The organism is uncultured Deefgea sp. (genome assembly GCF_947072475.1).
Classification (GTDB): Bacteria; Pseudomonadota; Gammaproteobacteria; order Burkholderiales; family Chitinibacteraceae; genus Deefgea.
Genome location: NZ_CAMTIA010000019.1, coordinates 1 through 55,519, shown reverse-complemented (window position 1 = coordinate 55,519; position 55,519 = coordinate 1). Strand labels below are relative to the sequence as shown.

Here is a 55,519-nt window from a genome sequence, read left to right as displayed (position 1 = left end):
AAGCACAAGCTAAAAAAGCTTCTGGCGCTTCTGTAGCTTCTGCTGCACAAAAAGCTCAAGCTAAAAAAGCTTCTGGCGCTTCTGTAGCTTCTGCTGCACAAAAAGCACAAGCTAAAAAAGCTTCTGGCGCTTCTGTAGCTTCTGCTGCACAAAAAGCACAATCTAAAAAAGCTTCTGCTGTAGCTTCTAAAGCTTCTGCTGCTCAAAAAGCACAATCTAAAAAAGCTTCTGCTGTAGCTTCTAAAGCTTCTGCTGCTCAAAAAGCACAATCTAAAAAAGCCTCTGCTGTAGCTTCTAAAGCTTCAACTGTTGCAGCTAAATAATTAGCCGCATCGTTGTAAACAAAGGGGACGCGCTAGCGTCCCTTTTTGCGTTGTGGATTGGATCGATATGATAATTGAAGAAAAAATCGCCGTTGCATTGGGCTTAACTTTAAGCGCCTTCACGCTCATCGGCGCCGTGGCGCTGGCATTTAATCCACCCCGATTAAACACCGCCAAACCGATAGCGAGCGTGCCGGTTGCCGAATTTGTGCGTGCTGCGAGCATGCCAGACAAACAAAATCCCGAACTCTCTCGGCAGCAGCAGATGCTATTTTTTGGTACGGATGACCGCTTGGTGATTCCAGCGCCATATCCTGCGCCATTTGCTGCCATTGGCCAGCTCACCACCAAAAATGATTACAACTGCACTGCTACGTTGGTCGCTCCTGATTTAGCGGTGACTGCGGCGCACTGCTTTATGATGGAAGCGCGTAAGCCCGATGCTGGTTTATGGTTTAAAGCTGGTTTTCATCAGGGCGAATATCAAGCCAAATATCAAGTACTCGATCAAGTGTTTCATCCGGCGTTTAAACGCGGATTGCAATACAAAGGCAATGATGTGTATATCTTGCCGCAAGCGGCTGAATACGATATTGCTTGGTTAAAAGTAAAGCTGGTTGAAGGCGTAGCACCCGCGCCAATGCCTTTGTTTAAAGGCGAACGAGCGGCTTTAGAGCTGGCGTTTAAAACGGCGAATATGCAGCTCAATCAAGGCGGTTTTGCTGAAGATCACGATCAATTACTCACCGTGCATCTGGCTTGCAGCCTAACTCAATTTCGTCAAAACAATACCTTGTTTCATCGCTGCGACACCTTATCGGGTGATTCTGGATCGCCAATTTGGCTCACCACCGCTAACGGCCCACTGTTGGTCGGCGTACAAAGCTCGGCACCAGATTGGTTTAATCGCCAAAAAGCGGACAATGTCGGCGTGAGCGTCTTGCAATTGCCTACGCTATAAACACTTGCGGCGATTCAATAGGCCAGTTGAAATAGCTTGTAGGTATATGGCAGCAAGCCATATTTAGTATGTTTTACAGCCATATACCCATGTTGCTAAGCGCATGGCTTGGCGAGCAGCCTCAGCCAGCTGCCTGCAAACAGGTCGCATTGATCGCATTGATCGCATTGACCGTAATTGCCGCACTTGCCAGCCCTTAGGGTTTGGCTGCGGCTTTTTTAAATCAAGTCAGCCTGACACTGCGTTGAAAAACGCTTGCATAGAATGACTATGCCACGCGTCTTTCGCCTTGTTTCAGGCCAAAATCAGCACAAACGCGATCCGCAAACCAAACGTCAACAGACCCTAGGGCCTTTCCGCTACAATTGAAGCAAATCTTTAATGGAGTCATCGATGGATATCCAACAATATATGCAAGACGTTGGCCGCGCTGCGCGTGCTGCCAGCCGTTTAATGGCCAAAGCCAATACCGGCGCCAAAAATGCCGCACTGAATGCGATTGCTGATGCCATCGAGCGTGATGCCGCGCTTTTGCTCGCTGCCAACCAACAAGATATGGATCAAGCGCGCGCGGATGGTTTGGATGCCGCGATGCTCGATCGCTTGCAACTCACGCCAAAAACCATCGCCACAATGGCGCAAGGCTTGCGTGAAATGGTGGCGCTGCCCGATCCGATCGGCAATATGAGTGATTTTAAATATCGTCCGAGCGGGATTCAGGTCGGCAAAATGCGCGTACCACTGGGTGTGATCGGCATTATTTATGAGGCGCGCCCGAACGTGACCGCGGATGCGGCGGGACTGTGTATCAAATCGGGCAACGCGACGATTTTGCGCGGCGGCCGTGAGGCATTTAATTGCAATCAAGCGATTGCGGCCTGCGTTAAAGAGGGTTTATCTGCCGCTGGTTTGCCAGCGAGCGCAGTGCAAATTATCGAAACGCCAGACCGCGCTGCGGTTGGTGAACTGATTACGATGAATGAATTTGTCGACGTGATTATCCCGCGCGGCGGCAAAGGCTTGATTGAGCGCATTAGCCGTGATGCCCGCGTGCCAGTAATTAAGCATTTGGATGGTATTTGCCATGTGTATATCGACAATGAAGCCGATCCAGTAAAAGCGGTTCGTATCGCTGACAATGCTAAAACGCATCGCTATGCGCCGTGTAATACCATGGAAACGCTGCTGGTCAATGAAGCCATTGCTGCGTCGATCTTGCCACCAATTGCCGCGATTTATCGCGAAAAAGGCGTAGAAATGCGCGGTTGCTTAGCCACACAAGCGATCTTGCCAGATGCTTTGGCGGCGACAGAAGCCGATTGGCGTACCGAATATTTAGCGCCGATTATTGCCATTCGGATTGTTGATGATCTGGATCAGGCGATGGATCACATCAATACCTATGGCAGCCATCATACCGATGCCATCGTGACCGAAAACTACACTAAATCACGACAATTTTTGCGTGAAGTGGATTCGGCTTCGGTGATGATTAACGCGTCAACGCGCTTTGCTGATGGTTTTGAATATGGTTTAGGCGCTGAAATCGGCATCTCAACCGACAAAATCCACGCCCGTGGTCCGGTGGGTTTAGAAGGGCTGACTAGCGAAAAATGGATTGTGTTTGGCGATGGCGAGATTCGAGTTTAATTGATGAGCGTGCCTGCTGAGCTACTCGCATTGCGCGAGCAAATCGACGCGCTCGACCAGCAATTGTTTGTGCTGCTGGCCGAGCGTTTTAAAGTCACCGCCCAAGTGGGGGTATTAAAAAAACAGTGTCAGTTACCCGCGCAAGACGTGGCACGCGAAACGGCACAATTGCAAAAAATACAGCGTTTGGCGAGCGAAACTGGCCTTGATCCCGATTGGGCACTGCGTTTGCAGCGATTGATTTTGGATCAAGTCGTTATGCAGCATCAGCAGTGCTGATTGAATTTAAGTATGCAAAAAATCGGCATTTTTGGCGGTACGTTTGATCCCATTCATTATGGGCACTTGGCTTTGGCGCGCTGTATGCGCGATCAATTGCAGCTCAATGAAGTACGCTTAATCCCCACCGGTTTACCGCCGCATCGGCCGATATCGCCCGTGTCCCCCGCGCAGCGTTTGGCGTGGGTGAAGGCGGCGATTGCCGGTGAAGCGGGTTTGCTGGCCGATGATCGAGAAGTGCGTCGGGCTGGTTTCTGTTACACCTTGGATACCTTGCGCGAGATTCAAGCAGAAAATCCGCAAGCCTTGCTGGTTTGGTTAATTGGCGCTGATTCTTGGCAGCATTTACCAAGCTGGCATGCTTGGCGTGAATTATTGGATTTGGGGCATTTACTGATCGCGGCGCGGCCTGAGTTTGATATTGACGTGGAAAATTCACGCTTAAGCCCTGATTTAGCAGAAGAATTTGCCAGTCGGCACGTAATAGCCAACACCGATACACTGTCTCGGGGTAAAATCAGTTTATTATCCAGCCCGCTTATGCCTATCTCGTCGACGCAAGTGCGTGATTTATTATCACGCGGGGAAGATGTTTCAGCGCTCACCCCCGTGTTCGACCTGTTAGATCAAAGTGGGCTTTACCGTTAAATGACAAGCTGCACCGTAGTTGACCAATTTGAATTGAAAAAGCGGCTGTGGCTGTGAAGCTTTTATAAGGAAATACAATGACAGAATATGTCGACGCAATGCGTGATATCGCCGTTTTGGCGCTTGAAGATATTAAAGGCAAAGAAATCCAAGTTTTGGATACCATCACACTGACTGATTTATTCGATTGCATGATCGTTGCGACCGGCGAATCAAACCGTCAAGTGCGTGCATTGGCTAATAATGTCGCCGTTGAATTGAAAGCCAAAGGTTACGAAATCCTCAGCACCGAAGGTGAAGAGACTGGCGATTGGGTCTTGGTGGATGCCGGTAGCTTGATTGTGCACGTGATGTTGCCTGCAGTGCGTGATTATTATGACCTTGAGCAATTGTGGGGTGGTCAAAAACCAACCTTCAACCCAATGGGTAAGGCTTGGTCAGCAGTTTAATTGCTGCACAAGGTGAGTTTCAGCTTTGCTGGACTCGCCTTTTTTTACGCCTGTGTGGTTCAGACGCAGGCCGATTTTGCGCAAAAGTTTGATCAGACAGTGTCGCCGCCGCAGACCGTACATTCAGTACGACTGGGCTAACGACGCGGCGCGAAATTGAGTTATGCCACAGATGCCGATCCGGCATTATATCTATATAAGCAAATGATCTTTTTTATTCGCTTAATATTCCGTACAGTTCATCCATTCCCAGATCATCTTGATTGTAGGCGCTATGAATACTTTGTCCGAAGCAAGGCTGACGCACTTAAAGCAGCTTGAAGCCGAATCGATCCACATCATTCGTGAAGTGGCCGCTGAATTTGAAAACCCCGTCATGCTGTATTCCATTGGCAAAGATTCTGCCGTGATGCTGCATTTAGCTAAAAAAGCCTTTGCGCCGGGCAAACCACCGTTTCCGCTGATGCACGTTGATACCACTTGGAAATTCCAAGCAATGTACCAGCTGCGTCAAAAGCAGATTGAAGACGGCTGGAATTTGATTACCCACGTGAATCAAGAAGGTGTTGCGGCTGGGATTAATCCGTTTACTGCGGGTTCGGCCAAGCACACCGACGTGATGAAAACCGAAGGTTTGAAGCAAGCGCTAAATAAATACGGTTTTGACGCCGCTTTTGGTGGTGCACGCCGTGACGAAGAAAAATCTCGTGCCAAAGAGCGCGTGTATTCGTTCCGCGATAAAAACCATCGTTGGGACCCAAAAAATCAACGTCCAGAGCTGTGGAATATCTACAACTCGAAAGTCGACAAAGGCGAATCGATCCGTGTATTCCCGATTTCGAACTGGACTGAGCTCGACATCTGGCAATACATCTATATGGAAAACATCGAGATCGTGCCACTGTATTTGTCAGAAGAGCGCGAAGTGGTTGAATACAACGGCTCGCTAATCATGATCGACGACGATCGCATTTTGCAATATCTAACGCCAGAGCAAAAAGCGACGATCAGCAAAAAATGGGTGCGTTTCCGTACGCTTGGTTGCTATCCATTGACGGGTGCCGTGGAGTCAAAAGCCGCTACCTTGCCTGAAGTGATTCAGGAAATGCTGTTGGCAACCACCTCCGAGCGCCAAGGCCGCGCCATTGACCATGACTCATCTGGCTCGATGGAAAAGAAAAAAATGGAAGGCTACTTCTAAGACCAAAATCTGACGCAGAGACGCAGAGGCGCGGAGAAAACCAAACTTGGACTCCGTTTTTCCTCTGTGTCTCTGCGCCTCTGCGTTGAAAGGTTTTTATCATGTCAAATCAATCAGAACTCATCGCCAGCGATATCTTGGCGTATTTGAAGCAACACGAAAATAAAGACATGCTGCGTTTTATTACTTGCGGCAATGTGGATGACGGTAAATCGACTTTGATCGGTCGTTTGCTGCATGACTCAAAACTGATTTTTGAAGATCACCTCGCGGCGATTCAAAAAGACAGTCAAAAATTTAACACCACCGACCAAGAAATCGACTTGGCGCTGCTGGTCGACGGCTTGCAAGCTGAGCGCGAGCAGGGCATTACCATTGATGTGGCTTATCGTTATTTCAGCACTGAAAAACGTAAATTCATCATCGCTGATTGCCCAGGCCATGAGCAATACACGCGCAATATGGCCACCGGTGCTTCAACGTCGGATCTGGCCATTATCTTGATCGATGCGCGTTACGGCGTGCAAACGCAAACGCGTCGCCACAGCTTTATCGTGTCGCTACTCGGCATCAAGCAAGTCATCGTTGCCGTGAACAAGATGGATTTGGTGGAATTTAGTGAGGCGCGTTACCAGGAAATTTGCGCGCAGTATCTGGATTTTGCCAAAGATTTGGCGATTGAAGATATCGAGTTCGTGCCATTGTCAGCTTTGCGTGGCGATAATGTGGTGAATGAATCGGAAAAAACGCCGTGGTACGAAGGCCAAACTTTGATGGGCTTGCTCGAATCAGTCCAAATCAATAAAAGCGGCAAACTCGATGCCTTCCGTTTGCCGGTGCAATACGTCAATCGCCCGAATCTGGATTTTCGTGGTTTCTGCGGCACGATTGCGGCGGGTCATGTGTTACCGGGTGACGAAATCATTGCACTGCCATCAGGCAAAAAATCGACAGTTAAAGCGATTGTGACGTATGAGGGCGAGCAGCCAGCCGCATATTCAGGCCAAGCGATCACGTTGACGCTGGAAGACGAAATCGATATTTCTCGCGGCGATATGATTGTTCGCGCGCAAGATGCGCAGCCGCATGTCGGCAGTGCCTTTGACGCACATGTGGTGTGGATGAACGAAGCGCCGTTGGTGGTTGGCAAGGAGTATATGGTCAAGCTCGGCGGCAAACAATGCTTTGGGCGCATTACCTCCATCCAGTATCGTATCGACGTCAATAGCCTTGATCATCTGAATGTGCAAGAACTCAAGCTCAATGAGATTGGTTTGGTGCGTATCGATTTGACCGCGCCGATTGCATTCGACACTTACCGCGAATGCCGTGGTACGGGCAATTTGATTATTATTGATCGTTTAAGCAACGCCACATCTGCCGCCGGTATGATCCATGCGCCAGCCGTGGCTGCAGTGGCTGAAGTCGATGAGTTGACGCGTTTACGTGCTTTTGAGGCCGATTTGAATGTGCTGGTTCGCAAGCACTTCCCGCATTGGGGCGCAAAAGACATCTTGGATTTACTGAAGTAATTGCCGAAATTTTTAAGCATTCAACCCGCGTTATCGCGGGTTTTTTTATGGCGATGCGGTGAGCGCGGCGAAAATGATGTGGATTAAATTCGCAGCGAAAGCTTACCGAATGTAGATTCAGCATCTAAACTGATGCAATGAGTTTACCTGCTGACGCGCCAAGAATAGGAATACTAAAGATGTCGCTGGCCATTGATTTTTATTTTGACTTTTCCTCGCCTTATGGTTATATCGCCTCCCAATTGATTGAGCCCCTCGCAGAAAAATACGACCGATCGAGTCGTTGGCATGCGATTGTTTTAAATGATAATTTTCAATCGATGGAGCGGATGAAACTGGCCGGCAATATGATGCGCACCGATTATATTAAGCGCGATGCTCAGCGTTTGGCGGCTTATTACGGCATTGCTTATCAAACGCCGTCTTTAGTTGGCGTGAATACCGAGCAAGCAGCACGGCTGTTTCATACCATTCATGATCGTGATCCGCAGCAAGGCACGGCTTTTGCCAGCTTGGTGCTGAAGGCTTATTTTGTCGAAAACAAAAACATTGCTATCTTAGAAGAGCTGCAAGCGCTGGCAAGCCAAGTGGATATTTCTGCAGCAGAATTTCACGAGGCCTGCAGTAATCCAAGCAGTCGTGCTCGGGTCAAGGCCGAGGTCGATATGGCTGAGGCGCGCGGTGTCTTTGGCTCGCCATTTTTTATGGTGGGAGGCGAGCGCTTTTGGGGTAATGATCGCTTGCCGCAACTTGAGCGCTGGCTGGCTACTGGGCCATACTAGCGCTCCACCGCAGATGCGGCTTAGTCGCGCGTTAATACTTCTAATAATTCAATTTCAAAATACAAATCAGAATTGGGTTTGATATGCTCGCCAATTTGGCGCTCGCCATAGGCCAAATGCGCGGGAACGAATAACTTTCGTTTGCCGCCGACTTGCATCCCCATCAGTCCTTGATCCCAGCCTTTAATCACGCGACCGGTGCCAATGACGCATTGAAAGGGTCGACCCTTAAGGTGTGAAGAATCAAACACCGTGCCGTCAAGCAAAGTGCCGGTGTAATGGGTGGTAATCAACGCACCTTTGACAGCGGCCTTGCCATCACCGACGATGAGGTCTTCGATAATGAGTTCTGTGGTCATAGTCTTTGAATTCATGAGTAAATAAAAATCGGTATTGCAGTGCTGCAATCTTTAACGTTTGGCAAAGGCTAAAGCGCCACCTACGGCAAAAAAAGCCAGCCCACAGCTGCGATTAAACGCTTTAATTCTTTGGCCGCTGGCCAGCCAGCGCGCTAGCGACATGCCACCCAAGGCATAAATCAGTTGCCAACTAAGCTCAATCACAAAAAAGCTACTGAGTAAAATCAGCCATTGCGAGCCTTGCGGCAAACTGGGGTTTAGAAACTGCGGCAAAAAAGCGCCGGCAAATAAAATGGCTTTGGGATTGGATAAGGCGATCGTCAGGCCAGTACGAAAACGGGCGCGCGCAGTATCGGCGTTGGCATTCGGCAGCGACAGTTGGCTACCGGCATGCCAGCATTGATAGCCTAAATACAGTAAATACAGCGCACCGACTATTTTTAACGCGGTAAATAACAGCGCCGAAGTCGCCAAAATGGTACTGACTCCCATGGCCGAGGCACTCAGTAGCAAGGCCAAGCCGACAATGGTGCCAGCCATTGTCGCCGTTGTTGCCCGCCAGCCATAGCGGGCGCCATGGCTAATCATCAGCAACATATTGGGCCCGGGCGTCGCCGAGATAAAACAAGTGGTGGCAATAAAAGCCAACCAAATCTGCAAAGACATTTTTGATCTCCTGAGGCGCTGTTGGCCTTGGCTGGCCCGTACCACCAACACCAGAGGGCAAGCTAAGACCAATAGGCTATGGGTATTGCTCTGGGGCTTTTTTTGCATAAAGGCTGTAGCAAAATACCCCATTATATGGATATTTAGCTACGGCCTTTCCAAGTGGTGTTGCAGTTGTTTTGCAGATATTTAAAAGCGCGTTCCATATACAGATCCGGAAACTCAGGGTCTTTATTGGCAAGAGCCGTGTCTGCGTCTTCTTTTAAATCATTAAGCCAAAAATCGGTCAACTCTTCGCGTAATTCAACCGGCACATGCTGCTCGATAAATTCAATCACTGCCGCATTGTTGAGGCCCTGTTCGCGCAGCGCTTGCACCATGGCGCTGGCTTCGCGTTTGAGCATGGCTGATTTGACTGGTTGACCCGTCGCCACCAATAAAAACAGCGTGGCAATCACGCTATTGTCGTCGTTATGGCTAATGCGCTGCCAATTTTTGGCAATGGCTTCATCGTATTCACTAATCGCATCAATGCCGCCATGGATGTAGTAATGGGCCAGATTCAATTGCTTGCTGCGAATTTTGGGCCATTCTTGGGCGATAAATCGCGCCATCTCTGTTTGGGCGATTTGCTCGATTTTTGGCGGCGCATCGCTAAAAAACAACGCGAATCGCTCAGGATTTTCGCTGATTTTTTTCGGTTTAAGCGCTTTAAGCAAAGCATCAAACTCACTGCGTTTGGGCCGCTTCATCGCGGCTTTCGGTGTCAAAATCAACAGCATCGCGGTGTTGATCAGTTGCTCGGCATCGCAAATTTCTTCGCTGGCTAATCGCAGTTTTTTGGCCAGCCAAAAGCCAAGATCCAGCTGGTTTTGAATCGCTTGTCCTCGCGCTAATTGCGCTTGGTAGTCGGGCCACGAAATCTGCGATTCACGGCTCATTTCATTGAGAAACGATTGCTGCTCGTCGCTGGACGCTGGGTCATGCTGCAGTAGCAAGGTTTCTTTGGGCATGGCGTGCAGGCGGCGCAGCATATCGGCGCCTTGTTTCGAGTGCGATAGTAACGAGTTATTTTGCAAAGACTGCGCGCCAATTTGCACATCACCTTGAGCGTGGTCTTCAAGGTAAATGCTGATCAAATTGGTGATGCGGATAATCGCTAGCTCAAGATCGGGGCGCAGATAGGCCGTGCCAAAATAATTGGCAATCTGCACCATGCCCTTGGCTAAATCAGCTTGAATCGTCGTTTGCCGTTCAGCACTGATGATGCCGTGCTGAACGCCGTAGACAAAAGCTTTATCAAAAAAGCGGCGTGAGTCAAACGCAGTGACGGTGGTACTGATGCTCATATTAAATTGCCGACTCCTCAGTATCATCCGTTTTGCTAATTGCCTGCATCAGGCTTTCGAGTGCGCTATCGCTAATCGGTTTGCTGCGACGCTCATTGCGCATTGCTTGCATTAAAGCGCGGCCTTGTAATTCGCCGATGAGTAATTCAAATTCATCAGGAAGCTCGTGAAACAGCAGCCAAATGGTTTCTTTCCAGTCGTTATCAGCCACTTCTGAGCGGGTATAGCTCCAGTTGGTTTTATCCAAAATATGTTCCAGCGAATGAAACACATTAAAAAACTCGCGAATTTCATCGCTAGTGCTATCGCCATCATCCGATAAAAATGGCAGCGGGGTGGTGGTATTGCTGGCGTGCATCACAAAGTTGAGCACGTCTTCTAAACGGCCATAAAAATAATCCGCCATCGTCTCAACGCCACCGGCTGCTTTAAAAATCGGCTCAAGATACTCGCTGGTTAAATCGGGATTTTTATAGATCACCGCATTCATCATGCCGCGCATTTTGTCTTTATTGCGCTCGCCATAGTGCTTATCGAGTACGACTGCGCGGGCAAATTGCTCCGGGGTGACCATCATGCTCAATAACGATTCTTTGGAAGAATCATATTCGCGCATAATGGCCAGCAAATCTTTGGGCGCAACATCGCCCAAAATTTGCATCAGCGCCGTATCGCCGTGTTGATCGGCAATATCGGACAGCACTTTTTCGGCGCCTAAAATATCGCCAACCAAAATGAGTTGTGAGGCATTGATAATTGCTGGATGCATGATCAGTCCTTTTGCAGCGTTGAATTTAGGTAGCAAGAGCCAATGGTCAACCGACGCTCGTCGGTACCGATTGCGGCCACTTATTTGCGCTCTGATTCGTGCGATTCAAAACCTTGTTCTGATAACCAAGATGCGCCAGAATCTTCTAAATCACCCATCTGCCCGCCATCGTCGTCTGAATTGTAAACATCGTGATCGTCGTCAATTGATTCTGACTCGGCATGGCTCTCAGGCGCGCTGCTGTAGTGGCCGCCTTTGATTCGCAAATATTCCAGCGCAGCGGCGATGACTAAAAATTGCTCGCCACCATCGGCCGCAACCGCTGCTGCAGTGTATTGCTGCGCCCAATCGGCGATCGTGAGATTGTCTTGCAATTGATCCCAAGAAATAAAATCGTCGCCATCAGGCTCGCTAATGATGAGTGCTTTCATCATGGCCGGTGAAGTAAAGCTAAATGCATTGTAGAAAACCACCGCCACCATTTCAGGGCTGAATTCAATCATCGGCAATAGATGAGCAAATTGTTGGCGTTTTTCATTCAGGCGTTTTTTTAGCGCCGGACGACCTTCTGAATCGGTCATTAAGTCATCGAGCTCGGCGTCGTAAACGGGCATTAATTCGGCAAAAAAGGGAGAGATATTCACTGAAACAAACCTTGTAGATATTTGGCGCTAATCTCTTGGGCAATAGCCAAAGGATCATCAATTAAGCTGCGCTGACGATAATCATCGTAAGCTTTACGTTTTTCGCTATCAGATAGCACTTCATAAGCAACTTGAATTTCTCGAAAACGTGCCGCTGCATCGGGTGCGGCGTTTCGATCAGGATGAAATTGAGTCGCATTGCGGCGGTAGGCCGCTTTAATCAGTTCGATGCTGGCATTGGGCTGAACACCCAGCTGTGCATAATGATCGTGTAAAGACATCAAGTAACCTCAATTTGTAGAGGGTGATCTTGTGAGCCAGCAAACAAAAAGCCCACTTCTTGCGAAGCGGACTTTGAAATTGATCACTGGGAGCGCCCAATTTGCTGAGGTGCTCAGCAAATCAAGGTGCTATCGGGCTAAGCCCTGCTCAAAATAATAGCAACAAGTGGGCGCAATGATAGCAGATTTTGGCTGGCCTTATTGCCTTGCAAGCAGGGTGTACTCGATTAGCGACTAAGGTTGCCAATCTTGATAAGGTTTATGCACTTTGAAGTAGGCTTTTTCGAGTGCGCCGCTATCTCTTGCCGCTTTAATCGCTTTGCTGATGGCGTCATTGACGAAGTCGCCACGCGCATTGCAAGAAAAAAACAATACATCGGGGTAGTCTTCAAAATGGGCGCGGTGGATTTGTTGTAGCTTTAATTTTTTGATCAGATAGTCGCTTTCTTCTTGCGCCCACAGCACGCCTGCAATGCGACCGGCATTGAGTTTTTTGAGCGACTGCTCAAGATTGATGACGCTGCGCGTTGGAAACCCCCAGTCGGCTGGTGGCGCTTCAATGAGTAGTTTGGTGTCGTTATCGGCTTGGATGACTTGTTGTTTGGGGATGATTTGTTTTTTGTTGGTGTACAGCACGAAGGTGACTTTGCCGAGCATTTCTTTGGAATACTGATATGGCGCAGCATTTTTTGCGCCATCTTTGATCTTCATCGTTGGAAAGCGAAAATCCGCATTTTTGTTATTGATGTCGAGGTAGACTCGTTTGACCGGTTCGAGGCTGAAGTCGATTTTGCCTGCGGGATAAAACTGATTGATGACGGCGATGAGCTCAGGAAAGGGGCCAGTCTTACTATTTTCTAAAATGCCCGGCAATTCAATGGCCACGCCATGAAAATTGGGGTCATTGACCGGAAAAGTGTAATTGGGGGTTTTGATGCCATTGCAATCATTGGCATAGCTTGTGGTAAAGCAAGCAAGGCCAAACAAAGAAAATAATATTTTTGGAATTTTTGGATGCATGGATTATTCCGCCTCTACACGATATGCCTTTGCCGGACTCAGTTAAGCATACAAGACGAGAAATGAAATAGACAGGTTTTGATCAGCTTGGCGGCGTTTTTAACCGGTCGCTTCAACTGAGGCGGTTGGTCTTGGTGCTTGGTGACGCGTGATATAAAAAAACTAACGGGTCGATGTAAATATTTCATTTTAACTATCGCTGTATTGTGGCTAGAATGGCTCCTGTCAATTACACACAACGCTGTTCACAAGGAGCTACACCATGGCCATTATCAATACCGTTATCAAACCTTTCAAAGCAACTGCTTACCACGAAGGCAAATTTGTTCCTGTTAGCGATGAAACGCTAAAAGGTAAGTGGTCGATTGTGTTCTTTTACCCAGCTGACTTTACTTTTGTTTGCCCAACTGAGTTAGGCGACTTGGCTGATGTATACCCAGAATTCCAAAAAATGGGCGTTGAAGTGTACTCAGTATCCACTGATACCCACTTCACTCACAAAGCTTGGCACGATGCGTCTGACACCATCAAAAAAATCAACTACCCAATGATCGGTGATCCAACAGGTGCGATTACTCGCAACTTTGATGTGATGATCGAAGAAGAAGGCTTGGCATTGCGCGGCACTTTTGTGATCAACCCAGAAGGCGAGATCAAAGTCGCAGAAATTCATGACTTGGGTATTGGCCGTGACGCCAAAGAATTGCTACGCAAAGTACAAGCAGCGCAATACATTGCGAGCCATCCAGGTGAAGTTTGCCCAGCAAAATGGACCCCAGGTGAAGAGACTTTGAAGCCGTCTTTGGATTTAGTTGGCAAGATCTAATTCCTGCGCTGTAAACCCTCTGCTTTAGCGATCTAAGTACTCCGTATTTAGATCAGTCTGTTAATCCGTGCCGCCGCTGGCGGCATGGATTTCAGTGATCAAGTTTCCCTTGATCAGTGAAATTCAACCGGAGAATCCCCATGCTCGATGCTCAAATTAGCGCCCAATTGCAGGGCTATCTCGAAAAACTACAATATCCGATCGAATTGATTGCTTCATTAGATCAAACTGCTGCCGCCAATGAAATGGGCACTTTATTGCAAGAAATCGCCGCTTTAAATTCTAAAGTGACGTTGCGTATGGATGGCGTTGCCGCCTTGCGCCCATCGTTTGCCATTGCTCGCCTTGGCGATGCGCCGCGCGTGCATTTTGCCGGCATTCCATTGGGGCATGAATTTACGTCTTTGGTCTTGGCTTTATTGCAAGTCGGTGGTCATCCACCACGAGTCGATGAGGCAACGATTGCCACGATTAAATCATTGCCAGGGCCATTGAACTTTGTATCGTTTATTTCTTTGTCTTGCCACAACTGCCCTGATGTGGTGCAAGCCTTGAATTTATTAGCCGTACTCAATCCAGCAATTACCCACACCATGGTCGATGGTGCTTTGTATCAAGATTATGTGGCTGAGCAGCGCGTAATGGCGGTACCAACCGTGTTGCTCAACGAGCAGCCTTTTGGTCAAGGCCGGATGACGGTTGAAGAAATCGTGGCCAAGCTCGATACCCGCAGCGGTGAGCGTGCCGCCCAAGACATCAATGCCAAAGCGGCGTTTGATGTGTTGGTGGTCGGTGGTGGCCCAGCCGGTGCCTCGGCTGCAGTGTATGCTGCCCGTAAAGGGATTCGTACTGGCGTGGTTGCAGAGCGTTTCGGCGGTCAAGTGCTCGATACCATGGGCATTGAGAATTTTATTTCGGTTAAAGCCACCGAAGGCCCGAAATTGGCCAGCGCCTTAGAAAACCATGTTCGCGAATACGATGTGGATATTATGAATTTGCAACGCGCTAGCAAATTAACTCCGGGCGATTTGATTGAAATTGAATTGGTCAATGGCGCTAAATTGCAAAGTCGCAGCGTGATTTTGTCGACAGGTGCGCGTTGGCGTGAAATGAATGTGCCGGGCGAGCAAGAATACCGTGGTCGTGGCGTGGCGTACTGCCCGCATTGCGATGGTCCTTTATTTAAAGGCAAACGTGTGGCGGTAATTGGTGGCGGCAATTCCGGCGTCGAAGCGGCGATTGATTTGGCGGGGATTGTTAGCCATGTCACCTTGCTTGAGTTTGGCGAACAAATGCGCGCTGATGCGGTATTGCAAAGCAAATTGCGCAGCCTGCCAAATGTGACGATTTTGACGCAAGCACAAACCACGGCGGTGATTGGCAATGGCGAAAAAGTCACTGCGCTCAATTACACCGATCGTGCTTCTGGCGAAGCGCGCAGCATTGAGCTAGAAGGCATCTTTGTGCAGATTGGCTTGTTGCCTAATACCGATTGGTTAAAAGGCGTGGTCGATTTAAGCCCAAGCGGCGAAATCATCGTTGATGCTCGTGGCCAGACCTCAGTACCGGGCGTGTTTGCCGCCGGTGATGTGACGACCGTGCCGTTTAAACAAATTATTATCGCCATGGGCGAAGGCGCTAAAGCCTCGTTATCGGCTTTTGATCACCTGATTCGCAGCGGGCATTAATCGCAAGATTGAAATGACGTAAAAAACGAGGCCAAGCGCCTCGTTTTTTTATGCAACTGCTTCAGGTAAATCGCAAAATTTTCGTGTCAGTATCTTGTTGTGTGTAGTGGCTGTATTGCCCGAATAATTGTTTCGCATTTATCGAGGTATTGCCATCTATGCTTTTATCTAAAAGCGCTGCATGGCAATACTATTGGCATTTGTTTTAATACTGAGCGACATCATCGTCTGCTTGTGTACTTCATGTGATGCGTCATGTGCCGCTTGTTAGCATCGATCAGACTGTAGGATTTAACGCGACCCGTGGAAAGTCCACCGGCACATCAAAAGCGACATTCACATAATTAGTGAAAATATTCAGCGCAATATGCGCGAGGATTTCGACGATATGTTCGTCGTCAAAACCAGCCGCACGTAATTCGCTGATATCTTGATTTGAAACTTGCGCGCGGTTTTTGACAACCTTTAAGGCAAACGTCAATGCCGCTGCGGTTTTAGCATCGGTGGACTGGCCAGCTTGGGCGGCCTGCAAGTCATCGGCGCTCACGCCGGCATTTTTGCCCAATACCGTATGCGCAGCTAAGCAATATTCGCAGCGATTGTAGTCAGCAATTGCCACGGCGATCTGCTCACCGAGTTTTGCACCCAGTACGCCGGAGCCTAAAGCTGCAAATGAACCCCACATGCTGCTTAGCGCCGCAGGTGAATTAGCAACGGCTTTAAACATATTCGGTGTTGCACCAAAAGCTTGCTGAATCTGCGCTAATAAAATTTGGCGATTGGCTGTGGTTTCGGCAGCGTTAATAAGTTGTACGCGGGACATGGTGATTTCCTTTTCGTTGATCGAGAACGGTTGAAACCGTTGAATTAATGATTAACCTTGCCCGGGAGTGATAAATCACCAGAGGCCACTTTAAAGACATTCACTACACACAGTAGCGGACTGTGGACGCTGGCATTCACGCGCAAGGCGGCGGTGACGCCATCAAAACTTGCTGCGTTGATCGCACCAATATCATCAAAAGGCACGCGCACTTCTAAGGTGTCGCCCTTGAACGTTGGGCTCCAGCCTGGGCTATCGATCAATATCGGCAATTGCGGCCATGTCTTAGGGAGCTTGGGTTTGGCGTCTTTGGGGATGTCGACAACTTTAAGGGCGTCTTTACCGCAAGCTTTGTCGGGCTGTAGTACCACCCAGTGGGTATGCCAAACTGCACCATCGTTCTTTGGATTGTTGTCTGCATTCTCATCAAACAAAGGGGTGTCATCAAAATCGGGGTGGGAAGTGATTGCTAAGGCCAAAATTCCGCTGTTAGCTTCAAAGCCAACGGTCGATGGATCTAACGAGGTGGGCCAAACATAAGAAAAAACGCGGCTTCCTGCTAGTTTTCCTGACTTGGCGGGCTTGCTTGCGCCGGCTTTTCCAGAAACCTGCATGTGAAACACGGCCTCATTGCCCTCGGTTGAGATTTTGGTGTGCACAATGTCGTAGGGTGACTTGACCGATGCGCTGGCTTTGCTCTCGATTCCGCCGGAGTGTTCATTGTCGTGAGCGGCGGCATAATGGCAAAATCCTGCCAAAGCGACGGCAAGTGCGAAGTGGGGGTAACTATGATTTTTTCTCATGTGAATGCCTCGTAGCTCGTAAAATGGTGCAAATATGCACAAGACATAGTCTGCTCCGTTGTCGTGTACTATTGGTGTCTAACCGTATCAACAACATACCTATTCGTACAAATGCTGATTAATTCAAAACCCCCCTTAGATCGACTTTCCTCATTGCTGGAACGTTTTCCAGTCTCTGTTAGCCTTTTTCATGCTGGCATATTGTGTGGTGTGAGTGATTTTGAAGCGAAGACAGGGCGAGGCTTTTTTCATGTCCTGCGCAGAGGGGGCGTGGTGGTGACGCACCACCAAAATTCAGGGCTGCAATCTCGCATTGAAATTGTTGAGCCCACTTTGCTGTTTTATCCTCAGCCACTGGCGCATCAGTTTCACAATGCGCCGCAAGATGGCGCTGATTTCACCTGCGCGACGGTGTCTTTTGATGGCGGAGTGACGCATCCTTTGGTGCGGGCATTGCCAGCACTCATTGTGCTACCGCTATCTAAGGTGCCGAGTTTGGCTGGCGCGCTCGAGTTATTATTTCAGGAGGTCGATCAAGTGCGGTGCGGGCAAAAATTGATCGCAGATCGCTTGTTTGCTGTCGTGTTGCTTCAATTGCTGCGCTGGTTGCTCGATCATGGTGAAGAGGGCGGCGTTTCGATTGGTCTGGCGTCGGGATTGGCTGATTCGCAATTGGCGTATGCGCTCACTGCCATTCATGACAATCCACAGTTGCCTTGGACTCTCGAGGCGCTGGCAGAGCGAGCCAGCATGTCACGCAGTGCCTTTGCTAGTCGCTTCAAGCGGGTGGTGGGCGTTGCTCCAGCTGAATACTTGACTGATTGGCGTATGGCGCTGGCAAAGAAACAGCTGCGGCAAGGGTATGCCGTGAAGTTGATTGCATCTAATTTGGGATATGCGAATTCGTCAGCGCTGTCACGGGTTTTTGCGCAACGAGTTGGTTTGTCGCCAAGGGCTTGGCTTGCGCAGAGCCATAGCCCAGAGGTTTGAGATGGGTTGAACACAGTGGATGCACGAGCCTGCAAAGACCGAGCGGCAGCTTTGCGTGAATGTATTTAAGTTCTAAGCTGGCTACGAGTGAATAGATTTTGCGCTGATTCGTTTGGCAAGCGATTAATGTGGGATTTGCTGCGCTTGGCGTGATTTGCAAGCCTTGGTTCGAGCGCGAGGCGCAGTATCAATGTTTCATCTGGACTCGGCCGTATATGCAGGTATATGGCTGCAATCAGCTTTTCTATTGGTTTGGCTGGCAATACATCGGTAATCAATATCGAGCAGGCAACAAAAACCCCCGTAATCCTAAGATTAACGGGGCTTTTGAATTCTCTGTGCTAGCCAGAGAATGATAACTGGTGGCTATGGCGGGACTCGAACCTGCGACCCCAGCATTATGAGTGCTGTGCTCTAACCAACTGAGCTACATAGCCAAGAGAGGGCGCTATTATCACCGATGAATTTAGTCTTGGCAAGCCCTTTTTTATAAATAATCAGATAAAACGCAAAATATTTATAAAACCATCACCGCAACCCAACCAAATGCCATTAATGGCAGGTTGAAATGCAAGAAAGTCGGTACTGAAGTATCCCAAATGTGGTTGTGCTGACCATCGACATTTAAACCTGCCGTTGGGCCCAGTGTTGAATCAGACGCTGGCGAGCCCGCATCACCCAATGCACCTGCCGTGCCGACCAAGCAAACAATCGCTGCTGGGCTAAAGCCGAGTTGCATCGCCAGCGGCACATAGATGGTGGCTAAGATAGGTACCGTCGAGAATGAAGAGCCGATGCCCAAGGTCACCACCAAACCGACCAGCAACATCAAAAACGCCGCCAGTGCTTTGCTATTGCCGATTAGATCCGCCGATTGCGTGACCAAGCTGGCCACATCGCCGGTGGCTTTGAGTACTTCGGCCATGCCAGAAGCAGCAATCATAATCAGACCAATGCCGGCCATCATTTTCATGCCTTCGCTAAAGACACTATCGGCTTGTCGCCAAGGCACTGCGCCACCGAGTACACAGACGGTAAAGCCGGCTAGCGCACCGAGCAGCATCGAATCGACGCACAGCTGCACGATAAAGGTCGTCACCATCGCCAACACCGCCACGCTCAATGAGCGGCGCGTGTAGCGACTGTCTTCGCGCTCAACCGCTTTGAGCACGTCCATATTGTATTGGCGTGGTTTACGGTAAGTGACAAATACCGCGGTGAGTAAACCAAACACCATCCCCAATGCCGGCAGCGCCATCGCGTGCATCACATTCACGTGGCTGACATCTAAGCCTGATTTGGTAATGCTGCCCAATAAAATTTGGGTTAAGAAAATCTCACCAAAGCCCACAGGGAACAACATATACGGCGTAATCAAACCAAAAGTCATCACACACGCCAATAAACGGCGGTCGACTTTAAATTGCGCCAGCGTAAAGAGCAGTGGCGGAATCACCAGCGGAATAAACGCGATATGAATCGGCAAAATGTTTTGCGAGGAAATCGCTAGCGCCAAAACGGCCAACACAATGCCCCATTTCACGCGCTGGCTATTGCTGCTTTTGGCACTTAATTTGGCCAGACCATCGGCCATCGCGTGCGGCAAACCCGACTCGGCCAGCGCCAAGGCAAAAGCACCCAGTAGCGCGTAAGACAGCGCAATCCCTGCGCCACCACCGAGGCCGCCATTGAATGCGGCGATGGTTTTACTTAATTCCAAACCACCGACCAAACCGCCGACCACGGCACTAATGAGGATACTGACCACCACATGAATGCGGCTCAAAGAGAGCGCGAGCATCAGTGTTACTGCAATTAAAACGGCATTCATAAGTAAAAACTTGGTCAAAAAGATGCCACTTTACCTGTAGAAGGGGGAGTTGTTTAGAGATAAATCATCAATTGATGTTTCGCTTGATTGCGGATATGGGATTTTATGGGTATTAGGAATCGATCTGAGCTGATACCATCTTGTCCCCTTGGGGGTGAAGATTGGTTTTGCTCCCCGTTTTATGTTCAAAGGATTTAGCATGATCGCAGAGGAAGCCCAGACGGCACCCCACCTCAAACGCAATTTGCGTGTACGTCATCTTTCCATGATTGCCATTGGTGGCTCGATTGGGACCGGTTTATTTGTGGCCTCGGGCGCGACGGTGGCCCAAGCGGGCGCTGGTGGCGCTTTGGCTGCTTACGCCGTGATCGGTTTGATGGTGTATTTTTTGATGACCAGCTTGGCCGAAATGGCCGCGTATATGCCGGTTTCAGGCTCGTTCTCGACTTACGGGGCTAAATTTGTTGAGCCCGGTTTTGGCTTTGCCTTGGGTTGGAACTACTGGTACAACTGGGCGGTGACCATTGCCGTTGAATTGGCTGCGGCCAGTATGGTGATGAAGTTTTGGTTTCCAGACAGCTCAGGCATGTTGTGGAGCGCCTTGTTCCTCGCGATTATGTTTTCACTCAACTACCTCTCGGTGAAAGGTTTTGGTGAAGCGGAGTTTTGGTTTTCGCTGATTAAAGTTGTGACCGTGGTGATCTTTATCATTACCGGTGTGTTGATGATTTTTGGCATCTTAAATGGCACGCACAGCGTGGGTTTTGAAAACTTCACCATGGGCGACGGTCCTTTTGTCGGTGGTTTCCCCGCGATGCTCGGGGTGGCGATGATTGCCGGGTTCTCATTCCAAGGCACTGAATTAGTCGGTATTGCCGCTGGCGAATCCGAAAACCCGCAAAAAAACATCCCGCGTGCGATCAAGCAAGTGTTTTGGCGGATTTTGCTGTTTTATGTATTGGCGATTTTCGTCATCGGCATGTTGATTCCCTACACTGACCCGAATTTGCTTAAAAGCGATTTAGCCAATGTTGGCGTTAGTCCGTTTACCTTGGTGTTTCAAAACGCCGGCATTGCCTTTGCCGCGAGCGTGATGAACGCGGTGATTTTAACGGCGATTTTATCGGCCGGTAACTCAGGCATGTATGCCTCAAGCCGGATGCTGTATTCATTGGCTACAGAAGGCAAAGCGCCAAAAATGTTTGCTAAATTGTCAAACAATGGCGTGCCACGCAATGCTTTGTACGCCACTTGTTTGGTGGCAATGTTGTGCTTTTTTGCCTCGATTTTTGGTGAAAAAACCGTGTATTTATGGCTACTGAGCACCTCAGGGATGACCGGCTTTATTGCTTGGCTTGGGATTGCGATTTGCCATTATCGCTTCCGTAAAGCCTATATCTTGCAAGGCCGTGACATTAACGATTTACCGTATCGTTCGAAATTTTATCCCTTTGGCCCGATGTTTGCCTTTGCCTTGTGTATGGTGATTATGCTCGGCCAAAACTACCAAGCCTTTATGGCCGGCACGATTGATTGGGGTAGTGTGGTTGCCACTTATATTGGTATTCCGCTGTTTTTGTTGATTTGGCTTAGCTATCGCTACAAAAACAAAACGCAATTTATCACGTATGAAAAAATGGATTTAGACAGCCAGCGCGATTAATCTTGCCAGCAAATGCAGAAATAGCCCCGCAGCATCGGGGCTATTTTTTTTGTTGAAAAAATCAAAGCGCAATATATGAATTATATGGGTATTGCCTGCTATGGCTTGTAGATAATTACCTGTAATCAAATACATCGCTTTGGTAGAGTGGAATAAGCTCCGCGCATTCCACCGGATCGTTGTGGCCTAGGTGGAATGCACTTCGTTTATTCCACCCTACCGCATCGTAGCCATGTAGGGTGCGCAAATTTTGCGCACGCGGATGAGGAGCTAATTTTATCGCGACTGATTCACATTGGCGGGTTACGCCTAAAGGCTAACTCGCCCTACGATGATGTATTTGTTTGTAGCCTTTGAGCTAAGAAGCGCTGCTGGCTATACCCACAAAATACCCCTCACATCGTCAAGCTACCACCTCATCCACTCCCTGCGCACAGGCTTGCTGTGGCAAGGTGCCCATCCGCTGCAAACTTTCATGTTTGGCGCGGATCATGGCTTCGACTGCTTTGTTGAGGCTGCGTCTATCGTGGCCTTCGGGGGTGAGTGGCGCTAGAAAATGGAGTTCGATACAGAGGTGCTGTGCGCCGGTGATTTGCCACAGCGAGCCGGCGATGCTCATGTCGTCGATGTAGGCGGCGTCGCTGACGTATTGACCGGCGGCGTTGGTGTAGCGCAGATAAATCGGTTGGATGGTGGCGTTGGTTTCAAAGGCGCTTTGGATGAGCGAGGCTTTGAATGGGCGGATTGCTTGGCCGTCGCTGGTGGTGCCTTCGGGGAAAAAAGCGATGCATTCTTGATTATTGAGTGCGCTGCTGATGCTGGCGTTAACGCGTTGGGTGTCGCGGGCTTTGCTGCGATCAATAAACACCGTGCCAGCGCCTTGGCACAGCATGCCGATGACGGGCCAAGTTTGCACGTCGGATCGGGCGACAAAGCGGGCGACGGTGACGCTATTGATGGCAAAAATATCAAACCATGAGATGTGATTGGCCAGCAGTAGATGATTGGCGGGGTGTAGCGGGGTGGCTTGGCCAAAGACTTTGAGGGTGAAACCGAGTTTTTGCGCTAATTGTTGCGACCAAGCTTGGGTTTTATTCAGCCGCGCTGCGTGATTGAGTCGAGGAAACTGAAAGCGCACCATCAGCATGCCGTAAATCACATGCCGCACAAATTGCTGCAATCGATGGATTCTCAGCCAAGTTTTTATCACGATTTATCCTTACTCAATTGGCGTGCCCCTTGCGATTATTACTTACGCGGGCATCAAAATACACCAACTGCGTGGCATTGCGCATCGTGACTAGATTTAAAGTGGATTTATCTGCTGTTGTGTCTGATTTTAGCTGCGATTATCGATGGCAACCGCTGCAAGCCGCGCCCCACGCGGCAGTGGGGCGGGATGGATTTACAGCTCACCAGAGCGATCACGCCCGCATAAACCGGGGGCGGTGTCGCCAGTGAGACCTTTAGAAAAAGCGATCACTTTAAAAATCTCGCCCATTTCGGCATGCGTAGTGAGTTTTTGAATGGCAGCGGCGCTTTTCATGTAGTCGATGCTGGTGGTGGGCAATTGCTGGGCAAAGTCGAGAATACCGGCGTCGAGCAAATAGCTGGCCTGAGTGGTATAGCCCTCTAGGCTAAGTCCACTGGCTTCTGCAGCGGTATACATCGCGGTAAAATCAATGTGGCAGGTGATGTCGGTAAGCCCAGGATAAAAGAACGGATCGTGAATGGTGTGGTGGCGATAATGGCCAATCAGCGTGCCCATGCTGCGTTCAGGGTGGTAATACTCGCGCTGCGGGAAACCATAATCAATCAGTAAGATCATACCGCGCAGCAAGCTTTGCCCGAGTGCAGCGATAAAGCCTTGCGCTTCGAGGTGAATTTCGCTGGTGTAGTTGGCAATCGTTGGCAAAGGCTCGCAAGCGGCGGCCAATTGCGCAGATTGAATCGGCCGATTTTGCAGGGCAAAACCATGCTCACCGAGGATGACGCCGCGTTGTTGCCATTGCCCATCGGCCAGTTGCACCAGCTCGCACGGCATGGCGTCGAGCACTTCATTGCCGAGCATGATGCCGACAAAATCCTCGGGCAGTGCATCAAGCCACTGCACGCGAGCGATTAAATGTGGTACTAAAGTAAGCAAAGTTTGACGCTGACGCTCGCGTAATTGGCCGGAAAGCTCCAAGATGGCATAGTGTAGGGGTAAGGCATTGCGGCGCTCGAGTTCTTGCAAAATTTGCGCCGCCAGTTGGCCGGTGCCCGCGCCGACTTCCAACACACTGGCGGACTTTTGACCGATTTCATCGAGCACATGCGCCAACGTGGCGGCCACCGTGGCGCCAAAAAAAGGCGATATTTCCGGTGCGGTGACAAAGTCGCCAGCGCCACCAAACTTGGTCGCGCCGCCGCTGTAATAACCCAGCGCCGGGGTGTACATCGCCAAGCGCATAAAGTCGGCAAAAGAAATCCAGCCGCCGTGGGCGTCTATCGTTTCGGCAATATGCTGACATAAGGCTTGGCTGGCTTCGAGCGCGTCGCTCGATGGCACGGGTAATTGCAATTGATTCATGGCGAAGTCGATCCAGTTAAGGTGTCGCCGATTTTAGCATTGTTGGTTCCCATCGCGTGGCAGGCGCGGTGCTTTTCGCGGCGACGCTGCCTGCTCGCCAGCGCAGATCGCATGACGACACGGCGCTGGCTACGCCGTGATTGGCGGTGAAAATCGATCCCGCGCAGCAGGAAACCCAACGTCAATAGACGCTAGCTTTTGTGGAGATAAATTTTAAAAGTGATGACTGACAACGTAGAGGTATTAATTATTGGCGGCGGCGTTGGCGGACTAACGTTGGCGCAATGGCTCACTGGGCTCGGGCGCAGCTGGTGCATTGTTGAGCGCGAAGCGTATTTGGGCGGCCCTTTGGCGCACAGCCAATATGTTTTGAAATGGATTCCGGGCTGGCCTGCAGTGTCGGGGCGCGATTATATGGCGGCTATTGTGGCGGGCATTGATACGGCGCATTGCGAGCTCAGTTGCGAATTAATGCAGATTGAGAGTGATGAGATCGAGCAAGCTTGGCGCTGTCAGCTGAGTAATGGGCGCGCAATGCGGGCTAAAAAACTGGTGTTTGCCTGTGGCGCGGCGCCGGTCTCGCCGTTTGCTCAGTCTGAGCGGGTGATTGTTGGGCCGGGATTACAAAAAATTGCCCATCTACAAACCGGGCATCGGGTGTTGGTTTTAGGCGGTGGCGATAATGCCGCAGAACACGCGCTGATTTTGCAAGAGATGGGCTGCTCGGTGGTGATGTTGGTACGCAGTCAATTACGTGCATCGGCGGTATTGGCGCAGCAATTGCGCGCCGCGCAGATTGATCTTCGGGTGCATGGCGATGCTTTGCCTTTGAGTGTTAGCGCGAGCGGGGTGGAATTATTTGGTGAGTCTTACGATTATGCCGCAGTGTATTACGGCTATCAGCCATCGACGTCGATTACGGCCTTTCCAGTCTTGTATGGGCCAGATCAGCAAATCAGCCGAGATGTGTTTATTCTGGGCGATATGAGCTGCCCCAGCTACCCCAATATTTTACTCACCCAAGGGCAAGCGGCGGTGGTGGCCAAGCAAATTGATCACGCACTGTCGGGCTGCTGAGTGCGCAGTAGACACTGCACTGATTTAGCCTTGGCGAGCGGTCTTGAGTTGTTTATTAGTGGGTATATTTATGTAGGTACTGCATCATAAAGTCTGCGTGAATATACATATCTCATTGGTTCAAAAACTTTTGACGCAGAGACGCAGAGACGCAGAGACGCAGAGACGCAGAGAAAAGCGAAAATGGTTATTTAAGACGACCTTGGTTTGAAAATCCGTTGCATTGACTCGTTTTTTCTTGGCATCTTTGCGTTAGTTTTTGATTTTTAAAGCTGAATTGCTATGTATATACCCTAGTGCCGTTCACTTAAGCCAAGTGAGCGGCATTTTTTTCCTCGATTTCATTGCAGTTGTCGCTTTTGACGCAAAGGTACAGAGAAAATCAATCGAAAAACCCTGATTTTCCTCCGCGCCTCTGCGCCTCTGCGTCAGGTTTTCAGGGTTTGTCGTTAAGTGAACTGTATTTATGTATTTACCCCGCTTTATTTTTTGATAGGCTTTTGGTTAAAGCGTGCCAGATGGCGTTTTCTGGTGAAGACAATACCAGCATCTCTTTTGCCAATAGGGTCACGCATCCAGCTTAGTGGCAACAAGACTGTCCGAATCGCAGCCTAGCCCAGCGGCAATTGAGCGCTGCGCCCAGCGGCTAATGCGCCGATTGAGCCAAGGCCAATTAACCGGTAAATAGCGCGCGGGTTCCAGCAACATACCGCACCAATAGCGATGTTGCGCTTCATCCCAAACCAAAGCCGCGCACCGCCCGCGCCGTTTGCGGCTGATTAACACCCCCACCGGACAAGGCTCCGCCGCACAACACACCCCGCAACCATTACACGCCGCACCCATAGCGGGTTTAGCGGGGGCGAGTGGGTGGAGGTGGATGATTTGATGATTCATTAAAAGTGAGTTTATTTCAGTTGAATCAGAGCATTTTGCACTTTAATTGGCTTTGTTGCACAAATCCATTTGGGGGGGGGCGCCCTTTGCCTTGATGGATTTATTTCACACGCATAGCTTGATTGTAGCGCTGTGTGATAGGCCTGCCAGTTGCTGGTTTTGCACTGGTTTAGGGGGGCATATAAGTTATTTTAGTTGCGGTATTGAATTGCTGATTTTACAACACCGCATTCTGGCGGCCTATTGCGGTATGAGATTGCGGTGAAAAATCAAACACTCAGCAGTGTGTTGCTGTGAGCGAATGGCTTTGTGCGTACGTGTAGGGGTTTTTCAGGTAAAATCACTGCCAATTCAATTACCTATAGCGGGGCGTCCTTTGGGCGTCCCGTATTTATTCTATGAACGCAATGACCGAACAGCCGCAAGAGAAACCGCAACTGACAGAGGCGGAGCAAAAGCAGAAATATAATTTCAATAAGTTGGTGAAACGCTTGCGCCATAACGTGGGCGACGCGATTAACGATTTTAATATGATCGAAGAGGGCGATCGGGTGATGGTGTGTTTGTCGGGCGGCAAAGACAGTTACACCATGCTGGATATTTTGCTGAGTTTGCAAAAATCAGCGCCGATTAATTTTTCGATTGTTGCGGTGAATCTAGACCAAAAACAACCGAGTTTTCCTGAGCATATTTTGCCGGCTTATCTGGCCAAAATCGGCGTTGAGTATCGAATTATCGAAGAAGATACCTATTCGATTGTGACGCGGGTGATCGAAGAAGGAAAAACCACCTGTGGTTTGTGTAGTCGTTTGCGCCGTGGCATTTTGTACCGCGTAGCGGATGAATTGGGCGCAACCAAGATTGCGCTGGGCCATCATCGGGATGACATTTTAGAAACGCTGTTTTTGAATATGTTTTACGGTGGCAAGCTCAAAGGCATGCCGCCCAAATTGGTGTCGGACGATGGCAAACATATGGTGATTCGCCCATTGGCGTATTGCCGTGAAAAAGACATTGAAAAATACAGCGCAGCGCGTGAATTTCCGATTATTCCGTGTAATTTATGTGGCTCGCAGCCCAATTTACAGCGTCAAGTGATTGGCGATATGTTGCGTGATTGGGATCGACGTTTTCCGGGGCGTTTGGAAACGATGTTTACCGCGATGTGCAATATTGTGCCATCGCATTTGGCTGATCCTAAGCGTTACGATTTTGTAAATGCCAAGGCCGATGGCACGCCACGCGCCGATGGTGATAAGGCATTTGATCGCGAAACGTTTACTGATCCGAGCCGGATTTCGATTTTATCGAGTAAGCCTGCAGCCAGCGCGTGTGGAGATGCGTCATGATGTTATCGCGCACTCGGCGTCGCCCGAGAAATTTTGACGATGAGCTGATGATCGATGTCTCTGAAGAGGGCGGCGTTCGCAAACTGCATTTTGGTAGCGATGACACGCAAAGCGCGATGAAGATCAATGCGCCCAATGAATTGCTATTGGCGTATTCGCGCTGCGTATTTGGCAGTTTATTGTTTTTAGAGCCACCGCAAAAAATGCTGTTGATTGGCTTGGGCGGCGGCTCGATTGCCAAATGGGTGCATGAGTATTTGCCGACGACGCATTTGACGTGCGTTGAGCTATTTCAGCAGGTGGTGAATGTGGCGCGCTCGATGTTTTTTTTGCCGCCAGACGATGAGCGTTTGCAAGTGATTACCGGCGATGGCGCGGCGCATGTTTACAATATGGCGGACGAATCGGTCGATATGATTATGATGGATGCGTATTCGGCAACCGGCATTGCCGCACCATTGGCCAGTACCGATTTTTTTACCGCGTGCAAACATAAGCTCACCGATGATGGCGTTTTGGCGGTGAATTTATGGAGTATTGATCGCCGGTTTGAGCAGTATTGCGCACAATTGTCCGAAGTGTTTGAAGGTCGATTGATTTGCTTGCCAGCACGGCAAAAAGGCAATGTGATCGCTTTTGCATTTATGCGCGGACAAAACAATCCGCAGTGGGAGCGATTAGCCGATAAAGCCAAAAAACTCGAAGCGGAATATGGTCTTGAATTTAATGAGTTTGTTAGTGATTTGGCGCGAATGAACCCGCATAACGATCGACGTCTGTTTATCTGATGAAGGCAGGGAGTTGGGAGTGAGGGAGTAGGGAGTAAAAGCAGAAAAGAAAGGTTTTTTTCACTCCCGATTCCCTACTCCCCACTCCCCGCGTTAATAAAGGTTTTCAAGTGCTCGCGAATGTGAAAAAATCAGGGTAATCAACGAAATCTTAAATAGGTCGTACTTATGCTCGATCGTGACGGCTATCGGCCAAACGTCGGCATCATTATCATTAATCAACAGAACCAAGTGTTTTGGGGGAAACGCGTGCGAGAGCATTCGTGGCAGTTTCCGCAAGGCGGCATTAAGCAGGGGGAAACTCCTGAGCAGGCGATGTTTCGAGAGCTGGCCGAAGAAGTTGGTCTGCTGCCGGAGCATGTAGAAATTGTGGGCCGCACGCGGGACTGGATGAAATATGATGTGCCGACCAATTGGGTGCGCCGTGAATGGCGCGGGACTTACAGAGGACAAAAACAAATTTGGTTTATGCTCAGGCTAGTCGGGAAGGATTCTGACGTTTGCTTGCGTAAAACCACGCATCCCGAGTTTGATGCATGGCGCTGGAATGAATATTGGTCGCCGCTTGAGGCGGTGATTGATTTCAAACGTGGCGTGTATGAAGCGGCTTTGGGGGAGTTAGCGCGATTGATTGGTCAACATCCGCCATCTGTCGTCAACTAAAACAGCATTAGAACGGGCGGCTTGGGTCGCCCGTTTTTTTATTTGGATTTTATGCCCGATTTCAATCGCTCATCGAGTGAGCATCTATGGCAATCGCTCTCTCTTTTTAATATTTTCCGGCTATTAATCGTGATCGGCTTGATGGTGGGCGCGTTTTTGCTCACCGGTGAGAGCTTGCTGGAGCGCGATCATTTTTGGGGAGTGATTTGGATTTTAGGGTTTTATACCTTGTGCGGGATTGTTTTTGCCTTTGGTATTGCCAAAAAATGGCCGCGTTTTGACGTGCAATTGTCGATTCATGTGTTGATTGATGTGATTTTTATTGTCACTTTGATGCATCTCGGCGGTGGGATTAAAAGCGGATTTGGGATTTTATTATTACCCTATTTAGCCGGCGCCGGTTTGATTGCGCGTGGCCGCATGACGATTTTTCATGCGGCGATTGCCAGCATTGCTTTATTGGCTGAAATGCTGTGGAGCGCGATTCACGGTGATTTAGAGTCAACGATACCGATGTCGACGGTATTTCTCTGTATCGCTTCATTTGCGGTTGCTTGGCTGGCATACCGCCTCTCTCGGTATGCCGAAGAAAACCGTGAATTGGCGGAACGACGCAGTGTGGATATTGCCAATTTAGGTCAACTGAATACGCGGATTTTGCAAGATGTTTCAGATGGCGTATTGGTGGTCGATCATCAAAATTTAATTCAACAATTTAATGAGCAAGCGGTTCGTGTGACCGGTGTGCGGGCTGATTTAGGTGGCCCGTTAGCGGCCGATTTCCCCGAGCTGGCTGGGCCTTTACAGCGCTGGCGCGAGTTTCCTGAGTTGGGCAATAGTGAATTAGTGCAAACGGCGGGGGGACGCAATACTTTGCGTGCTCGCTTTGTGTCTTTGACGCAGGATTCGAGCGGGAATGTGCTGATTTATCTCGAAGATATGGCGCGCTTACGCCGTGAGTCACAGCAATTAAAACTCGCCGCGCTGGGGCGTTTAACGGCCAATTTAGCGCATGAAATCCGCAATCCATTAGGGGCGATCAGCCATGCCGCTGAGTTGATGCGCGAAGAGGCGAGTGACGATCCCTTATTGCAAAAACTGACGCGAATTATTAATGACAACAGCCTGCGTCTTGAGCGAATGGTGAAAGACGTCTTAGAGCTCAATCGTCGTGATCGAGTTGAGCGTATCGATATTCACTTGGCCGATTGGCTGGCCAATTTTGTCGATGAGTTTCGGCAGCAAGAAAAAATCCCAGTGCAGCTCGCCATCATTTGCCCGCCGGAGGCGACGGTGCGGTTTGATGTGGGGCATTTGCATCAAGTGCTATGGAATTTGTCGCGCAATGGATGGCGCTATTGTTTAAAGCAAGATCATAGTCTGCGTTTTACGGTGAGTGTATTTCGCTCTGGCTGGATGCTCAGTGTGATTAACGATGGACCTAGGGTGCCCAGCGACGCGCAAAGCCAGTTGTTCGAGCCTTTTTTTACCACCGAAAGTAAAGGCACCGGTTTGGGTTTGTATATTGCGCGGGAAATTTGCGCTGCCAATGCCGCTTTACTGGAGTATCAATCCCCGCCAGAGAGCGGTGCTTGTTTTCGAATTTTATTTGGATATACCGATGGCGAAAAAATCTAAAGTATTACCCCGAGTTTTGGTGGTGGATGATGAGCCTGATTTGGCCGAACTACTCGAATTAACGTTGCTCAAAATGGGGCTGGCGGTTGAAACCGCCAATGGGGTGATTGCCGCCAAAGCTTTGATTGATCGCCAGCATTTTGATTTGTGTTTGACCGATATGCGCATGCCCGATGGTGAGGGCTTAGATCTAGTTCGGTATGTTCAAAGTAAAGGTTTAGATTTACCGATTGCGGTGATTACTGCGTATGGCAATACCGAGAATGCCGTTGCGGCACTCAAAGCCGGTGCGTTTGATTATTTGGCCAAGCCGGTGGCACTGGAGCAACTACGCGCTTTAGTGAAATCAGCGCTTAAAATCGAAGCCACGCCAGCGGTGAAAGCCGCCCGGCGAGATCGTCCGCTGCTGGGTGATTCGCCGGCATTGCAACACGCTTTGGTATTAATTGAAAAACTAGCGCGCAATCAAGCGCCAGTGTACGTCACCGGAGAATCTGGTTCAGGTAAAGAGCGGGCCGCGCGAACGATTCATAGCTGCTCAAGCCGGGTGGATCAGCCATTTATTGCGGTGAACTGCGGGGCGATTCCAGAAAACTTGATGGAAAGTGAGTTTTTTGGCTACCGCAAAGGCGCATTTACTGGCGCCTTGGAGGATCGCGATGGCTTTTTTCAAGCGGCGCACGGCGGTACGCTCTTTTTAGATGAAGTCGCCGATTTGCCCTTGCTGATGCAAGTTAAATTGCTGCGCGCCATTCAAGAGCGCAAAGTACGCAAAGTGGGCGGGGTGCAAGAAGAAGACGTGGATGTGCGGATTATTTCGGCAACGCATCAAAATCTCTCGCGCTGCGTTGAGGCTGGGCGTTTTCGGCAAGATTTGTATTATCGACTGAATGTGATCGAGCTAAAAATGCCGGCACTGCGCGAAATGGGCAACGATGTATTATTGATCGCCCAGTTTTTAGTCGAAGACATCGCTGCGCGGCATGGCATGCCGGTGCTGGCTTTTACTGCCGCCGCCAAAGAGGCGCTATGCCGTTATGATTTTCCCGGTAATGTGCGTGAATTAGAAAATCTACTTGAGCGCGCAATGGCTTTGGCCGATGGCCAGCAGATTGATCTCGACGATTTGCAATTGCAGCACGCCTCTGGCGATAAGGCCGAAGCCGTTGCGGCTAATTTAGGCGACACTTATCCATTACAAGATTATCTGGATCGAGTCGAAAAAGCCGCCATTATCGCGGCGCTGGATAAAACTGGCTTTAATCGAACGCAGGCGGCCAAATTACTCGGCGTGACTTTTCGCAGTTTGCGTTATCGCTTAGAAAGATTGGGGATTACGCAAGATGAGTAAGTCGCTTGAGCGGTGTGAATCAGCAACAATGAAATCGAATGAGCCCATATTGCAGTTTGAAATCGATGAACTGGGCTGGTGCAATGCGGCCAAGCGGATACCGAGCCCCAATTGCGATGCTCGCCCAGCAGGACAAGCGCCCGATATGCTGGTGATTCACAATATTCATTTGCCACCGCAACCGGCAGGCGCGCTTGAATTTACTGGTCCGGACATTGAGCGGCTATTTACCAATACGCTGGATGTGGCTGATCACGCTTGTTATGCAGAGTTGGCGCAATTGCGGGTCTCGGCGCATTTTTTGATTCGCCGTAGTGGTGAAATCCTGCAATTTGTACCGTGTACGCTGCGCGCTTGGCATGCCGGCGTTTCATGTTGGCAAGCGCGTGAGCGCTGTAATGATTTTTCGATTGGTATTGAATTGGAAGGCTCGGACTTTGTACCGTTTATGCCAGCGCAATATGCAGCGTTGAATTCACTGGCTGCGGCATTACAGCGCCGCTACCCGCTGGCTTTTTTATTGGGGCATAGCGAGATTGCACCCGGGCGAAAAACCGATCCCGGCCCTTATTTTTACTGGGATTTGCTGTCGGCAACGATTTTGGAATTACGCCAAACTGGCAACATCAGCCAAAGCTAATGTTTATGCTGCGTTGCCGCAACGATTGACGTTTATTCATGCCCTAGTGACGGATCACAGGACTATAATCCGCATCCTCTACTTGGTTTGATAGAAATACACATGTCGACTTCTCAAGCGCAGGACCCAAAAAAGCTAGCCGGACTGATCGTCGGTGCGATCGGTGTGGTCTATGGCGATATTGGTACTAGCCCGCTGTACACTCTAAAAGAATGCTTTAACGGCCATGTGGCTCTAGATTTAAATCCGGCGAATATTTTAGGTATTTTATCGCTGATTTTTTGGAGCCTGATGATCGTCGTTTCGACCAAATACATCATGTTTATTATGCGTGCGGATAATCGCGGCGAAGGCGGTATTTTGGCCTTGATGGCCTTGGCGGCGCGTAATGCCACACCGGGTTCTCGCAAGGCGATGTGGATCACCATTATTGGTTTATTTGGCGCAGCGTTGTTTTATGGTGACTCCATCATTACCCCGGCGATTTCAGTGCTTTCGGCGCTAGAGGGGATTAGCATTGTTTCGCACACTTTTGATCCTTACATCATTCCGATTGCCGTTGTGGTGATGGTGCTGCTGTTTGGTATTCAAGCACGCGGTACGGCCAGTATGGGCAAGTTATTTGGCCCAATTACCATTGCGTGGTTTTTGGTACTGGCAGGCTTAGGGATTGCACAAATTATTAAAGCGCCTCAAGTCTTAAACGCACTGAACCCCTTGTATGCGATTGATTTTTTTATCACCAGTCCAAAAATTGCCTTTATTTTGCTCGGTGCAGTGGTGTTGGCATTGACCGGTGCAGAAGCCTTGTACGCCGATATGGGCCACTTTGGTCGTCCGGCGATTCGTTATGCATGGTTTGGTTTGGTGTTGCCCGCCTTGATGCTCAATTATTTAGGGCAGGGCGCGCTATTGTTGACCACCCCCGAAGCGATTAAAAACCCCTTTTATATGATGGCGCCAGGATGGATGGTGATGCCACTGGTGGTATTGGCCACTTGTGCGTCGATTATTGCTTCGCAAGCGGTTATTTCTGGGGCGTATTCGGTGACTAGCCAAGCGATTCAGCTCGGCTTTGTACCAAGAATGGATATCCAGCATACGTCTGAGCGTGAAATTGGCCAGATTTACATGCCGGGGATTAATTGGTTTTTATTGGCGTCGGTGATTTTGCTGGTGATTAGCTTTAAAACCTCGAGTAATTTAGCCGCCGCGTATGGTTTTGCGGTGACGTGCACCATGGTGATGACGACTTTGCTGGCGTTTATGGTATTGGGTCGTGGTTTGGCTGGCTGGAAAAAATATGGCTTATATGCGATGTTGAGCTTATTTTTAGTCGTCGATTTGGCCTTGTTTGCTTCTAACTCGCTCAAAATCCATGAAGGCGGCTGGTTCCCATTGGTGATTGGTTTGGTGGCCTTTATCTTGATGACGACGTGGAAGCGAGGGCGAAAAATGCTGTCGGCCAAGCTTCGCGAAGGTGAAATGCCATTAACTGGTTTTGTGGAAAGCCTTGAAGCACATCCGCCACAACGTGTTGAAGGCGTTTCAATCTTTATGACCGCCAATACCGACACCGTGCCGCATGCCTTATTGCATAATTTAAAACACAATAAAGTACTGCACGAGCAAGTGGTGTTCTTGACGGTGCAAACCAATGATATTCCCTATGTGCCACTCAAAGAGCGGGTCACGGTGCGGCGATTGGGCGATAGTTTTTATCAAATTGTGGCGACATTTGGCTTTAAAGAAGAACCCAATGTGCCCGAAGTGTTGCTACAAGTGACGCAGTTGCAGCCAGAATTGGTATTTGATGAAATGAATACGTCGTTCTTCTTGTCGCGTGAAACGATTGTTGAGGCGAAATATCCATCCATGAGCTGGTGGCGTCGTCGCTTGTTTAGTTTGATGAGTCGCAACGCCACGCGGGTTACCAACTTCTTTAAAATCCCACCGAACCGGGTGGTTGAAATGGGGATGCAGGTAGAGCTATAGGTATATGACTCTAAGCATTATTAGTTAAGGGTTAGCACCCTATACATCAACGCAGCCTACGGGCTGCGTTTTTTTATAGCTGTTTTAGTTGTGTAATACAGCGATCGGCGGCGGGGTGATTTTTATAGCCATGGCGTAACCAGACCGTTTGCATGCCCAATTTTTTGGCGGTGATTAGATTGTCGATACTGTCTTCAACCATGATGCAGTCGCTGGCTTTGAGTTTAAATTGGCGTAGCATTTGGTGATAAGCCTTGGGTATAGGCTTGGGGGTGAGATTGAGCGTGTCGATGGCGGCGATACCGATGAAATATCGCTCAATATCGAGCGCCGCCAGCATGGCTGTGGCGTAGGCAATGGGACCATTGGTAAATAAAATCTTGTTGCCGGTCAGTCTAGCCAGTGTGGATTTAAGCTGTGGCATTGGATGCACTTGGCTTAGTAGCTGCGGCAATGGATGGCAAGCGGCTAAAAAATGATGTGGGTTTAGGTGCGGATGGTGGCGAATCAAGCCCATTAAAGTTGCGCCATAGCGCCGCCAATAATCTTGGCGTAGCTGATTGGCGGCCGATGGCTGCAGTTGCAATTCACTTTGTAGCCAAGCGGTCATGGCCGAATCAATCACGGGAAAGGCATGCCGGCTAGCGTGATGCAGCGTATTGTCGAGATCAAAAATCCAGGTGGCTTGGGGCATAGTCGAGAAAATGGCCGATAAGATCGGCCATTGTGTCGAGTTTACTCAAGATAAACAATGCGTTTAGCTGTAAATATATTGCTCAAGTTGCTCAATAGTGAATTCTTGTTCGGCCATTTTTTCATGCACCAAATCTCCGATCGATAACACGCCCAGTACGGTGTCGCCGTCGAGTACCGGTAAGTGACGGATGCGTTTTTCTGTCATAAGCCCCATGCATTCATTGGTCGTGGCATTGGGCGGTACGCAAAGTAATTTATGCGTCATGATTTCTGCAACCGGTGTGTTGGACGAGGTTTTCCCCATTAAAACTACTTTGCGCGCGTAATCGCGCTCGGAGAAAATACCAACGAGTTTGTCGTTTTCCATTACCAAAATGGCACCGATATTGGCATCGGCCATCACTTGTAAGGCTTGATACACCGTCGCGTTCGGCGAGACAGCGACGGTCTCGTGTTTGTTTTTGGCGGCGAGCATTTGACGAGCGGTAGTCATTTCTAGTTTTCCCTTGGCTAAGCAGTGTTTTTACTGTAGCTGACAGGGTTTAACATGCAAGAAAAAAGGACGACTTTCGCCGTCCTTTTGACCATATTGATTGCAGCTTATTTGGCGCGAATCATCGTGCCAACGCCTTGCTCGGTCAGTACTTCAAGCAGTAAGGCATGTTTAACTCGGCCATCAATAATATGCACTGCATTCACGCCGCTTTTGGCGGCATCCAGTGCCGAAGCAATTTTCGGCAACATGCCGCCAGAGATGGTGCCGTCGGCAAATAATTCATCAATCCGACGCGCAGTGAGCTTGGTGAGTAGGTTACCTTCTTTATCCAAAACGCCTGGGGTATTGGTCATTAAGATGAGTTTTTCGGCCTTGAGCACTTCAGCCAATTTGCCAGCGACCAGATCGGCATTGATATTGAGGCTCTCACCAGTGGCATCAACGCCGATTGGCGCAATCACTGGAATAAAGTCGGCAGCGTCTAAATGCAGCACAATCGATGGGTCGATGCTTTGAATTTCGCCCACTTGGCCGATATCGATATTGTTTTCGCCCATATTGTCTTTGAGCATCATTTTACGCGCGCGGATAAAGTGGCCGTCTTGACCGGTTAAACCGACCGCTTTACCTCCGTGTTTATTAATCAGCGACACGATTTCTTTATTCACATGGCCACCTAAGACCATTTCAACCACATCCATCGTTTCGGCGTCGGTGACGCGCATGCCTTGGATGAATTCGCCTTTTTTGCCGATGCGATCGAGCAAATCATTAATTTGCGGACCACCACCGTGGACGACAACTGGATTCATACCGACGAGTTTGAGTAACACCACATCCGATGCGAACCCGTTTTTGAGCTCTTCATCAATCATTGCATTGCCACCGTATTTGATCACGATGGTTTTATCTAAGAAGCGCTGAATATACGGCAGGGCTTCAGACAGAATTTCGGCTTTGATTTGTGGGGTTATTTCAGGCACGGCGGTCTCCAGGATAGGCGGGACTAAATTGCCGCGATTGTACCGTATTCGTCAGAAATCTGGGGGTGGATTGTGTCGCAAAATAAATACCAGATGAATGCCTTTGAATGATTGACGCTGAAATCGCGAGTGTAGATAATAAATGAACGTTCATTTATTAGCGAAATGTCATGTGCCCCATAAAGTGTTGGTCGCGGCGTAAAGAAGCGCGGCCACAGGAAATCCTCGAGGCCGCTTTGGCCTTGTTTGTCGAAAAAGGCTATGCCGCCACCAAGATCGAAGACATTGCCCGTGCTGCAGGCGTAACCCGTGGCACGCCTTATTTATACTTTGCCAATAAAGAAGAAATCTTTAAGTCGGTGATTCGTTCCTTGCTGTTGCCGCAGCTGGCGATTGGCGCGACGCTATTGCAAGACTGGCAAGGCAGTGCGCGGGATCTGTTGCAAGAATTATTTCATTTGTGGTGGCGTAATGTCGGCGCCACATCGCTATCGGCGCTGCCCAAGTTGATGATTACTGAAGGGGGCAATTTTCCTGAGGTCATGCAGCTTTATAACGATGAAGTGCTTGCGCCGGGGCACGCGATGCTGCGGCAGGTGCTGACATTGGGCGTGGCGCGTGGTGAGTTTGTCATTAACGATATCGACTATGCCGCGCATATTTTATCTAGCCCGATGGTGATGGCCATGTTGCAGCAAAACACCCCCTTACATTGCTTACCCGCTGATTTTTCTGCCCAGCGTTACGTGCAGTGCACAGTGGATTTATTTTTAACCGGCCTTTTGGCCCGTCCTATGGATGTCTCTCATGCTCAATAAATGGTCAGTACCTCTGCTGGTCGCGATGGTGGTTTTAGCCGGTTGCAAATCCGAACAAAAGCCAGTCGAAGAAATTCGTCCGGTGCGCACCATGGTGGTCGGCGGGGCCTTACCTGCGGCGGCTGAGGTGTATAGCGGCGAGGTGAAAGCGCAGCATGAAGTGCCAATGGGGTTTCGCATTCCCGGCAAAATGATTTCGCGCGCAGTGAGTGTCGGCGACACGGTGAAAAAAGGCCAGGTGTTAGCGCAATTGGATGCCGGCGATGTGGCGCTGAACGCCACTGGCGCGCGCGCGGCTTTAGCTTCTGCGCAAGCGCAGTTAGCGCAAGCCAAGCTCGATTATCAGCGCTCGCAAGACTTGCATGCGCAAAATTTTGTGAGCCAAGCCGAGGTTGATAAACGGCAAACGACGCTGATTTCGGCGCAAAAACTCACCGAGCAAGCCAAGGCGCAAGTGGATTTGGCGAATAATCAGTCAAGTTACGCTCAGCTCATCGCTGATAGTGATGGGGTGATTACACAAACCTTGGTCGAACCCGGTGCGGTGGTTTCGGCGGGGCAATCGGTGCTGATGTTGGCCAAAGCTGGGCAGTATGAAGCGGTGATCGATGTGCCAGAAAATCGCGTTCAAGCGTGGCAGCCGGGGCAAAAAGTGGCGGTGCAACTGTGGGCCGATGCCAATCGAGAATTAGTCGGCACGGTGAGCGAAGTCGCCCCTGCTGCCGATAGTAAAACCCGCACCTTTCGCGTGAAGGTCGCGCTACCAGAAAAAAATGCCGCAGCACTGGGTATGACGATACAGGTTAGTCAGGTATTTGCTTCTAAAGAGATACCCAATGAAATATCAGTACCGATGTCGGCTGTTTTTGGTAAAGAGCAAATGATGCGAGTGTGGTTGGTGGATGCTAAAAACACCGTGCATAGCCAGCCGATTACTGTGCTGGGCCATCAAGGTCAGCAGGTCAGAATTCAAGGGATTTCCGCTAAATCGGTGGTGGTGACGGCTGGCGTGCATTTATTGCGTGAAGGGCAAAAAATCAAAATCTTGTCAGCAGCGCAAGGAGCACAGCCATGAACGAACAACGGCAGTCGTTTAATTTATCCGCTTGGGCGCTCACCCATCAGTCTTTAGTGCTGTATCTGATGGTGATCCTTTCTGTCGCTGGCATTCTGGCGTATACCCAGTTGGGGCAAAAAGAAGACCCAGAATTCACCTTTAAAGCGATGGTGGTGCGCAGTTTTTGGCCGGGCGCTTCCGCCGCCGAGGTTGAGCTGCAAGTCACTGATAAACTCGAAGAAGCACTGCAAGGTATTCCTGAGGTCGACTTTACCAAGAGCTACTCTCGCTCGGGGGAGGCGCTGATTACCGTGATGCTCAAAGAGAGCATTCGTGGCAAAGAAGTCAACGACGTGTGGTATCAAGTCCGTAAGCGCATTAACGACGCCAAGGGCAAAATGCCGCCTGGCGTGGTAGGGCCATTTTTTAATGATGAATTTGGTGAAACCTACGGTAGTTTGTATGCGTTTACGCGCGATGGGTTTAGCGACGCGGAGTTAAAAAAATACGTCGAGAACGTCAGAACCGAGTTGCTGCGGATTCCAGACATTAATAAAGCTACCTTGATTGCGCCGCAAGACGAAAAAATCTACGTTGAATATCGCAGCGCCAAGTTAGCAACGCTGGGCATTACCCCACTGCAAATTAATCAAGTGCTGGCTGCGACCAATACGGTGACGCCGGCAGGTGTGGTTGAAGGCAATGACGAGAGGGTGTTTTTACGCGTTAGTGGTGAGTTTGACGCCATCGCCGCGATTAAAGCCACGCCGATCACCGTCAATGGCAAAACCTTTCGCGTCAGCGATGTGGCCGAGGTGTATCGCGCCTCGCTCAATCCAGCGGAAACGCGGATGTATTACCAAGGTCAGCCGGCGATTGGCTTAGGTATTTCAATGCGTAAAGGCGGCAATGTGCTCAAAATGGGCGAGCAAATTGACGCTGTGCTGCAGCAAGCTAAGCAAAATTTACCGGTCGGCATCGAAATTCAAGCGGTTTCGGATCAGCCCGCAGTCGTGAAGTCGGCCGTGCATATCTTTATGAAATCCTTGCTTGAAGCGGTGGTGATTGTGCTGGCGGTGAGCTTTTTGGCGCTGGGATTTCGGATGGGGATTGTAGTGGCCTTGTCGATTCCGCTGGTGCTGGCACTGACGTTTTTGTGCATGAAAATCTTTAATTTGGAATTACAGCGCATCTCATTGGGGGCGCTGGTGATTGCCCTCGGGCTATTGGTCGACGACGCGATTATTGCGGTTGAAATGATGGCGTTGAAATTAGAACAAGGCTGGGATCGCTTTAGTGCAGCCACTTTTGCCTATAGCTCGACGGCGTTTCCAATGCTGACCGGTACTTTAATTACCGCAGCGGGGTTTTTACCGGTCGGCCTGGCTAAATCGAATGCGGGTGAATATACCTTCTCGATTTTTGCTGTTGTCGGTATTGCATTGATTATGTCGTGGATTGTTGCGGTGCTGTTTACGCCGTATATGGGCTATCACTTGCTGCCAGAAAATCTTAAAGAGCATCCGCATGACGCGCATAGTGGCAAGTTTTACACCGCGTTTCGCCGCTGGGTGACGTGGTGCATTACTTGGCGTAAGACCACGATTGCGCTGACCTTGGGTGCGTTTGTGATGTCGGTGATTTTATTTGCCATTGCCGTACCCAAGCAGTTTTTCCCAGCGTCCAGCCGGCCAGAGTTGATGGTGGATTTATGGCTGCCGTATACCGCGTCATTTAACGCCACTGAGCAAGAAGTCAAAAAAATCGAAGCGATTTTGATGAAGGACCCCGATGTCGCTAGCGTGACTAGCTATGTGGGCGTCGGCTCGCCGCGTTATTACATGCCGCTTGATGAACAAATGCCAAACTTAAATTTTGGCCAGTTGACGGTAATGACCAAAGACGAGCACGTTCGCGAGAATGTCTATAAGCGCGTGAAGCAGTTATTTGATAACGACTTTCCGAATGTGCGTGGTCGAGTAACTCGGCTAGAGAATGGCCCGCCAGTGGGTTATCCGGTGCAATTTCGGGTGATTGGTGCTGATCAGCGCGAGCTGAAAAAAATTGCCAATGACGTTGCTAATCTCATGCGGCAGAATCCAAACCTGCGCCAAGTGCACACCGATTGGGGTGAGCAAGTTAAAGTGCTGCGTTTGGACGTGGATCAAGATAAATTGCGTGCTGCCGGTTTAACGTCGCAGCAATTGGCGCAATCATTGCAAATGGCCGTCTCGGGTGTGACCGCAACGGCGCTGCGTGAAGATAATTTGCAGATTGAAGTGATTAGTCGTTTAGCGCCCGATGAGCGCACACGGCTCGATTACTTAGCCAACTTGCCGATTCCTCTGCCATCAGGGGTTAGCGTGCCCTTGTCGCAACTGGCAAAAATCAAGTTAGAAAGCGAAGAGAGCATTATCTGGCATCGCAACCGCGTACCGGCGTTAACGGTGCGGGCCGATGTGATTGGCAAAGCGCAAGCGCCGGATGTGTCCAATGCTTTGTGGCCGAAAATGCAAGAGATTCAAGCCAAACTACCGGTGGGCTACCATATCGAAGCCGGTGGCACGGTGGAAGCGTCGAAAATATCGCAAGAATCCATCGCGGCGGTGATGCCTTTGATGCTGATTGTGGTAATGACTTTATTAATGATTCAACTGCAAAGCATTCAAAGAATGATTATGGTGTTGCTGACCGCGCCATTGGGGATGATTGGGGTAACGATTGCGTTGTTATTATTCCAAGCGCCATTTGGCTTTGTCGCCACCTTGGGGGTGATTGCGCTGTCGGGCATGATTATGCGTAATTCGGTGATTTTAATGGACCAGATTGAGCAAGATATTCATCATGGCAGTGCGCCATGGGATGCGGTGATTGATTCGGCCGTGCGCCGTTTTAGACCGATTATGCTCACTGCGCTGGCGGCGATTTTGGCGATGATTCCACTGACGCGCGATACCTTTTGGGGGCCGATGGCGATTGCGATTATGGGCGGATTGTTTGTCGCTACGATTTTAACGCTGCTGTTTTTACCTGCGCTGTATGCCGCGTGGTTTAAATTAAAGCCCGCTCAAGCGGCATAACGTCATCCAAAGTAGCACTTAAGACGTTATGCATGGCGGTACTAGTGGGTTGCGCTGTGCGATTGTATCTAGCGCGGCGCAAACTCTGGCGTTAACAGACCCTGTTTACGAATTGATAATTGGATTAAAAATGAAAAAAAACGTATTGATATTGAGCCTCGCCTTATTCAGTGCGCCTAGTTTTGCCGCTGATTTATTGGCAGCTTGGCGGGCGGCTCAGCAATATGACCCGAGTTTTTCTGCCGCACGGTATGCGCAGATTGCGGGCAGTGAAAAAAAGCAGCAGGGCCAATCTTTATTGTTGCCAACAGTGACACTCGGCGCCAATGTAGCGCATTCGGACAATGAATATTTACCCGGCAATGCCAACGCTAGCGTTTCGAGCAATCAAAGTGGCCATGGATATAACTATGGCGTAACGGCCACTCAGCCGATTTATCGCGTTGACGCATTTGCTTTAGCCGATCAATTAAAAACCCAAGCTCAATTGGCCGATGTGGCATTTAAAGCGGCTGAGCAAGATTTGATATTACGCGTGGCTAAAACGTATTTTGAGGTTTTGGCAGCCGATGAAAAAGTCGCTTTAGCGATGGCAGAAAAAAAAGCCATTGGCGAGCAATTGGCCTTTGCTAAAAAAGCTTTTGAAGTCGGCGTGGCCACCATTGCCGACACCGATGAAGCACAAGCGAGTTATGACAGTATCTTGGCCGAAGAAGTGGTGGCAAAAAATGACTTAGTCGTAAAACAAAATGCATTTACTTTGCTGACGGGTCTAAATGCCCAATCAATTGCGCGTTTACGCGAAAATATCGCCCCTACTTTAGCTGCGCCCAATGATATTTCGGTCTGGTTGAAAAAATCGAGTGATACCAGTTTAAATATTGGTAGCCAATTATTGCAATTAGATATTGCCAAGCGTGAAGTCGATAAATATCGATTTGAAAGCAGCCCGCAAGTTAATTTAGTGGCGAATTATGGTCAGAATTGGGAAGCAAGTGGTATCTCTCGATCTGGCGGTTTAGATCAAACCAACAAAGGCGCAATTACGTTACAGCTGTCTATTCCACTGTATACCGGTGGTCGTCGTTCATCTGAATTACGCGAAGCCGCCGCCAAAGAATCAGAACAAAAACAAACATTAGAAGCCACTCGCCGCAGTACTGAGCAATCCACCACGCAAGCCTTTTTAGGGGTTAATGCCGGTGCAGCGCAAATTAATGCTTTAGAACAGGTATTAAAGTCGAGTCAGAGTTTATTAGCTTCGAGTAAATTAGGCCGTGATGTTGGCGTAAGAACAACAGTGGATGTATTGAATGCAGAACAAAAACTTTATAATACGCGTTATGCATTAACCGTTGCCCGTTACACCTATCTTTACACCCGATTGCAACTGGCTGCCGTTGTTGGTGATTTAGATGAAAAACAACTGTATGCAGTAAATCAATGGTTGGTCCAATAAATATTGAATGCAATATTCGCCTTGAATTATTAGAATTGAGGCCGCATAATCATTTGGTATTGATCAAACATAGCATTATACGAGGAGTAACAAATGGATTTATCAACTTTAGGTTACCAAGAATTAGTTGAGTTGCGTGCACAACTAGATGGTGAATTAGTTCGTCGTAAAGAACAAGAAAAAAGCCGTATTTTGAGCCAATTGCAAAGCGCAGCTGCGGCTAGCGGTTTTACTATTGCTGAATTATTGGGTGAAGTATCTGGCAAAAAAGGCGCGAAGAAAGCACCTGCAGCGGCTGCTTATATCAATCCAGCAGATGCCAGCCAAACTTGGTCTGGCCGTGGTCGTAAACCACAATGGGTTCACGATGCAATCGCTAATGGCGCAACATTGGATACATTAAAAATCTAAGTATTGATTTTTAAATAATGTAAATAGAACAGGGCGCTTAGTCGCCCTGTTTGTATTTCTAAATTTGTAATTATTTACCATTGATTAATGTCGAGCCAAGCTATGTCCCATGCTTTAACTGCTAAATTAAATCCCCAGCAAGCGGCTGCGGTTGAATTGCCCGCCGAACACGCTTTAATTTTAGCTGGGGCTGGCAGTGGCAAAACCAGTGTATTAACCACAAGAATTGCATGGCTATTATCCACCGGACAAATAAGCCCTTCGGGTTTATTAGCGGTGACCTTTACCAATAAATCAGCCAAAGAAATGTTGTCGCGAATTACCGCCATGTTGCCACTCAATCCGCGCGGATTATGGGTGGGGACATTTCATGGTTTATGTAATCGAATGTTACGTTTGCATCATCGCGATGCAGGCCTGCCCGAAGCGTTTGCGATTTTGGATCAATCAGAGCAATTGAGTGCGATTAAGCGGGTATTAAAATTACTGACTTTAGATGACGATCAATATCCTCCGCGTACCGTACAGCAGTATATTAATGGCCATAAAGAAAATGGCCGTCGCGCTGCTGATGTTGAGGCGTGGGATGATTACTCTCGCCAATTGAAATTGGCGTATGAAGAATATGAAAAACAATGCAATCGAGAAGGCGTAGCTGACTTTTCCGAGCTACTCCTTCGGTGTTATGAATTATTGTCGTATAAGCCTGAAATTCGAGCGCATTACCAACAGCGTTTTTCGCATATTTTAGTTGATGAATTTCAAGACACTAATCGATTGCAATATGCTTGGCTTAAATTATTAGCCGGGCAAAATTCGGCTATTTTTGCGGTTGGCGATGATGATCAATCGATTTACGCATTTCGCGGTGCGAATGTGGGCAATATGATTGATTTTCAATCAGATTTTTTAGTGAAGCATGTGATTCGTTTAGAGCAAAACTATCGCAGTCACGGCAATATCCTTGACGCTGCCAATGCAGTGATTAGCCATAATACCCAGCGCTTGGGAAAAGAATTATGGACTCAGGCCAGTGCTGGTGAATTGATTCGGGTTTTTGAGGCCAGCTCTGATTTTGAAGAAGCGCAATTTATTGTTGAAGAAGCGCAAGCTTTAATTCGCGACGGCATGGCGGCGAGTGAAATTGCGATTTTGTATCGCAGTAATGCGCAATCGCGAATTATTGAGCATGCGCTGTTTTCTGCGGGCGTGGCTTATCGGGTGTATGGCGGTTTACGCTTTTTTGAGCGCCAAGAAATCAAACACGCTTTGGCGTATTTGCGCTTAATGGCCAATCCCAGCGATGACAACGCCTTGCTGCGGGTGATTAACTTCCCAACTCGCGGAATTGGCGCGCGTAGCGTAGAGGCGATGGTTGAAAAAGCCCGCTTAGAAGGTTGCTCACTGTGGCAAGCCGCGTGTATGGGCGCAGCAGGGCGTGGTGCGGCAGCCTTGGGCAAGTTTGTTGGCATCATTGATGCCATGCGCAATCAAATTGCCGGTTTGGCGATGACTGACGTGGTGCAGGTGATGCTAGAGCTTTCTGGCCTGCTGGCGCATTACCAAAAAGACAAAGATGGCGAAGAGCGGGTTGCCAACTTGGCAGAGCTGGTGAATGCGGCAGCGACGTTTATTAGTGAAGATGAAAACAATCTGATCGCCTTTTTATCGCACGCCAGTTTAGAGGCGGGTGACCATCAAGCGGGTGAGCATGAAGAAGCCTTGCAATTGATGACGGTGCATGCGGCCAAAGGCTTGGAGTTTAACGCGGTGTTTTTGTCTGGCCTTGAAGAAGGCTTGTTTCCACATGAAAACAGCAGTAAAGATCAAGCCAGTGTCGAAGAAGAGCGACGCTTAATGTATGTGGCGATTACGCGCGCTCGCCAGCGTTTGTATCTAACGTTGGCGCAAAGCCGCATGCTGCATGGGCAAACTCGCTATGGTGTGGCGAGTCGCTTTTTGGATGAAATCCCACAAGTGCTATTAAAGTATTTAAATCGCGGTTATGCGCCCAGTAGTTATAGTTCGGCCGCACCGAGTAGTTTTAATGCTGCGGCGACAGCAAAACCGGTGGCGGGGCCTAAAAAATCTACGCCCGAGCATGGCTTGGCGATTGGTTGCAAGGTGGAGCACCCTAAATTTGGCCTTGGCGTGGTCACCGACCATGAAGGCGGGGCGACAGGGAATGTGCAGGTGAACTTTGCGCAGCATGGCAGTAAATGGTTGGCGGTCGCCTACGCTAAATTGAAAGTCGTTTGATGGTATTGGGCTGCAGGCTTTGTTCAGTCTGTGGTCGCTGCCAATACCCAATATAAAAAATCGCCATGCGCCAAGTTCATCCTGATGCGTTGACCGAGCGCGCCGCGATGACAGGTATTGCGGTGCATACGACGGAAAGTGATATTTCGGCGTATCAAATGGCTTGTTGAACAAAGCGCAGCAATGCGTCGCCCTTGGGCATGATGTTGGGTTGGGTTGGGCGCAACGCAGACCGCAGACCGAACATCGAACATGCTAGCGTGAAGCAGCGCAGCTTGGCGTACGACCTGTTCTAGAACTAGAGCTGCTAGAACCAGAACCAGAACTAGAACCAGAACCAGAACCAGAACTAGAACGAGGCGCGTGAGCGCGGCAAGCGCGGCAAGCGCTCACGTCGCCCAACTTGGGGTGAGTTCGGATTGAGGTGATTCTTGCGACGATTTGCCGTTTTTTTTGTCTTCCAAATGCAACTGACTTGCACCAAGGGTGGTTTTTTGTATATCCTTGCCGCTAATTGCAGCGACTTTGGCCTGCGTGGAGTGGTGTTTTGAAGCGTTTGTTGTCTCGATTTAATCTATTTGGCTTTTTTGCCATGGCCGGTTGGCAGCGATTATTGTGTATCGCGCCGCTATTGGCTGCGTTGTGGGCGTTTACTTTTTGGGCGATGCAATCGTGATCGAAGTTGAACACCTGACTTTATGCTATCGCGATCGCGCGGCAGTGCATGCGCTAACGGGCCGTTTTGTCGCAGGCAGCCATACCGCGGTGGTTGGCCCCAATGGCGCCGGTAAGTCAACGCTCTTGGCGGCGCTCGCTGGTGTCAAGCAGCCTGATGAGGGGCATATTCATCGGCATGGCGCGATTGCGTATTTGGCGCAGTTGTCGACGCTGGACAAACAGTTTCCACTCACTGTGCGCGAATTGGCTTTGGCGGGAACATGGCAGCGGCGCGGCGCATGGCGCGGTTTATCTAAAGCTGATTGCTTGCGTGCCGATGCGGCGTTGGATCGAGTCGGTTTGAGTGATTTTATTCAATCCCCCATGGGTAATTTATCTGGCGGGCAATTGCAGCGCGCTCGTTTTGCCCGCTTGATTGTTGAAGACGCCGATGTTTTGCTGCTCGACGAGCCTTTTGCCAATGTGGACACCGAAACCATCGCCAATTTATTGGCGGTGCAAGACGATTGGCATCGCGCCGGAAAAACGCAAATTACCGTACTGCACGATATGAGCCAAGTTCGCGCGCACTATCCGCAAACCTTATTATTGGCGCAATCAGCTTTGGCTTGGGGCGATACCCCAGAAGTGTTAACGCCGGAAAATCTACAAGAAGCCAATCGCCGCGCGCAGCATTGGCGCAATGATGCGACATGGTGCCAAGAGTGTTAAATCAAAAACTTTCACCACAGAGGCACAGAGGCCCAGAGACCCGCACTGAGCTTGAGTCCCTAACTCGTGCGTCTGTTGTTTTTCCTCTGTGTCTCTGCGCCTTTGTGGTTGCTTTTAAAATGGGCGAGTCATGCTAATCCCCAATATTGAATTATTTAACGCCCTAGGCGAATTTGCATTTATGCGCCGCGCCTTGGTGGGCAGTTTGGCTTTGGCAGTGGGTTGTGCGCCAGTGGGGGTATTACTCTTACTGCGGCGGATGTCCTTGTTTGGCGACGCACTCTCCCATGCGGTATTGCCCGGTGCGGCGATTGGCTTTTTGCTCGGCGGCTTGTCTTTGCCGTGGCTGGCCGGCGGTGGTTTGGTCGCTGGTTTGCTGGTGGCGCTAGCGGCAGGCTTTGCGGCGCGCAAAACGCGACTGAATGAAGACGCGAGTTTTGCAGGATTTTATTTATTGGCCTTAGCCATTGGCGTACTGATCGTCTCGAAATGGGGCAGTAGCGTCGATTTGATTCATTTGCTATTTGGCTCGGTACTGGCAATTGATGATCCTTCGCTGTTGATTGTGAGCTCGGTGGCGTCGATTACCTTGATTTGGCTGGCACTGGAATACCGCGGCATTGTGCTCGAATGCGCTGATTCGGGTTTTATCGCGGCGACCACGGGCAATGGCGCGCGGTTTCATATTGGCTTTGTCATTATCGCGGTACTGAATTTTGTCGCCGCGTTTCAAGCCATGGGTACCTTAATGGCGGTGGGCTTGATGATGTTACCCGCAGCAACGGCGCGGTTGTGGGCTGAGCGTTTGTCGATGTTGTTTGTGGCTGCATGGATTGTGGCCCTCGCGTCGTGCCTATTTGGCTTGATGGCGTCGTATCAATGGGATTTACCTTCGGGGCCGGCGATTGTGCTGGTGGCGGGCGGCTTGTATTGTTTTTCTTTAGTCTTCGCACCTTTTGGTTTGTGGGCGCAGCGCCGCAAAGCGCGCCGTCATCATGCGATTTAATGGCAATTCAATACGAATAAATCGCGATGTGCAGGTATAGCGCGGTAAGCTTTTTTGGCTAAGCGCTTGCTGCATATACCTCGAGTTTTTATGGTGTCGCCATCGGCGGCACTGGTTTCAAGTTCAAAATGCAGCACTTCGATGTGCTTTGTTGCTTAACGTGGGTGTCGAAGGACACGCCGATTAAATGGGAATGTGATGCGCTCAATATTTGCTGTGATGTGTTTGCTGCTGAGTTCGTTCAGCTTTGCCGCGCCACTGAAGGTCGTTGCCAGCTTTAGTATTTTGGGCAATCTAGTGCAAGAAGTAGGTGGGGACCACGTGCAAGTGAATACGCTGGTGGGGCCGGGCGAGGACGCGCATGTGTGGCAAGCCAAACCCGCCGATCTCAAAAAACTGTCGGGCGCTTCGCTGTTTTTTGTTAATGGGCTGGGTTATGAAGGCTGGCTCAAACGCGTTGAACAAGCCGCTGCCTACAAAGGCAAAGTCATTACGGTGACCCAAGGCCTAAAGCCTTTGGCATTGGATGATGATCATGGCCACAGCCATGGCAAAGTGGATCCGCATGCTTGGCATGATCCGCGCGCCGTGTTGTTGATGGTCGATCAAATTAGCGCGGCCTTGCAAGCGGCCGACGCTAGCCATGCGGCGGCTTATCAAGCCAATGCGGCAGCGTTTAAAGCCAAAATCACGCAGTTGGATCAACGCACTGCAGCGGCTTTTGCCGCAATTGCAAGTAGCAAAAAGAAAGTGGTCACTTCGCACGATGCCTTGGGTTATTTAGGCCATCGTTATGCGATTGAGTTTTTCCCATTGCAAGGCATCTCGACCGAAGCCGAACCGAGCGCCAAAGAAATGGCGCGCTTAATTCGCGAAATGCGTAAAAGCCAGATCAAAGCGGTGTTTGCCGAAAATATCAGCAATCCAAAATTGATTGACCAAATCGCCCGCGAAACCGGCGCTAAAGTTGGCCCACCGATTTACTCCGATGCCTTGGCTAAACAAGCGCCAGCCAATAGTTGGTTAGGCTTATTTGAATACAATACCCAAGCTATTTTGCGCGCTTTACAGTAAGCTGCGGCGCTGATCGCGGTGCAAGGCGCGGGTTTGATTGAAGCGCGCTGACTTGTTTTTTTAATGCTAACGCCGGCCATTGCCGGCGATTTTTTGTGTAAACGTATGACGCATCCCAGCCCTAGGCATAAACATCGTTTCATTGTTTTAGATAGCTTTCGTGGCCTTTGTGCCTTGAGCGTGGTCGTGTTTCATCTGCATTTATGGCAAGGCTTTAGCGAGTGGGACTTTTTTCGCTCGGCCGGCTTAATGGTGGAGTTTTTCTTTACGCTCAGTGGTTTTGTGCTGGCCTATCGCTATCAGCAAGAAGCGATGAATGGCCGCGGGTTTGCCCGCTATATGGTGAGCCGGTTTTTTCGGATTTATCCGCTGCATCTGGTGATGTTGCTGCTGTTTACGGTGTTGCTATTTCTGCAAGTGGGTAGTAATGCATGGGCAATGAGTGGGCAATGGTTGTATCAAATTGTCTTGCTGCAAGCTTGGCTGCCAGCGGCAGACCCGTTTGCCTTTAATGGCCCGGCATGGAGTATCAGCGTGGAGTTCTATCTCTATGTGCTGTTCGGGCTAATACTCTGGGCTAGCTGTCGTTTTCAGCGTTGGGCTTTTGCGCTGGTGCTGCTTGGCTGCTCGGCGTGTGTGTATTGGCAAGCCGATTTTGTTGGCAGCGGCGGGTTTCGCGGCATCACGTGTTTTTTCTTAGGCGCTTTGGCGTATCACGGTTTTGATGTGATTCATCGTTGGCATATTGGCCGTGTTTTAGGCTGCATCATTGAGGTATTGCTCTTAATCGCTTTGTATGTGGTGATTACCGCGCAATACCCCATGAAGAGCTTTTTTGCTGCCTGGGCATTCGCGGTGGCGATTATCGGTTTTGCGTTTGAAAGCGGCATGATTTCTCGCGTCCTGCGGCAAGCGTGGTGGGTGAATCTGGGTAAATGGTCGTTTTCAATTTATCTCACGCATTACGCCTTGGTGCATTTGATTCAAGCCGGATTTGAAGCCTTTCTGCCGCAATGGCTTCGCGTAGGCAATGGCTTGGTGTATCTCAGTAGCGGTAGTGCTTGGGGTGATAATTTAATCGGCTTGTCGATTTTGGCCTTGGTGTTATGGCTGTCACGCTGGAGTTATCAGGCGATTGAATTGCGCGGTATTCGTTGGGGCAAGCAAGTTTTGGCACGCGCTTAAACCACTTGTGTAATGCGACCGATCGTCGCTTACCCCGTCGATGGCGGGCTTCAGGTAAAATCGAACATTATTTGACGTGAACAAGACAGCCATGTGGAAACCCAATGCCACCGTTTGCGCGGTGATCGAAAAAGACGGTCGATTTTTACTGGTTGAAGAGCGCATTGAGGGTGAGTTAAAACTCAATCAACCGGCGGGCCATATTGAATTTGGCGAATCGATTATCGCCGCTTGCCAGCGTGAAACGCGTGAAGAAACCGCGTATGCATTCACGCCAACGGCGTTTCAGGGGCTATATCAATGGACGGTACCGGGTAGTGAGCGAACTTATTTGCGCTTTGCTTTTACTGGTTTGTTGGGTGAATGCGATTACACGCTGTCGCTCGATGACGGCATTGAAGCGGCAGTATGGTTAACGCGCGAAGAGATTGTGGCGCGAGCCGATCAGCACCGCAGCCCTTTATTATTGGCGTGTGTGGACGATTATTTGGCGGGGCAGTCGTACCCGCTGGCGGTACTGAAAGATTTTGATAGGTTAGCGAAATGACAAAAATTGTGATTGGATTGTCCGGCGGCGTGGATTCGTCGGTAGCGGCGCATTTACTCAAAGCGGCGGGGCATGAAGTGCACGGCGTGTTTATGCAAAACTGGGAAGACGACAATAGCGACGAATATTGCTCGATTAAAGAAGACAGCATGGACGCGATTGCGGTGGCCGATTTGCTCGGCATCGACATCGAGCTGGTCAATTTTGCGACTGAGTACAAAGACCGAGTATTCGCGCATTTCTTGGCCGAATACGCCGCTGGCCGCACGCCCAATCCGGATATTTTGTGTAATAGCGAAATCAAATTCAAATCGTTTTTGGAATTCGCCATCAAGCTTGGCGGAGCCAAATTGGCAACGGGCCATTACGCCAAAACACGCTTGCGTGCCGACGGCCGCACCGAAATGCTACGCGCAGCCGATCAAAGCAAAGATCAAACGTACTTCTTGTATCGCCTGAGCCAAGAGCAGATCTCGCACGCGGTGTTCCCGCTGGGCGACTTGCAAAAAACCGAGGTGCGGGTGATTGCTGAGCAAATTAATTTGCCGAATGCCAAGAAAAAAGATTCCACCGGCATTTGCTTTATCGGCGAGCGGCCGTTCCGTGAGTTTTTAAATCGTTACCTGCCAAAAACACCGGGCAAAATGGTCACGCCCGAGGGCAAAGTGATGGGCGAGCATCAAGGCCTGATGTACCACACGCTCGGCCAGCGCGGTGGTCTTGGCATCGGTGGCACCAAAGGCAATACCGAGCCATGGTTTGTCGCGGGCAAAAATCTCGAGACCAATGAGCTACTGGTGGTGCAGGGTCACGATCATCCGCTGCTGCTCAATACCACCCTGATCGCCAAAGATTGCTCATGGATTCTGGGCGAAACCCCGCTTGAGGGCCGCTACACCGCCAAAACTCGTTATCGCCAACAAGACGCGGCATGCACGCTGAGCTACGTCGACGGCGGCGTGAAGCTGGTGTTCGACGAGCCGCAATGGGCGATGACACCGGGGCAATCGATGGTGCTGTATAAAGATGAAGTTTGCTTGGGTGGGGGGATTATTCAGTAAGCCATCAAAACAGGGGGCGTAAAATTGTGGAATATATGTTTCATTTCATTTAGCGATAATGCACTTATGAATCGACTGAGTTAGGCTAAAGTCGGCTAATTAGTTGATATTCAAGGAAGGGAAATGGATCAGAAAACAAGCAAAGTTCATATTGAATCAACTCGGCTTTTGATTAATCCTTTTTCCGCCAGTGATGCGGACGAGGCCTTTGCTTGCATTACATCCACGCTTACTCGTTTTATGTCATGGGATCCACCCGATAGCCGTGAAGATTTTGACTCGGTCTGGCGGTCTTGGTTATCTACTATCGATGATGGAACGGACTATGTTTTCGCGATACGTCACATCAGTGACAGTAGTTTCCTTGGTTTGGTTGGCCTCCATCACTTACGAAGCGTTACTCCAGAGCTGGGCATATGGATTAGAGAGGATCGTCATCTGCAAGGATTTGGCCGTGAAGCAGTAGGCTTAATAGCGCAATGGGCTTCGCAGGAGATGGATGTTACAAGCTTCATTTATCCAGTTGCAGAAGACAATCGTCCGAGCCGACTCATCGCAGAGTCTCTGAATGGGGTAATTGTCGATCGTTGTGTAACACGGAAATACAACTCCGTTGTTTATCGTATACCTAGCCAGCATCGTAGCTCCGATTAGCGAAGCGTAATAGGAGGAATGTCATGCGTACGATTACGCTTCGCTAAATCGTACCTACTTGTTGCTATTTTATGGATTCTTCACTTCGCTCATTAAAAAAGCCACTCAATCGAGTGGCTTTTTCATGGGTATTGCTACGCAACCATTGTCTGCAAATGGCTGGAGTTAAATACATCTATTGCATGGTTTCCATCTTCGGGCTGCGGCCCATTAGGTCGGTGATGATTTCGCTGACCGGGACGTTTTCAAACAGCACTTGGCAAACGGCGCGGCTGATTGGCATTTCGATATTCAGCGCAGCAGCTTGGCTCACCACTTCACGTGCAGTCGGTACGCCTTCGGCGACGTGGCCGAGGTTTTTTAACACTTCGTCTAAATTCAAACCTTGCGCCAGCAACAGTCCAACACGGCGGTTGCGCGATAAATCGCCAGTCGCGGTCAGCATCAAGTCGCCAATCCCCGCCAAACCCATCATCGTTTCGGCTTTGCCACCCAGCGCAGTCGAGAAGCGCGCCATTTCAGCCAGGCCACGGGTGAGTAATGCGGCGCGTGCATTGAGGCCAAGGTTTAAACCATCAGCAACGCCAGCGGCAATCGCCATCACGTTTTTCACTGCGGCGCCGATTTCAACGCCGATTAAATCGTCGCTGGCATAAAGACGCAGCACGCTCGTATTCAAATCTTGCACTACTTGCTGAGCAAAAGCGGCGTCGCTCGATGCGATGGTCACGGCAGCAGGTAGGCCTTTGGCGACTTCTTGCGCAAAACTAGGGCCAGATAACATCCCGCGCGGGATTGCATCATCCATTTCTTCGATCGCGACTTGATGCGGCAATTTCATCGTACCGGCTTCAAGGCCTTTACACGCCCATAGCACTGGCGCAGTGCTGCCGAGTTCGCGTAGCGCTTTGAGTGTATTGCGCAATCCAGACATTGGCGTCACGATCAGGATCAAGCCCGCATCGGCAACGGCGTCAGCAAGTGTTGCGGTCACGCTGAGATTGTCAGGAAAAGGCGCGTCGGCGAGATAGCGCTGATTACAGCGTTCTGCCTGCATGTGTGTTACTTGTTCGGCCTCACGCGACCACAGGCTGACGGTTTGGCGGTCAGCAAATCGAATGGCAAGGGCAGTGCCCCAAGCGCCAGCGCCTAAAACAGCAAGTTTCAATGGGTATTCCTCTTGATTGCGCGGAGAGTCGACGCCTTAAGCGCCCCAAACATCTTCCATACGAATGAAGCCCGCTGGAGCGTCGCGATGTTTGACTTTAAGCCAGCCTGAGCCCGCAGAGTCGAGTAGTTCAAGTAGTACATTACGTTCTACTTTATAGATGGTCGCCGATGATTTATTCGCCGCTTGGTGCACGGCACTTGGACGGCTGACTTGTAGGTAGCGACGCGCGAGTACGTCGGATTTTTTAATCCAGCTCAGTGTGCCATCACGATCGCGAACGCGAATCCAGTCGCCTTGCTCGCTGAGCATTTCGAGTGGAATGTTGGCACTGAGAATAAAACGTTTGCTGGCCGTGTCGGCAGGGGCATCATAAACAATGACGCCGTGGCGTGCGGTTGAGCGGTAATCAACCGCCTGAGCGCCACTTGCCAAAACGGCAAGTAGGCTCATGGCGCACACTCGATTTAATAACGCTGATCGCGTTATTAAATTAATGTGTGATTTGTTCATTAGCTTCTTGTGCTGCGGCTTCAGCTTGTTGGCGTTGTTGCATATAAATGCCTTCAAAGTTGATTGGCTGCAAGAGCAATGGTGGGAAGCCTGCGCGAGTTGTTAAGTCAGAAACGGCTTCACGTAGGTAAGGGAATAAAATACTTGGGCAGCCAATGCCGAGCAGTGGGTCAAGTTCAGTTTCTGGCACGTTTTCGATTTGGAATAAACCGGCTTGAGTAATTTCAACCAAGAAAATAGTCCGATCTTCAGCAGTTGCAGTGGCAGTCACTGTTAAGCTGGCTTCAAAAAAACCATTGTCAAAGCTACGCGCTTGATTGCGGAACTGAATGTTAAATTCTGGCTGTTCTTGTTCCATAAATGCATTCGGTGCACTTGGTGATTCAAGCGAGATATCTTTTACATAGAGTTTTTGTACGGCAAAAATCGGTTGTTGTACTTCTTGAGTTTCTTCGCTCATGATCATCCCTTAAAAACGGTTGCGTATATATAAAACTAAATTTTACGGTGCTTCAATAGAAATCATCGCATAGTTTGCGATGTCAATGCCATCGAGACGATACTATTTATTCAGTAATGGGTCGAGTTTACCGGCGCGATCCAGCGCAGCGAGGTCATCAAAGCCACCCACATGAAAATCGTCGATATAAATTTGCGGCACAGTACGTTGACCACGCTCTACCATCACTTGTCTTTGGCTCGGATCGAGATCGACTCGGATTTTAACTAAATCAGTAATCCCTTTGTGTTGCAATAAGCGCTCAGCGCGGTCGCAATATGGGCAAGTACCCGTGCTATACATTGTTACTTTCGCCATCTATTTATTCCTCAAACGGTATTTGTTCTTTAATCTTGTTAAGAACATAGGGGCAAATGAAGCGGAAACAAGACGTAGGGTGGTTTTTTCATGATTGAGAGGGGTGAATATGGTTTCGATGGTTTTAAATTTTATGCTTTTGGAATTTTTTTGATGGTTTATTAGATAATATATGAGCATTTGAATTTAATAAGATAACTATCTTAGTTTTAAATTGATAAAATGTTTTAAATTAGATCGTATTTAATTCAACAACTTAGCGTCTTAGTCCTATTTTGTTTATCACAAGGTGTTGACGTGATCGCAGGGCTGCCGTATATTTCGGCCTCTCTGCTGCTG

General features: G+C 49.6%; 55 protein-coding genes and 1 tRNA gene. 35 read left to right on the top strand and 21 right to left on the bottom strand.

Going from position 1 to position 55,519, the window contains the following annotated elements; genetic code table 11:
• From Q0V82_RS08500 to Q0V82_RS08460, 9 genes are all read left to right on the top strand, one after another.
• Positions 1 to 323 (top strand): hypothetical protein (locus tag Q0V82_RS08500; RefSeq protein ID WP_297574693.1); only part of this gene is annotated, 323 nt, incomplete at its 5' end.
• Between the two features lie 67 nt (positions 324 to 390).
• Positions 391 to 1,284 (top strand): serine protease, encoded by an 894-nt coding sequence (locus Q0V82_RS08495; RefSeq protein ID WP_297574691.1) that lies wholly within the window; start codon positions 391 to 393, stop codon positions 1,282 to 1,284.
• 393 nt (positions 1,285 to 1,677) lie between these two features.
• Positions 1,678 to 2,934 carry a glutamate-5-semialdehyde dehydrogenase gene (locus Q0V82_RS08490; protein WP_297574689.1) on the top strand — a complete coding sequence of 419 codons (1,257 nt, stop codon included), beginning with the start codon at positions 1,678 to 1,680 and terminating at the stop codon, positions 2,932 to 2,934.
• Positions 2,935 to 2,937: 3 nt separating this feature from the next.
• Positions 2,938 to 3,213, top strand: a complete 276-nt coding sequence (locus tag Q0V82_RS08485) for a chorismate mutase (RefSeq protein ID WP_297574687.1) — start codon at positions 2,938 to 2,940, stop codon at positions 3,211 to 3,213.
• 12 nt (positions 3,214 to 3,225) lie between these two features.
• On the top strand, positions 3,226 to 3,861 hold the full coding sequence (gene nadD / locus Q0V82_RS08480; RefSeq protein ID WP_297574685.1) for a nicotinate-nucleotide adenylyltransferase: 636 nt from the start codon (positions 3,226 to 3,228) through the stop codon (positions 3,859 to 3,861).
• Positions 3,862 to 3,938: 77 nt separating this feature from the next.
• Positions 3,939 to 4,310, top strand: coding sequence for a ribosome silencing factor (gene rsfS, locus Q0V82_RS08475; RefSeq protein WP_297574683.1), 372 nt, complete (start codon positions 3,939 to 3,941; stop codon positions 4,308 to 4,310).
• 274 nt (positions 4,311 to 4,584) lie between these two features.
• Complete coding sequence (gene cysD / locus Q0V82_RS08470) at positions 4,585 to 5,511, top strand: sulfate adenylyltransferase subunit CysD (protein WP_297574681.1); 927 nt, start codon at positions 4,585 to 4,587, stop codon at positions 5,509 to 5,511.
• A 101-nt stretch (positions 5,512 to 5,612) separates the two neighbouring features.
• Positions 5,613 to 7,043, top strand: coding sequence for a sulfate adenylyltransferase subunit CysN (gene cysN / locus Q0V82_RS08465; protein WP_297574679.1), 1,431 nt, complete (start codon positions 5,613 to 5,615; stop codon positions 7,041 to 7,043).
• Between the two features lie 179 nt (positions 7,044 to 7,222).
• Entirely contained in the window at positions 7,223 to 7,825 is a 603-nt protein-coding gene (locus Q0V82_RS08460; RefSeq protein WP_297574677.1) for a 2-hydroxychromene-2-carboxylate isomerase, read from the top strand.
• A 20-nt stretch (positions 7,826 to 7,845) separates the two neighbouring features.
• Here the strand turns inward: Q0V82_RS08460 and Q0V82_RS08455 are convergent, their stop codons facing one another.
• From Q0V82_RS08455 to Q0V82_RS08425, 7 genes are all read right to left on the bottom strand, one after another.
• Entirely contained in the window at positions 7,846 to 8,184 is a 339-nt protein-coding gene (locus tag Q0V82_RS08455) for an FKBP-type peptidyl-prolyl cis-trans isomerase (protein WP_297574675.1), read from the bottom strand.
• A gap of 51 nt (positions 8,185 to 8,235) precedes the next feature.
• On the bottom strand, positions 8,236 to 8,850 hold the full coding sequence (locus Q0V82_RS08450) for a LysE family translocator (protein ID WP_297574673.1): 615 nt from the start codon (positions 8,848 to 8,850) through the stop codon (positions 8,236 to 8,238).
• Positions 8,851 to 8,993: 143 nt separating this feature from the next.
• Entirely contained in the window at positions 8,994 to 10,199 is a 1,206-nt protein-coding gene (locus tag Q0V82_RS08445) for a hypothetical protein (protein WP_297574671.1), read from the bottom strand.
• A gap of 1 nt (position 10,200) precedes the next feature.
• Entirely contained in the window at positions 10,201 to 10,968 is a 768-nt protein-coding gene (locus Q0V82_RS08440) for a hypothetical protein (protein WP_297574669.1), read from the bottom strand.
• Between the two features lie 80 nt (positions 10,969 to 11,048).
• Complete coding sequence (locus tag Q0V82_RS08435; protein ID WP_297574666.1) at positions 11,049 to 11,612, bottom strand: hypothetical protein; 564 nt, start codon at positions 11,610 to 11,612, stop codon at positions 11,049 to 11,051.
• Positions 11,609 to 11,893, bottom strand: coding sequence for a DnaJ domain-containing protein (locus tag Q0V82_RS08430; protein ID WP_297574663.1), 285 nt, complete (start codon positions 11,891 to 11,893; stop codon positions 11,609 to 11,611). Before Q0V82_RS08430 ends, Q0V82_RS08435 begins: the two co-directional genes overlap by 4 nt.
• 234 nt (positions 11,894 to 12,127) lie before the next feature.
• On the bottom strand, positions 12,128 to 12,913 hold the full coding sequence (locus Q0V82_RS08425) for a hypothetical protein (protein WP_297574660.1): 786 nt from the start codon (positions 12,911 to 12,913) through the stop codon (positions 12,128 to 12,130).
• A gap of 262 nt (positions 12,914 to 13,175) precedes the next feature.
• Between Q0V82_RS08425 and ahpC the strand changes: the two genes are divergently transcribed.
• Positions 13,176 to 13,739 carry an alkyl hydroperoxide reductase subunit C gene (gene ahpC, locus Q0V82_RS08420; protein ID WP_297574658.1) on the top strand — a complete coding sequence of 188 codons (564 nt, stop codon included), beginning with the start codon at positions 13,176 to 13,178 and terminating at the stop codon, positions 13,737 to 13,739.
• A 140-nt stretch (positions 13,740 to 13,879) separates the two neighbouring features.
• Positions 13,880 to 15,427 carry an alkyl hydroperoxide reductase subunit F gene (gene ahpF / locus Q0V82_RS08415; RefSeq protein ID WP_297574656.1) on the top strand — a complete coding sequence of 516 codons (1,548 nt, stop codon included), beginning with the start codon at positions 13,880 to 13,882 and terminating at the stop codon, positions 15,425 to 15,427.
• Between the two features lie 277 nt (positions 15,428 to 15,704).
• Here ahpF and Q0V82_RS08410 read toward each other — a convergent pair whose 3' ends face one another.
• Entirely contained in the window at positions 15,705 to 16,250 is a 546-nt protein-coding gene (locus tag Q0V82_RS08410) for a carboxymuconolactone decarboxylase family protein (RefSeq protein ID WP_297574653.1), read from the bottom strand.
• A gap of 44 nt (positions 16,251 to 16,294) precedes the next feature.
• Positions 16,295 to 17,053 carry a hypothetical protein gene (locus Q0V82_RS08405; RefSeq protein ID WP_297574650.1) on the bottom strand — a complete coding sequence of 253 codons (759 nt, stop codon included), beginning with the start codon at positions 17,051 to 17,053 and terminating at the stop codon, positions 16,295 to 16,297.
• Positions 17,054 to 17,164: 111 nt separating this feature from the next.
• Between Q0V82_RS08405 and Q0V82_RS08400 the strand changes: the two genes are divergently transcribed.
• Entirely contained in the window at positions 17,165 to 18,043 is an 879-nt protein-coding gene (locus Q0V82_RS08400; protein WP_297574646.1) for an AraC family transcriptional regulator, read from the top strand.
• A gap of 360 nt (positions 18,044 to 18,403) precedes the next feature.
• Here Q0V82_RS08400 and Q0V82_RS08395 read toward each other — a convergent pair.
• Both Q0V82_RS08395 and Q0V82_RS08390 read right to left on the bottom strand, forming a co-directional pair.
• Positions 18,404 to 18,480, bottom strand: a tRNA-Met gene (locus tag Q0V82_RS08395).
• A gap of 80 nt (positions 18,481 to 18,560) precedes the next feature.
• On the bottom strand, positions 18,561 to 19,874 hold the full coding sequence (locus Q0V82_RS08390; protein ID WP_297574641.1) for a Na+/H+ antiporter family protein: 1,314 nt from the start codon (positions 19,872 to 19,874) through the stop codon (positions 18,561 to 18,563).
• Between the two features lie 199 nt (positions 19,875 to 20,073).
• On the opposite strand from Q0V82_RS08390, the gene Q0V82_RS08385 reads away from it, so the two are divergent.
• On the top strand, positions 20,074 to 21,537 hold the full coding sequence (locus tag Q0V82_RS08385) for an amino acid permease (protein ID WP_297574638.1): 1,464 nt from the start codon (positions 20,074 to 20,076) through the stop codon (positions 21,535 to 21,537).
• 403 nt (positions 21,538 to 21,940) lie between these two features.
• Here the strand turns inward: Q0V82_RS08385 and Q0V82_RS08380 are convergent, their stop codons facing one another.
• Both Q0V82_RS08380 and Q0V82_RS08375 read right to left on the bottom strand, forming a co-directional pair.
• Entirely contained in the window at positions 21,941 to 22,747 is an 807-nt protein-coding gene (locus tag Q0V82_RS08380; protein WP_297574635.1) for a 1-acyl-sn-glycerol-3-phosphate acyltransferase, read from the bottom strand.
• Positions 22,748 to 22,942: 195 nt separating this feature from the next.
• Positions 22,943 to 24,109, bottom strand: a complete 1,167-nt coding sequence (locus Q0V82_RS08375; RefSeq protein WP_297574633.1) for a class I SAM-dependent methyltransferase — start codon at positions 24,107 to 24,109, stop codon at positions 22,943 to 22,945.
• A gap of 222 nt (positions 24,110 to 24,331) precedes the next feature.
• On the opposite strand from Q0V82_RS08375, the gene Q0V82_RS08370 reads away from it, so the two are divergent.
• Positions 24,332 to 25,186, top strand: coding sequence for an FAD-dependent oxidoreductase (locus Q0V82_RS08370; RefSeq protein ID WP_297574630.1), 855 nt, complete (start codon positions 24,332 to 24,334; stop codon positions 25,184 to 25,186).
• A gap of 567 nt (positions 25,187 to 25,753) precedes the next feature.
• Here the strand turns inward: Q0V82_RS08370 and Q0V82_RS08365 are convergent.
• Positions 25,754 to 26,083 carry a hypothetical protein gene (locus Q0V82_RS08365; protein ID WP_297574629.1) on the bottom strand — a complete coding sequence of 110 codons (330 nt, stop codon included), beginning with the start codon at positions 26,081 to 26,083 and terminating at the stop codon, positions 25,754 to 25,756.
• 407 nt (positions 26,084 to 26,490) lie between these two features.
• Here Q0V82_RS08365 and ttcA point away from each other — a divergent pair, with 407 nt between their 5' ends.
• The 7 genes from ttcA (at position 26,491) to Q0V82_RS08330 (ending at position 34,507) form a co-directional block, all read left to right on the top strand.
• A complete protein-coding gene (gene ttcA / locus Q0V82_RS08360; RefSeq protein WP_297574627.1) occupies positions 26,491 to 27,432 on the top strand; it encodes a tRNA 2-thiocytidine(32) synthetase TtcA in 942 nt (313 codons plus the stop codon).
• Positions 27,429 to 28,220 carry a fused MFS/spermidine synthase gene (locus Q0V82_RS08355; RefSeq protein WP_297574625.1) on the top strand — a complete coding sequence of 264 codons (792 nt, stop codon included), beginning with the start codon at positions 27,429 to 27,431 and terminating at the stop codon, positions 28,218 to 28,220. Before ttcA ends, Q0V82_RS08355 begins: the two co-directional genes overlap by 4 nt.
• Positions 28,221 to 28,388: 168 nt before the next feature.
• Positions 28,389 to 28,883: an RNA pyrophosphohydrolase gene (locus Q0V82_RS08350; RefSeq protein WP_173533088.1), complete on the top strand. Its 495-nt coding sequence runs from the start codon at positions 28,389 to 28,391 to the stop codon at positions 28,881 to 28,883.
• 51 nt (positions 28,884 to 28,934) lie between these two features.
• Positions 28,935 to 30,521, top strand: coding sequence for a PAS domain-containing sensor histidine kinase (locus Q0V82_RS08345; protein ID WP_297574621.1), 1,587 nt, complete (start codon positions 28,935 to 28,937; stop codon positions 30,519 to 30,521).
• On the top strand, positions 30,505 to 31,872 hold the full coding sequence (locus tag Q0V82_RS08340; protein WP_297574618.1) for a sigma-54 dependent transcriptional regulator: 1,368 nt from the start codon (positions 30,505 to 30,507) through the stop codon (positions 31,870 to 31,872). Before Q0V82_RS08345 ends, Q0V82_RS08340 begins: the two co-directional genes overlap by 17 nt.
• Before the next feature lie 28 nt (positions 31,873 to 31,900).
• Positions 31,901 to 32,512 carry a 1,6-anhydro-N-acetylmuramyl-L-alanine amidase AmpD gene (gene ampD, locus Q0V82_RS08335; protein ID WP_297574695.1) on the top strand — a complete coding sequence of 204 codons (612 nt, stop codon included), beginning with the start codon at positions 31,901 to 31,903 and terminating at the stop codon, positions 32,510 to 32,512.
• A 102-nt stretch (positions 32,513 to 32,614) separates the two neighbouring features.
• Positions 32,615 to 34,507: a potassium transporter Kup gene (locus tag Q0V82_RS08330; RefSeq protein WP_297574616.1), complete on the top strand. Its 1,893-nt coding sequence runs from the start codon at positions 32,615 to 32,617 to the stop codon at positions 34,505 to 34,507.
• Positions 34,508 to 34,580: 73 nt separating this feature from the next.
• Here Q0V82_RS08330 and Q0V82_RS08325 read toward each other — a convergent pair whose 3' ends face one another.
• From Q0V82_RS08325 to argB, 3 genes are all read right to left on the bottom strand, one after another.
• Positions 34,581 to 35,201, bottom strand: a complete 621-nt coding sequence (locus Q0V82_RS08325; protein WP_297574614.1) for a pyrimidine 5'-nucleotidase — start codon at positions 35,199 to 35,201, stop codon at positions 34,581 to 34,583.
• 63 nt (positions 35,202 to 35,264) lie between these two features.
• Positions 35,265 to 35,696, bottom strand: a complete 432-nt coding sequence (locus Q0V82_RS08320) for a CBS domain-containing protein (protein WP_297574612.1) — start codon at positions 35,694 to 35,696, stop codon at positions 35,265 to 35,267.
• Between the two features lie 107 nt (positions 35,697 to 35,803).
• Positions 35,804 to 36,682: an acetylglutamate kinase gene (gene argB, locus Q0V82_RS08315; protein ID WP_297574610.1), complete on the bottom strand. Its 879-nt coding sequence runs from the start codon at positions 36,680 to 36,682 to the stop codon at positions 35,804 to 35,806.
• 170 nt (positions 36,683 to 36,852) lie between these two features.
• On the opposite strand from argB, the gene Q0V82_RS08310 reads away from it, so the two are divergent.
• The 14 genes from Q0V82_RS08310 (at position 36,853) to Q0V82_RS08245 (ending at position 52,682) form a co-directional block, all read left to right on the top strand.
• On the top strand, positions 36,853 to 37,500 hold the full coding sequence (locus tag Q0V82_RS08310; RefSeq protein ID WP_297574607.1) for a TetR/AcrR family transcriptional regulator: 648 nt from the start codon (positions 36,853 to 36,855) through the stop codon (positions 37,498 to 37,500).
• Positions 37,490 to 38,575, top strand: coding sequence for an efflux RND transporter periplasmic adaptor subunit (locus tag Q0V82_RS08305; RefSeq protein ID WP_297574604.1), 1,086 nt, complete (start codon positions 37,490 to 37,492; stop codon positions 38,573 to 38,575). Before Q0V82_RS08310 ends, Q0V82_RS08305 begins: the two co-directional genes overlap by 11 nt.
• A complete protein-coding gene (locus tag Q0V82_RS08300) occupies positions 38,572 to 41,637 on the top strand; it encodes an efflux RND transporter permease subunit (protein ID WP_297574601.1) in 3,066 nt (1,021 codons plus the stop codon). Before Q0V82_RS08305 ends, Q0V82_RS08300 begins: the two co-directional genes overlap by 4 nt.
• Before the next feature lie 130 nt (positions 41,638 to 41,767).
• Positions 41,768 to 43,096 (top strand): TolC family outer membrane protein, encoded by a 1,329-nt coding sequence (locus Q0V82_RS08295; protein WP_297574598.1) that lies wholly within the window; start codon positions 41,768 to 41,770, stop codon positions 43,094 to 43,096.
• Between the two features lie 93 nt (positions 43,097 to 43,189).
• On the top strand, positions 43,190 to 43,507 hold the full coding sequence (locus Q0V82_RS08290) for an H-NS family nucleoid-associated regulatory protein (protein ID WP_173533099.1): 318 nt from the start codon (positions 43,190 to 43,192) through the stop codon (positions 43,505 to 43,507).
• A gap of 102 nt (positions 43,508 to 43,609) precedes the next feature.
• A complete protein-coding gene (locus tag Q0V82_RS08285; RefSeq protein WP_297574593.1) occupies positions 43,610 to 45,766 on the top strand; it encodes a UvrD-helicase domain-containing protein in 2,157 nt (718 codons plus the stop codon).
• Between the two features lie 547 nt (positions 45,767 to 46,313).
• The gene (locus Q0V82_RS08280; RefSeq protein WP_255587982.1) at positions 46,314 to 46,442 is read left to right on the top strand and encodes a hypothetical protein; all 129 of its coding nucleotides are present in this window, start codon (positions 46,314 to 46,316) and stop codon (positions 46,440 to 46,442) included.
• Positions 46,439 to 47,155 carry a metal ABC transporter ATP-binding protein gene (locus tag Q0V82_RS08275; RefSeq protein WP_297574588.1) on the top strand — a complete coding sequence of 239 codons (717 nt, stop codon included), beginning with the start codon at positions 46,439 to 46,441 and terminating at the stop codon, positions 47,153 to 47,155. The genes Q0V82_RS08280 and Q0V82_RS08275 overlap by 4 nt, the downstream gene beginning before the upstream one ends.
• Before the next feature lie 130 nt (positions 47,156 to 47,285).
• Positions 47,286 to 48,161, top strand: coding sequence for a metal ABC transporter permease (locus Q0V82_RS08270; protein ID WP_221022053.1), 876 nt, complete (start codon positions 47,286 to 47,288; stop codon positions 48,159 to 48,161).
• 198 nt (positions 48,162 to 48,359) lie between these two features.
• A complete protein-coding gene (locus Q0V82_RS08265; RefSeq protein ID WP_297574585.1) occupies positions 48,360 to 49,235 on the top strand; it encodes a metal ABC transporter solute-binding protein, Zn/Mn family in 876 nt (291 codons plus the stop codon).
• Between the two features lie 105 nt (positions 49,236 to 49,340).
• Complete coding sequence (locus Q0V82_RS08260) at positions 49,341 to 50,420, top strand: acyltransferase (RefSeq protein WP_297574582.1); 1,080 nt, start codon at positions 49,341 to 49,343, stop codon at positions 50,418 to 50,420.
• A 91-nt stretch (positions 50,421 to 50,511) separates the two neighbouring features.
• Positions 50,512 to 50,967, top strand: coding sequence for an NUDIX hydrolase (locus Q0V82_RS08255; protein WP_297574579.1), 456 nt, complete (start codon positions 50,512 to 50,514; stop codon positions 50,965 to 50,967).
• A complete protein-coding gene (gene mnmA / locus Q0V82_RS08250; RefSeq protein WP_297574576.1) occupies positions 50,964 to 52,028 on the top strand; it encodes a tRNA 2-thiouridine(34) synthase MnmA in 1,065 nt (354 codons plus the stop codon). The genes Q0V82_RS08255 and mnmA overlap by 4 nt, the downstream gene beginning before the upstream one ends.
• A gap of 123 nt (positions 52,029 to 52,151) precedes the next feature.
• A complete protein-coding gene (locus tag Q0V82_RS08245; RefSeq protein ID WP_297574573.1) occupies positions 52,152 to 52,682 on the top strand; it encodes a GNAT family N-acetyltransferase in 531 nt (176 codons plus the stop codon).
• Positions 52,683 to 52,857: 175 nt separating this feature from the next.
• Here Q0V82_RS08245 and Q0V82_RS08240 read toward each other — a convergent pair whose 3' ends face one another.
• From Q0V82_RS08240 to grxC, 4 genes are all read right to left on the bottom strand, one after another.
• The gene (locus tag Q0V82_RS08240; RefSeq protein ID WP_297574570.1) at positions 52,858 to 53,850 is read right to left on the bottom strand and encodes an NAD(P)H-dependent glycerol-3-phosphate dehydrogenase; all 993 of its coding nucleotides are present in this window, start codon (positions 53,848 to 53,850) and stop codon (positions 52,858 to 52,860) included.
• A 36-nt stretch (positions 53,851 to 53,886) separates the two neighbouring features.
• Positions 53,887 to 54,303, bottom strand: a complete 417-nt coding sequence (locus Q0V82_RS08235) for an SH3 domain-containing protein (protein ID WP_297574568.1) — start codon at positions 54,301 to 54,303, stop codon at positions 53,887 to 53,889.
• Positions 54,304 to 54,343: 40 nt separating this feature from the next.
• Positions 54,344 to 54,823 (bottom strand): protein-export chaperone SecB, encoded by a 480-nt coding sequence (gene secB / locus Q0V82_RS08230; RefSeq protein WP_173533111.1) that lies wholly within the window; start codon positions 54,821 to 54,823, stop codon positions 54,344 to 54,346.
• 102 nt (positions 54,824 to 54,925) lie between these two features.
• Positions 54,926 to 55,180 (bottom strand): glutaredoxin 3, encoded by a 255-nt coding sequence (gene grxC, locus Q0V82_RS08225; protein ID WP_173533112.1) that lies wholly within the window; start codon positions 55,178 to 55,180, stop codon positions 54,926 to 54,928.
• Positions 55,181 to 55,519 lie beyond the last annotated feature (339 nt).

What these genes read in the sequence shown, in the direction of transcription:
- Q0V82_RS08495 (WP_297574691.1), top strand. Translation starts at nt 391, where the DNA reads ATGATAATTGAAGAAAAAATCGCCGTTGCATTGGGCTTAACTTTAAGC.
- Q0V82_RS08490 (WP_297574689.1), top strand. Translation starts at nt 1,678, where the DNA reads ATGGATATCCAACAATATATGCAAGACGTTGGCCGCGCTGCGCGTGCT.
- Q0V82_RS08485 (WP_297574687.1), top strand. Translation starts at nt 2,938, where the DNA reads ATGAGCGTGCCTGCTGAGCTACTCGCATTGCGCGAGCAAATCGACGCG.
- nadD (WP_297574685.1), top strand. Translation starts at nt 3,226, where the DNA reads ATGCAAAAAATCGGCATTTTTGGCGGTACGTTTGATCCCATTCATTAT.
- rsfS (WP_297574683.1), top strand. Translation starts at nt 3,939, where the DNA reads ATGACAGAATATGTCGACGCAATGCGTGATATCGCCGTTTTGGCGCTT.
- cysD (WP_297574681.1), top strand. Translation starts at nt 4,585, where the DNA reads ATGAATACTTTGTCCGAAGCAAGGCTGACGCACTTAAAGCAGCTTGAA.
- cysN (WP_297574679.1), top strand. Translation starts at nt 5,613, where the DNA reads ATGTCAAATCAATCAGAACTCATCGCCAGCGATATCTTGGCGTATTTG.
- Q0V82_RS08460 (WP_297574677.1), top strand. Translation starts at nt 7,223, where the DNA reads ATGTCGCTGGCCATTGATTTTTATTTTGACTTTTCCTCGCCTTATGGT.
- Q0V82_RS08455 (WP_297574675.1), bottom strand. Translation starts at nt 8,184, where the DNA reads ATGACCACAGAACTCATTATCGAAGACCTCATCGTCGGTGATGGCAAG.
- Q0V82_RS08450 (WP_297574673.1), bottom strand. Translation starts at nt 8,850, where the DNA reads ATGTCTTTGCAGATTTGGTTGGCTTTTATTGCCACCACTTGTTTTATC.
- Q0V82_RS08445 (WP_297574671.1), bottom strand. Translation starts at nt 10,199, where the DNA reads ATGAGCATCAGTACCACCGTCACTGCGTTTGACTCACGCCGCTTTTTT.
- Q0V82_RS08440 (WP_297574669.1), bottom strand. Translation starts at nt 10,968, where the DNA reads ATGCATCCAGCAATTATCAATGCCTCACAACTCATTTTGGTTGGCGAT.
- Q0V82_RS08430 (WP_297574663.1), bottom strand. Translation starts at nt 11,893, where the DNA reads ATGTCTTTACACGATCATTATGCACAGCTGGGTGTTCAGCCCAATGCC.
- Q0V82_RS08425 (WP_297574660.1), bottom strand. Translation starts at nt 12,913, where the DNA reads ATGCATCCAAAAATTCCAAAAATATTATTTTCTTTGTTTGGCCTTGCT.
- ahpC (WP_297574658.1), top strand. Translation starts at nt 13,176, where the DNA reads ATGGCCATTATCAATACCGTTATCAAACCTTTCAAAGCAACTGCTTAC.
- ahpF (WP_297574656.1), top strand. Translation starts at nt 13,880, where the DNA reads ATGCTCGATGCTCAAATTAGCGCCCAATTGCAGGGCTATCTCGAAAAA.
- Q0V82_RS08410 (WP_297574653.1), bottom strand. Translation starts at nt 16,250, where the DNA reads ATGTCCCGCGTACAACTTATTAACGCTGCCGAAACCACAGCCAATCGC.
- Q0V82_RS08405 (WP_297574650.1), bottom strand. Translation starts at nt 17,053, where the DNA reads ATGAGAAAAAATCATAGTTACCCCCACTTCGCACTTGCCGTCGCTTTG.
- Q0V82_RS08400 (WP_297574646.1), top strand. Translation starts at nt 17,165, where the DNA reads ATGCTGATTAATTCAAAACCCCCCTTAGATCGACTTTCCTCATTGCTG.
- Q0V82_RS08390 (WP_297574641.1), bottom strand. Translation starts at nt 19,874, where the DNA reads ATGAATGCCGTTTTAATTGCAGTAACACTGATGCTCGCGCTCTCTTTG.
- Q0V82_RS08385 (WP_297574638.1), top strand. Translation starts at nt 20,074, where the DNA reads ATGATCGCAGAGGAAGCCCAGACGGCACCCCACCTCAAACGCAATTTG.
- Q0V82_RS08375 (WP_297574633.1), bottom strand. Translation starts at nt 24,109, where the DNA reads ATGAATCAATTGCAATTACCCGTGCCATCGAGCGACGCGCTCGAAGCC.
- Q0V82_RS08370 (WP_297574630.1), top strand. Translation starts at nt 24,332, where the DNA reads ATGACTGACAACGTAGAGGTATTAATTATTGGCGGCGGCGTTGGCGGA.
- Q0V82_RS08365 (WP_297574629.1), bottom strand. Translation starts at nt 26,083, where the DNA reads ATGAATCATCAAATCATCCACCTCCACCCACTCGCCCCCGCTAAACCC.
- ttcA (WP_297574627.1), top strand. Translation starts at nt 26,491, where the DNA reads ATGACCGAACAGCCGCAAGAGAAACCGCAACTGACAGAGGCGGAGCAA.
- Q0V82_RS08355 (WP_297574625.1), top strand. Translation starts at nt 27,429, where the DNA reads ATGATGTTATCGCGCACTCGGCGTCGCCCGAGAAATTTTGACGATGAG.
- Q0V82_RS08350 (WP_173533088.1), top strand. Translation starts at nt 28,389, where the DNA reads ATGCTCGATCGTGACGGCTATCGGCCAAACGTCGGCATCATTATCATT.
- Q0V82_RS08345 (WP_297574621.1), top strand. Translation starts at nt 28,935, where the DNA reads ATGCCCGATTTCAATCGCTCATCGAGTGAGCATCTATGGCAATCGCTC.
- Q0V82_RS08340 (WP_297574618.1), top strand. Translation starts at nt 30,505, where the DNA reads ATGGCGAAAAAATCTAAAGTATTACCCCGAGTTTTGGTGGTGGATGAT.
- ampD (WP_297574695.1), top strand. Translation starts at nt 31,901, where the DNA reads ATGAAATCGAATGAGCCCATATTGCAGTTTGAAATCGATGAACTGGGC.
- Q0V82_RS08330 (WP_297574616.1), top strand. Translation starts at nt 32,615, where the DNA reads ATGTCGACTTCTCAAGCGCAGGACCCAAAAAAGCTAGCCGGACTGATC.
- Q0V82_RS08325 (WP_297574614.1), bottom strand. Translation starts at nt 35,201, where the DNA reads ATGCCCCAAGCCACCTGGATTTTTGATCTCGACAATACGCTGCATCAC.
- Q0V82_RS08320 (WP_297574612.1), bottom strand. Translation starts at nt 35,696, where the DNA reads ATGACTACCGCTCGTCAAATGCTCGCCGCCAAAAACAAACACGAGACC.
- Q0V82_RS08310 (WP_297574607.1), top strand. Translation starts at nt 36,853, where the DNA reads ATGTGCCCCATAAAGTGTTGGTCGCGGCGTAAAGAAGCGCGGCCACAG.
- Q0V82_RS08305 (WP_297574604.1), top strand. Translation starts at nt 37,490, where the DNA reads ATGCTCAATAAATGGTCAGTACCTCTGCTGGTCGCGATGGTGGTTTTA.
- Q0V82_RS08300 (WP_297574601.1), top strand. Translation starts at nt 38,572, where the DNA reads ATGAACGAACAACGGCAGTCGTTTAATTTATCCGCTTGGGCGCTCACC.
- Q0V82_RS08295 (WP_297574598.1), top strand. Translation starts at nt 41,768, where the DNA reads ATGAAAAAAAACGTATTGATATTGAGCCTCGCCTTATTCAGTGCGCCT.
- Q0V82_RS08290 (WP_173533099.1), top strand. Translation starts at nt 43,190, where the DNA reads ATGGATTTATCAACTTTAGGTTACCAAGAATTAGTTGAGTTGCGTGCA.
- Q0V82_RS08285 (WP_297574593.1), top strand. Translation starts at nt 43,610, where the DNA reads ATGTCCCATGCTTTAACTGCTAAATTAAATCCCCAGCAAGCGGCTGCG.
- Q0V82_RS08270 (WP_221022053.1), top strand. Translation starts at nt 47,286, where the DNA reads ATGCTAATCCCCAATATTGAATTATTTAACGCCCTAGGCGAATTTGCA.
- Q0V82_RS08265 (WP_297574585.1), top strand. Translation starts at nt 48,360, where the DNA reads ATGCGCTCAATATTTGCTGTGATGTGTTTGCTGCTGAGTTCGTTCAGC.
- Q0V82_RS08260 (WP_297574582.1), top strand. Translation starts at nt 49,341, where the DNA reads ATGACGCATCCCAGCCCTAGGCATAAACATCGTTTCATTGTTTTAGAT.
- Q0V82_RS08255 (WP_297574579.1), top strand. Translation starts at nt 50,512, where the DNA reads ATGTGGAAACCCAATGCCACCGTTTGCGCGGTGATCGAAAAAGACGGT.
- mnmA (WP_297574576.1), top strand. Translation starts at nt 50,964, where the DNA reads ATGACAAAAATTGTGATTGGATTGTCCGGCGGCGTGGATTCGTCGGTA.
- Q0V82_RS08245 (WP_297574573.1), top strand. Translation starts at nt 52,152, where the DNA reads ATGGATCAGAAAACAAGCAAAGTTCATATTGAATCAACTCGGCTTTTG.
- Q0V82_RS08235 (WP_297574568.1), bottom strand. Translation starts at nt 54,303, where the DNA reads ATGAGCCTACTTGCCGTTTTGGCAAGTGGCGCTCAGGCGGTTGATTAC.
- secB (WP_173533111.1), bottom strand. Translation starts at nt 54,823, where the DNA reads ATGAGCGAAGAAACTCAAGAAGTACAACAACCGATTTTTGCCGTACAA.
- grxC (WP_173533112.1), bottom strand. Translation starts at nt 55,180, where the DNA reads ATGGCGAAAGTAACAATGTATAGCACGGGTACTTGCCCATATTGCGAC.